Source organism: Pseudomonas delhiensis, from assembly GCF_900187975.1.
GTDB classification, from domain to species: Bacteria; Pseudomonadota; Gammaproteobacteria; order Pseudomonadales; family Pseudomonadaceae; genus Pseudomonas; species Pseudomonas delhiensis.
This window is the reverse complement of the sequence record NZ_FZPC01000007.1, coordinates 166,821-219,475: the sequence shown is the minus strand read 5'-3', so window position 1 is coordinate 219,475 and position 52,655 is coordinate 166,821. Positions and strand designations below refer to the sequence as shown.

Genomic DNA, 52,655 nt, shown 5'->3' with positions numbered 1-52,655 from the left:
GTGGTGAAGGGACATAGCACTGCGCCGGGGTTTTCTGCTCCAGGGCTTCATGCGGCCGCTCATGGTTGTAGTGCTGCAGGAAGTTCTCGAAGCAGGTCTGCTGACTGCTCAGATCAGCCTCGGGTGGCTGGACAGCGGCGAATTTGAGCGTGCGGTGCATACGCTCATGGCGACCATTCTGTTCCGGGTGGCCGGGTGCGATGCGTTCGGGGAGGATGCCCAGGCGCAACCACCAGATGGATAACCGCGACAGGCCCGCCCGCCCCTTGCTGACAAAGGGCGTGCCGTTGTCCGTGCGCAGGCGGGACGGTAGTCCGTAGGTACGGAACAGGCGCTCGAAGACCGCCTGCGTTTCGGCCAGGCGTGGGCCAAGCAGTCCATCGCAGGCCAGGAGGTAGCGGCTGGCATGGTCCATGACCGTAAGCGGGTAGCACCATTGCCCATCGCGGGTGAGGAACTGTCCTTTGTAATCGGCCGTCCAGAGGTCGTTGGGAGCCTTCGCCGGGGTCAGTGGTTTTGGATAAGCCGGTATCCGCTGGCGCACTCGTCGCGGCGCGACCAGGTCCGCCTGCTTGAGGATGTTGTAAATCGTGGTCCGCGAAGGGCTCTGCCCGGGGTAACGCTGCTCGACCAGCACCTGGATCTTCTTCGGGCCTAAATCGACATTCGAATCCCGACGTAACTTGAGGATGTATTCGCGGATCACGTAAGGCGTCGTAAACGCTTGCTTATGGGGGCGCCGGCTTTGTTCGTCCAGCCCCTCCAGACCCGCGTGTCGGTAGCGCTCCACCCATTTGTAGCCGGTCTTGCGACTGATGCCGAAGCGCTCGCACAACACAGTGAAGCTGTAGAGCTCACGCAGATAGTCGGCAATGAACAGTACTTTCTCATCCATAGGTTTCAGCTCTCGCCAAGGCATGGGCCAGTCCTCGTGAGGTGACCCCTGCAGGTTAGAAACTGTTACCCATGTGCCTGAACCGATTTGTCACCTATGTGGGTGAGTCGTACCGGCAAGCCTTTTTGGTTACTTTTGTGGCGATTGACAAAAGTGACTCGCCCGAGGGGGCGAAACGAGAAACATCAACGCACTCGGAGCGGCGCGTTACACCGAGCCCAACGCAAAAGTCTCTGGCTTCCCGCGTTCGCGGGAATGACGAGGGGGAGATCGGAGCGCGGGCCCAAGGTTCGCGAGCAAGAACTAGGCGTCCCCCTCGATCCTACGAAACGAAAGGCACCTCGGCTCCAAGACAGTTGCTCCTACGACCGTGCTTCCCTGGCGCCGTAGGAGCGGACTCCGTCCGCGATTATCCGTCAATGAAGCGAACCAACCTCATTGCCGCGGCGTAGGGCGAATAACCGTTCGCGGTTATCCGCCGTCGGCCAATGCACCGGAGCCCGGCGGCAATGGCGGATAACGCCGTAGGCGTTATGCGCCCTACGGGTATCAGGCCAGCGCCGGCAGCGCCCCCATCTTCCCGCGGCAGTAAACCATCGGCTGCACCCGCTGTTCCGGCACCACCAGGTTCTTCACCGCGCCGACCATGATCGCGTGGTCGCCGCCTTCGTACTCGCGCCACAGCTCGCACTCGATCACCGCGGTGGCGCCTTCCAGCAGCGGGTTGCCCAGCTCGCTCAGTTGCCAGTCGATGCCTTGCGCCTTGTCCTTGCCCTTCTTGGCGAAGCTGTAGGCCTCGCGCTGCTGCTCGGCGGAGAGCAGGTGGATGGCGAACTGCCTGCGGCGGATCAGCACCGGGTAGGAGTCGGAGCTGTAGTTGGGGCAGAACAGCACCAGCGCCGGGTCCATCGACAGCGAGCTGAAGGCGCTGGCGGTCAGGCCCACCAGTTGGCCATCCTCGTCCAGGGTGGTGATCACGGTCACGCCGGAGGGGAAGGAGCCCATGACTTGTTTGTAGAGGTTGGCGTCGATCATTGCGGGTACCTGCTGCCACGGGGGCGGGCGTTGGAGGAATTATTTTCGTCTGATGGTATACCGTATTACTGAAAGTTCAAGCCCCGGGATGACCGCCAGTCGGTTGCCGACGAACGTCGCTCTTTGGGATCAAGCCCTCGGGCGGCAAGGGTTTCAGCGGTTCTCCGAGGGGCCTGGATGGCCGCCTGGATAGCCCCGGGTCGGGGCTGCTGGTGGGGAAAAGGCTTGCCGGAATCTTGGAATACCATAATATGGTCTTCGTCTTGGCGTGCCTACCAGCCCTTTACGGGGCCTGCTGCCGAAGGCAAATACATACGTAGCTTTCGTACAAAGAAGACAAGAAGATGCTGTGCATGATGTTCCCCCGCCGCGCCTCCGAAGGGGCCTGGCTCGATGATTCCCCGAGGTTGCACCCGCCCCGGCACCGCCGGTCCCGCGCCAGGCCGCTCGTGGCCTGATTCCTGCAATCCCGATTCCCGACTGTCCGCGCCCGCAGTGGAACGCCGTCGGCCATGTGGCCGGCCGCTCCGCGCCCGCGCCCGGCCATCCGCAGCGAGCCAGAAGATGTCCCACACCGAGTCCACCCCGCTCATCGAGAACCACACCGTCGACTACGTGCCCCCGGCCGAGCGCCATGGCCGTGCCCGCGACCTGTTCACCCTGTGGTTCAGCACCAATATCGCGCCGCTGCCGGTGGTGACCGGCGCCATGGTGGTCCAGGTCTACCACCTGGACCTGCTCTGGGGCCTGGTCGCGATCTTCCTCGGGCACATGCTCGGCGGCGTCGGCATCGCCCTGGCCTCGGCCCAGGGGCCGCAGCTGGGCATCCCGCAGATGGTCCAGAGCCGCGGCCAGTTCGGCCGCTACGGCGCCTTGCTGATCGTGTTCTTCACCGCGCTCATCTACCTCGGCTTCTTCATCTCCAACATCGTCCTGGCCGGCGAGTCGATCCACAGCATCGCCCCGGCCGTGCCGCTGCCGGCGGGCATCCTGCTCGGCGCGCTGGGCGCCACCGCCATCGGCGTGATCGGCTACCGCTTCATCCACAGCCTCAACCGCATCGGCACCTGGGTGATGGGCGGCGCGCTGCTGCTGGGCTTCGCCTGGATCTTCTGCCAGCAGCTGCCGGCGGACTTCTTCAGCCGCGGCGGCTTCAACCTTTCCGGCTTCGTCGCCACCCTGTGCCTGGGGATCATCTGGCAGGTCAGCTTCTCGCCCTACACCTCGGACTACTCGCGCTACCTGCCGGCCAGCGTCGGCATCGCCAGGCCGTTCTTCGCCACTTTCCTGGGCGCGGTGCTGGGCACCAGCCTGTCGTTCAGCTTCGGCGCGGTGGCGGTGCTGGCCACCCCCGAAGGCACCGAGGCCATGGCCGCGGTGAAGCAGGCCACCGGCGTGTTCGGCCCGGCGCTGATGGTGCTGTTCCTGCTCAACATCATCAGCCACAACGCGCTGAACCTGTACGGCGCGGTGCTCTCCATCGTCACCTCGATCCAGACCTTCGCCGCCACCTGGACGCCCAGCGTGCGCCTGCGCGTGGCGCTGTCGTCGGTGGTGCTCGCCGGTAGCTGCCTGGTGGCGCTGAGCGCCTCGGCGAATTTCATCGCGCAGTTCATCGGGCTGATCCTCACCCTGCTGCTGGTCCTGGTGCCCTGGGCCTGCATCAACCTGATCGACTTCTACCTGGTCAAGCGCGGCCGCTACGACATCGCCTCGATCTTCCGCGCCGACGGCGGCATCTACGGGCGCTTCAACCCGCACGCGATCGTCGCCTACGCCATCGGCATCCTGGTGCAGCTGCCCTTCGCCAACACCGCGCTCTACGTCGGCCCCTACGCCAACTACCTGGAAGGCGCCGACCTGTCCTGGCTGGCCGGCCTGCTGGTGACCTGCCCGCTGTACTACTGCCTGGCCACCCGCGGCCAGGCCCGCGCAAGCCTGCAGGGCCGCCTGGGCCTGGCCGACTGATTCCTCGTCCCACTCTCCGCCCCGCCCCGAGAGCAGCTCTGGCGGGGCTTTTTCTTGCCGCACGGAGCCATCCGCCGGCCCGGTCCGTAGCCATGATCGCGGACGGAGTCCGCTCCTACGGTTCCAGGACGCACGGACGTAGGAGACTCCGTCCGCGACTGGATTCACTGGCCACGCCGGACGCCCCGGTGCCCCGGCCAACGGCGGATAACCGCGAACGGTTATTCGCCCTACGGGCCATTCGGCGTTCGGCGTCAACCTGTAGGAGCGGGCCCTGCCCGCGATTTCGCGCGCAGGGCGCGCTCTTACAGGGAATGATGTGGGTAGGGTCCGCTCCTACGGGGAAATATGGAGCGGGAGCCGCAGGCAAAAAAAGCCCCCGGCCGCCACAACGGCCGGGGGCGCAAGGGACTTCAAAGGATCAGTGCGCGCCCTTGACCAGGTCGCTCTCGCTCCATTCGCCGTAGACGCAGGCGTCGGCCGCCGCCCAGCGTACCCGCACCGGGCTGCCCGGGTGCAGCGGCTGGCCGCCGGAGAGCGCCTTGAGGGTCAGCTGGGTGCCGCCCACGGTGGTCACGCTGCAGGTCTGGCTCTCGCCGAGGAACACCACTTCCTGCACCGTGGCGCCCAGTTCGTTCCAGCCGGCCTGCAGGGGCTGCGCGGCGGCCTGTTCGGCGGTCAGGGCCAGGGCCTTCTCCGGGCGCACCATCAGCACCAGGTCCTGGCCTTCGCGCAGGCCGCCGGTGGGGCGGATGCCCAGCACGCTGCTCTCGAAGCGCGCCGCGGCGTTGCCCTGGGCCTGCACGCGGAGGAAGTTGGAGTTGCCGAGGAAGGAGGCGACGAAGGTGTTCGGCGGGTTCTGGTAGAGGTCGTAGCCGCTGCCCAGGCCGACGATCCTGCCGTGGCTGAAGATGGCGATGCGCTGCGACAGGCGCATGGCCTCTTCCTGGTCGTGGGTCACGTAGACGATGGTGATGCCCAGGCGCCGGTGCAGGTGGCGCAGTTCGTCCTGCAGGTCCTCGCGCAGCTTCTTGTCCAGCGCGCCCAGGGGTTCGTCCATCAGCAGGATGCGCGGCTCGTAGACCAGCGCGCGGGCGATCGCCACGCGCTGCTGCTGGCCACCGGAAAGCTGCGCCGGGCGGCGCTGGGCGAACTTCTCCAGTTGCACCAGCTTGAGCATGGCGTCGACGCGGCGCTCGCGCGCGTCGCCCTTCTGCTTGCGGATGTCCAGCGGGAAGCCGATGTTGTCGCGCACCGACAGGTGCGGGAACAGCGAGTAGCGCTGGAACACCATGCCGATGTCGCGCTTGTGCGGCGGCACGTTCACCAGCGACTGGCCCTGCACCAGGATCTCGCCGCTGCTGGGCGTCTCGAAGCCGGCCAGCATCGACAGCGTGGTGCTCTTGCCCGAGCCGCTGGAGCCGAGGAAGGTGAGGAACTCGCCGTCGCGGATGTCGAGGTTGATGTTGTCCACGGCGGTGAAGTCGCCGTAGTGCTTGTTCAGGTTGCGCAGGCTGACCAGGGTCCCGCCCGGCGCGGTTTCTTGGATGACGGCACTCATTGTCTGACTCCTCGCGCTCAGGCGCTGACTTCATTGCGCCGGCGCAGCAGCGCGGCGGCGAGCATCACCAGGACCGACAGGCCGATCAGCAGCGTCGAGGCGACGGCGATCACCGGGGTCAGGTCCTGGCGCAGGGTGGTCCACATCTTCACCGGCAGGGTCTGCAGGGTGGGGCTGGCCATCATCACGCTGAGCACCACCTCGTCCCAGGAGACGAGGAAGGCGAACAGGCCGCCGGCGACCATGCCCGGGCGGATGGCCGGGAAGGTCACCCTGAACACCGCCTGCAGGCGCGAGGCGCCGCAGATCACCGCGGCGTCCTCGATGGACTGGTCGAACAGCTTCAGCGAGTTGATGATCGAGATGATGGTGAAGGGCAGCGCGACTATCACGTGGCTGACCACGAAGGCGAACAGCGTGCCGGTGTAGCCCAGCTTGAGGAACAGCGCGTACACCGCCACGGCGATGATCACCAGCGGTACGATCATCGGCAGGGTGAACAGGCCGTAGAGCAACTCGCGGCCGGGGAACCTGCCGCGCACCAGGGCGAAGGCGGTCGGCAGGCCCAGGGCCACCGCGCAGACAGTGGTCAGCACCGCCACCTTGAGGCTGGCCAGGGCGGCGTCCATCCATTCGGGGTTGGCGAAGAACTGGGTGTACCACTTCAGCGTCCAGCCCGGCGGCGGGAACACCAGCCACTGCGAGGAGCCGAACGACAGCAGCACGATGAACACGATCGGCAGCAGCAGGAAGGCGGCGATCAGGCCGGTGACCAGGTACAGCCCGCCGCGCAGGCGCGGGCCCATGGCGTTGGGGGAGAGCAGCATGGCGGCTTACCTCGCGTTACTGGCGCCGACCGGGGATTCCGGCTGCACTTTCAGGTAGACGTAGAACAGCACCAGGGTGATCAGGATCAGCAACGCCGCGGCGGCGCTGGCCAGGCCCCAGTTGAGGAAGGACTGCACCTGCTGGACGATGAATTCCGGCAGCATCATGTTCTGCGCGCCGCCCAGCAGCGCCGGGGTGACGTAGTAGCCCAGGGACATGACGAACACCATCAGCCCGCCGGAGAACAGCCCCGGCCGGCACAGCGGCAGGAACACCTTGAAGAAGTTGCTCCAGGGGCTGGCGCCGCAGATCGAGCCGGCCTGCAGCACCATGGGGTCGATGGCCGCCATGGTCGCCTGCAGCGGCAGCACGATGAACGGGATCATGATGTAGCTCATGCCGATCACCACGCCGGTGAGGTTGTGCACCAGTTCCAGCGGCTGGTCGATGATGCCCAGGGCCATCAGCACCTTGTTGATCACCCCGGAGGCCTGCAGCAGCACCAGCCAGGAGTAGGTGCGGGCGAGCAGGCTGGTCCACATCGACAGCAGCACGATGTTCAGCAGCCAGCGGCCCCAGCCGCGCGGCACCAGGGTGATCGCCCAGGCCAGGGGGAAGCCCAGCAGCAGGCTGATCAGGGTGACCAGCGCGCCCACCGCGAAGGTGTTGAACAGCACCCGCGTGTAGGCCGAGTTGGCGAACAGCTGGGCGTAGTTGTCCAGCCCCGGGGTGGGTTCGAGCACGCCGCGCAGCAGCAGGCCGACCAGCGGGGCGAGGAAGAACAGGCCGAGGAACAGCAGGGCTGGCAGCAGCTTGGCCGAGCCGCGCCAGGGCGACACGCCTTGCGGCTTCATCGGCGACCTCGTTTGCACCGCGTCGGCGGCGCGCGCGGCGCCGTCGACGGGAGTGGAGCGGCCGTGGGGAGCGGCCGTCAGCTTCACTTGACCAGCCATTCGTTCCACCGTGCCGCGATGGCCGGGCCGTTCTTGGCCCAGTACGCGTAGTCGAGGGTGATCTGATCCTTAGCGTAGGCGGTCGGCAGGTTGGGGGCGAGGTCGCCCTTGAGCTGGCCGACGCTGTCGAGGTTCACCGGGGCGTAGGCGGTGAGGTTGGCGAACTCGGCCTGGCCCTTGGCGCTGGAGGCCTCGGCCAGGAACTTCATGGCCGCGTCCTTGTTCTTCGAGCCCTTGGGCACCACCAGGAAGTCGGCCATGACCAGGTTCTGCTTCCAGCTCACGCCCACCGGCGCGCCGTCCTGCTGCAGGGCGTAGACGCGGCCGTTCCAGAACTGCCCCATGGTCGCCTCGCCGGAGGCCAGCAGCTGCTGGGACTGGGCGCCGCCGCCCCACCAGACGATGTCCTTCTTGATGCTGTCGAGCTTCTTGAAGGCGCGGTCCAGGTCCAGCGGGTAGAGCTTGTCGGCGGGCACGCCGTCGGCCAGCAGGGCCAGTTCCAGCACGCCGGGGCTAGGCCACTTGTACAGGGCGCGCTTGCCCGGGTAGGTCTTGGTGTCGAACAGCGCGCTCCAGTCCTGCGGGGCGTTGCCGCCGACCTTGCCCTGGTTGTAGCCGAGCACGAAGGAGAAGTAGAAGGAGCCCACGCCGTGGTCGGAGACGAAGCGAGGGTCGATGCGCTCGCGCTTGATGACGTTGAAGTCCAGCGGCTCCAGCAGGCCCTCGGCGGCGGCGCGCAGGGCGAAGTCCGCCTCCACGTCCACCACGTCCCACTGCACGTTGCCGCTTTCGACCATGGCCTTGAGCTTGCCGTAGTCGGTGGGGCCGTCCTGCACCACGCGGATGCCGCTGGCCTGGCTGAAGGGCTCGGCCCAGGCCTGTTTCTGGGCGTCCTGGGTGGTGCCGCCCCAGCTCACGAAGCTGATGGCGTCGGCGGCGCTGGCGGCGGTGCCGGCCAGGCCCAGGAGGGCGGCGAGGGTCGCCGCGACTGCGCGTTTCTTGAACACCATGTACATGCCCTCGTTGTTGTGTTTGTGCGCGGGCAGGCGCTGTGTGCCTGCCCATCAGGAGCAGTGGCCATCTGGGCCTGTCAGGGTCGGCCTTGTCCGGAGCGTTGTTCAGGCTGTCCCGTGTTCGGGGGCGCCGAGACAATCGTCGGCCTACGGAATGTCATATTATGGTATTCCAAACTTTCTGCAAGCCTTCGCCCCGTTCCAGGCCCCGTGGATTGCCGGTTAGCGCCGTCCGTGGCGGCTTTTCGGTTGCCGCCCGATGGCGGCAATCGACTGATTTTTCTAGCGTTTATCCACACGTCCGGGCGCCCGCTAGCTGGCCGGCGGCCAGTATCGGCCGACCGGTGGTCAGGCCTCGGTGGCCGGCTTCCAGTCGTCGAAGGGCACGCTTTCCACCACTTCCAGGCCATAGCCGGTGAGGCCGGCGTATTTCAGCGGCGGGCCGAGGTGGCGCAGCTTGCTCACGCCCAGGTCCTGGAGGATCTGCGCACCGGCGCCGATTTCCGAATAGATGCGCGATTGCGAGCGGGTGAACGGCCGGCTCGGCTGGGTGAGTTGCGGCACGCGCTCCAGCAGCGCCTGGGACGACTCGTGGTTGGCCAGCACCACCACCACGCCGCGGCCTTCCTCGGCCACGCGCTGCAGGGCCGCCCACAGCGTCCAGTTCTTTGGCCCGGCGTACTCGGCGCCGACCAGGTCGCGCAGCGGGTCGATCACGTGCACGCGCACCAGGGTCGGCTCGGCGGGGTCGATGTCGCCCATCACCATGGCCATGTGCACGCCGCCCTCGATGCGGTCCTCGAAGGTCACCAGGCGGAAGCTGCCGTGCACCGTGGGCAGCTCGCGCTCGCCGATGCGCCGCACGGTGTGCTCGGTGCTCAGGCGGTAGTGGATGAGGTCGGCGATGGTGCCGATCCTGATCCCGTGCTGCGCGGCGAAGGCTTCCAGCTCGGGGCGGCGGGCCATGCTGCCGTCGTCGTTCATCACCTCGACTATGACCGCCGCCGGGGTCAGCCCGGCCAGGCGCGCCAGGTCGCAGCCGGCCTCGGTGTGCCCGGCGCGGGTGAGCACGCCGCCCTCGCGGGCGCGCAGCGGGAAGATGTGCCCGGGCTGGACGATGTCCTCGGCGCTGGCGCCCGGCGCCACGGCGGCCTGCACGGTGTGCGCGCGGTCGGCGGCGGAGATGCCGGTGGTCACCCCGCTGGCCGCCTCGATGGAGACGGTGAAGGCGGTGGAGTAGGGGCTGGCGTTGTTCGGCACCATCTGCTCCAGGCCGAGGCGCAGGCAGTGCTCCTCGGTGAGGGTGAGGCAGATCAGCCCGCGCGCCTCGCGGGCCATGAAGTTGATGGCCTCGGGCGTGCAGAACTCGGCGGCCAGCAGCAGGTCGCCCTCGTTCTCGCGGTCCTCGTCGTCCACCAGCAGCACCATGCGGCCCTGGCGGAAGTCCTCGATGATTTCTTCGGTGGTATTGAACGGCATGGCCGGCTCCGGGGTATGGCGGGAAGATTATTTTGGTATACCATCATACACAAAATTACTGTCACCAAGAGGTTGCCATGAAGGCCTACTGGATCGCCCACGTGGACGTCACCGACCCCGAGCAGTACAGCCAATACACCCGCCGCGCGCCAGCGGCCTTCGCCCTGTACGGCGGCCGCATCCTCGCCCGCGGCGGCCGCTCCGAGGCCCTGGAGGGCCGCCCGACGCCGCAGCGCAGCGTGGTGATCGAGTTCGACTCCTACGACCAGGCGCTGGCCTGCTACCGCTCGAAGGAATACCAGGAGGCCTGGGCGCAGCGGCAGGGGGCGGCGGAGGCGGAGGTGATCATTGTCGAGGGGGTTGAGCCCTGAGGGAGGGGGCTTTCGTAGGAGCGAGCTTGCTCGCGAACGGTGCCACCCGGTAACTATGGTGTTTGCGGTTGGCTCCGCTCCCTCTCCCTAACCCTCTCCCTGAAGGGAGAGGGGACCGTTGGGCAGAAACGGAAAATCCGGTGTCAGCCGGACACCTCGCTTGCCGGTTGAATCCTTACTTCCAGCAGGCACAGACTGCCCCCTCTCCCTTCAGGGCGGGGCGCGCAGCCGAGGGCTGGGGAGAGGGGACGAGATCACCCTCAAACACCAGTGCTGCCGGGAAACTCCGTTCGCGAGCAAGCTCGCTCCTACAAAAGAGGAAGCTCAGCGAATGAAGTGAATCTTCCCGCTGTCGTCGTTGCCCATGTAGATGCCGTACACCCCCGCCTGGCGCTCTTCTATGTAGCGCTCGAGAATCTGCCGGATCGCCGGGTAGTAGATCTGCTCCCAGGGAATGTCTTCAGGCGCGAAGAAGCGCCGGTCCAGGGTCTCCGGCCCGTAGGCGTCGGTGATCTCCAGCGCCTGGGCGCGGAAGATGATGTACACCTCGCTGATCTTCGGCACGCTGAAGATGGAGTAGGGCGAGAGGATCTCGGCGCGCACGCCGCTCTCTTCCCAGACCTCGCGCAGGGCCGCCTGCTCGGTGGTCTCGCCGCTTTCCATGAAGCCGGCCGGCAGCGTCCAGGTGCCGGGGCGCGGCGGGATGGCGCGCTGGCACAGCAGGTACTGGCCGTCGCGCTCGATGATGCAGCCGGCGATGACCTTGGGGTTCTCGTAATGGATGTAGCCGCAGGCGCCGCACAGCAGGCGCTCGTGGGTGTCCCCCGGCGGCTGGCGGCGCTCCATCCGGTCGCCGCCGCACTGCGGGCAGAAGCGCGGGGCGGGCATGGCGTCAGCGTCCTATGCGCGGCTCTTTGAGAACGATGGGGGTGGCGATCTCGCGGACCTTGCCACCCTCTTCCTGCTTGGACTTCAGGTAGTCCAGCGCCACCTTGGCCGCGGCGCGCACGTGGTCCACCGAGGCCTGGTGCGCGGCCGCCGGGTCGCCGCTCTTGATCGCCGCGACTATCTTCTCCATCTCCTGGTTGCTCGCCCCGCGGCGGTTGGCCTGGGACACCGAGGTGGCGCGCAGGTAGCTGATGCGCGCCTGCAGCTGGCGCAGCTGGGTGGCGGCGATGCGGTTGCCCGAGCCTTCCAGCAGCACGTCGTAGAAGCCCTGCACCGAATCCAGCACCTGCTGCAGGTCGCCTTCCTCCAGGGCCTTGCGGTTCTCCTCGAGGGCGCGCTCCAGGGCGCGGATGTCCTTGGCCTTGGCGTTCAGGGTGAACAGCTGGACGATCATGCCCTCGAGCACGCAGCGCAGCTCGTAGATGTCGCAGGCGTCTTCCAGGGTGATGATGGCCACCCGCGGGCCCTTGGCGTCGGCGAACTCCACCAGCCCCTCGGACTCCAGGTGGCGCAGGGCCTCGCGCACCGAGGTGCGGCTGACGCCGAGGCGGTCGCAGAGGTCGCGCTCCACCAGGCGGTCGCCCGGCAGCAACTGGAAGTTGAGGATGGCGCCGCGCAGCTTGTCCAGCACAATCTCGCGCAGGGTCACGGGGTTGCGGTTGACCTTGAAGCTATCGTCGAGGGGCAAGCGTTTCATGTGGTCCGCTCTGGTTATGGCTGTCCGTAGGGGGTGAAGCGGCCTAGCCCTGGGTCTCGGCATCGGCCTCGGCGAAGGCCTCGCGGGCCAGGCGGAAGCTGTCGACCGCCGCCGGGACGCCGCAGTAGATGCCGACCTGGAGCAGGATTTCGCGGATCTGCTCGCGGCTGAGCCCGTTGCGCAGGGCGCCGCGGATGTGCAGCTTCAGTTCGTGCGGCCGGTTGAGGGCCGAAATCATCGCCAAGTTTATCATGCTGCGTTCTTTCAGCGACAAACCCTCGCGGCCCCAGACGTGGCCCCAGCAGTACTCGGTGACCAGTTCCTGCAGCGGCTTGCTGAACTCGTCGGCGGCGGCCAGCGACCTGTTCACGTAGGCCTCGCCCAGCACCTGGGTGCGGATGGCCAGGCCCTTGTCGTATTTCTCGTTGCTCATCGCATGCTCCTGCTTTCATGTAGGAGCAACTGTCTGCCGGCTGCTCCGAGGGGCTTCTCGCAGGAGGGGTCGAGCTTGCGAAACCCATGCGGCCGTGGTGATGGGTATCGCTTCGCTCAACGCCACCCTGCGTCAGTGTTTCTCCGGTACCTGTAGGAGCGAGCTTGCTCGCGAACGCTTTGCGCAACGCCGCTCTGCGAGCAGGCTCGCTCCCACGGGGCGTGACGATCAGGCCAGCTGCGGCAGGGCGCCGAGCTTGCCGCGGTGGTAGACCATGGGCGTCACCGCCTGCTCGGGCAGGATCAGGTTCTTCACCGCGCCGACGATGATGGCGTGGTCGCCGCCGTCGTACTCGCGCCACAGCTCGCACTCGATGATCGCCGTGGCCTTGCGCAGCAGCGGGTTGCCCCGCTCGCTCAGGTACCAGTCGATGCCCTTGGCCTTGTCCTTGCCCTTGCCGGCGAAGGCATAGGCCTCGGCCTGCTGGTCGGCGCACAGCAGGTGGATGGCGAACTGCTTGCTGTCGCGCAGGATCGGGTAGGTGTCCGAGGCGTAGTTGGGGCAGAACAGCACCAGCGCCGGGTCGATCGACAGCGCGCTGAAGGCGCTGGCGGTGATGCCGACGATGCCGCCCGCGGCGTCCAGGGTGGTGACCACGGTCACCCCCGAGGGGAAGGAGCCCATGACTTCCTTGTAGATTCCGGGTTCGATCATGGTCTGTACCTCAGCGCATCACGAAGGGGTCGGGCATGGGCGCCTGCGAGAGGTTGATCCACACCGTCTTCAGTTCGGTGTAGGCCAGCACCGAGTCGATGCCGCTCTCGCGGCCGTAGCCGCTCTGGTGGAAGCCGCCGATCGGCGCCATGGCCGAGACCGCGCGGTAGGTGTTGACCCAGATGATCCCCGAGCGCACGTCGCGCGCCAGGCGGTGGGCGCGGCCCAGGTCGCGGGTCCAGATGCCGGCGGCCAGGCCGTACTGCGAGTCGTTGGCCAGGGCCAGCGCCTCGGCCTCGTCGTCGAAGGGGATGACCGAGGCCACCGGGCCGAACACTTCCTCCTGCATGATGCGCATGGAGTGGCTGTCGCAGGCGAACAGCGTCGGCTCGTAGTACCAGCCCTCGCCCTGGCCCTCGGGGCGCTTGCCGCCCATCAGCAGGCGCGCGCCCTCGGCCTTGGCCGCGGCCACCAGGCCCTCGACCACCGCCAGTTGCTGCGCGGTGGCCATGGGGCCCATCTCGCTGGCGTCTTCCTGTGGGTTGCCGATGCGGATGCGCCTGGCGCGCTCGATCAGGCGGGCGACGAACTCGTCGTAGATCTCGCGCTGCACCAGCAGCCGCGAGCCGGCCACGCAGCTCTGCCCGGTGGCGGCGTAGATGCCGGCCACCACGCCGTTGATGGCGCTGTCCAGGTCGGCGTCGGCGAAGATGATGTTCGGCGACTTGCCGCCCAGTTCCAGCGACAGCTTGGCGAAGTTCTCCGCGCTGCTGCGCACCACGTGGCGGGCGGTGGCGGCGCCGCCGGTGAAGGCGATCTTGCGCACCAGCGGGTGGCGCGTCAGGGCCGCGCCGGTGCTCGGGCCGAAGCCGGTGACCACGTTGACCACGCCGGCCGGGAAGCCGGCCTCCAGGGCCAGGCGGGCCAGCTCGAGGATGGTCGCCGAGGCGTGTTCCGAGGGCTTGAGCACGATGGTGTTGCCGGCGGCCAGGGCCGGGGCCAGCTTGATCGCGGTGAGGTACAGCGGGCTGTTCCAGGGGATGATCCCGGCCACCACGCCCAGCGGCTCGTGCACGGTGTAGGCGAACATGTCCGGCTTGTCGATCGGCAGGGTGCCGCCTTCGAGCTTGTCGGCCAGGCCCGCGGTGTAATGGAAGAACTCCGGCAGGTAGCCGACCTGGCCGCGGGTCTCGCGGATCAGCTTGCCGTTGTCGCGGCTCTCCAGCTGGGCCAGGTGCTCCCTGTTCTCGGCGATCAGGTCGCCCAGGCGGCGCAGCAGCTTGCCGCGGGCGGTGGCGCTGAGTTTGCGCCAGGCGGGATTCTCGAAGGCCTTCTGCGCGGCCTGCACGGCGCGCTCGACGTCTTCCTCGGCGGCATCGGGCAGCAGCGCCCAGGGCTGCGCGCTGGACGGGTCGAGGCTTTCGAAGGTCTTGCCGGAAAGCGCATCGAGCCATTGGCCGTCGATGCACATCTGGAAGCGGGCGAGTGTCATGCGACTATCCCCTCGGTCTGGTTCGGCAGGCTCAGGGCCTGGTGCAGGAAGTCCAGCAGCACCTGGTTGACCAGGCGCGGCGACTCCACCGGCATCATGTGGCGTTGTTCATCGAGTATGGCCACCTGCGCGCCGGGAATGCGCGCGGCCAGCTGCCGGGCCATCTCCGGGGTCGAGCCGGGGTCCAGCTCGCCGGTGGCGACCAGGGTCGGCACGAGGATGCTGCCCAGGTCCTCGGTGCGGTACATGTCCTGGGTGGCGAACAGCTCGTAGGTGGTCAGGTAGCCCTGCGGGTCGTTGCTCGCCAGAGTCTGGCGGATGGCGGCGATCTGCGCCGGGTTGGCCGCCTGGTACTCGCGGCTGAACCAGCGCGACAGCGCGGCCTCGGCATTGGCGTCGGGGCCGTGCTCGGCGGCCTGGCGGGTGCGCTCGATGACGCCGGCGCGCTGTTCGGCGCTGCGGTTGAACACACTGTTGAGGATCACCAGGCCCTGCAGCTGCTGCGGATGGTGCAGGGCGAAGGCGCGCGCCACCAGGCCACCCATGGAGAAGCCGATGACCGTGGCCTGGGGGATCTGCAGGTGGTCGAGCAGCTCGCGCAGCTGCGCGGCGTAGCCGACCAGCCCGGTGCCCGGTTCGGGGCGCGGGCTGGCGCCGTGGCCGAGCATGTCGTAGGCGATGACCCGGTAATGCGGGGCCAGGCCGACGATCTGCCCGCCCCACATTTCCTTGTTCAGGCCGACGCCGTGGATCAGTACCACGGGTTGGCCCTGGCCGGTCGCCAGGTAGCTGGTGCCGGCCGGTGTGTGTTCAGCGGTGAGCCGAATCATGGAACGCTCCTGCACTGGCCGCGGAATCACTGGGCCTGCTCGGCGGCCAGCTCTTCCAGGTCGATGTAGCGGTTGCCGATGCGCGGGTGCAGGCGGCCACCGTCGGCGGCGCCCAGGACCACGACGATCTCGTCGGCGCGCGGCGCGTCCTCGATCTGCATCTCCAGGGTGATGTAGTGCGAACGCAGGCCCTCGTCGTCCTTGTGCATCATCGGGATCTGGATCGAGGTGCCCGGGCCGCCGCGCTTGTTGGTGAAGCTCAGGTAGCTCTTGGCGTCCACCGCCTTGCGGTAGTGGTTGCCGAAGCGCAGGGTGTGGATCACCGCCGAGGCATGCTCGATCTCGCCATCGGCGCCGACCACGGCGGCCTTGCCGTAGGCTTCGATCCTGCCGGCGCCACCGATCAGCGCGGTCAGGCGCTCGACCATCAGCGCACCCAGGTCGGAGCAGTTGGCGCGGATCTCCGGCTTGAGGTCCTCGACGAAGCCACGGCCCAGCCAGGGGTTCCTGATCACCACGGCCAGCCCGGCCATGGTCACCGGCTTCTCGGCAGCCTTGCCGCCCTCGATGAAGGTTTCCTCGACGTAGCTGACGATCTTGCGGATTTCGAAGCTCATGGGCACTCCTTGGGTGTCTCTGTGCGATTTGGTCTGATGGTATACCATAATATTGGAAGTGCAAGAGGCTGGGTGGTGGAGGCGGTGGGGTCTGGCGACGGATGGTTGCGGAGGAGGCGTCGAAAAGAAGGGATGCCGGAGCGGGAGTCGAACCGGCAAGCGGGATGACGGGGGCAGCGTGATGGCGCGAATGTCAGCGCGCGAACCCGGAGTAAATCGCTAATCCTCTGCTGACCTGGTCTTTCACTCAGCTCTACTGGGAATGATGTAGCCCCTGCCGGCTATGAAATGGGTCCATCTGCCAAGCCAAATACGTATCATGAGGCTGTGAGTTATTCCGGTAAGCTCGTGTTCGGACAACCTTGTCAATGTGGCCGTCATGGAAGAAAGCGCGCAACAGCGTTCAGAACGCTACGTATCCGCCCGTAGCCAGCACCCGGCTTGGCTTTTGCTCGCCTCACGCCGTGCTCCGCTTGTATTGGGTTGCCTGCGGACTCTGTTCGAGCGGGCGCACGATGGGATTCCCATGGAGGATGCGCTACAAGCGCTGTCCGAGATTCTGGCTGCTTATGCCAGCCAGGAGCTTTACGAGATCGACCCGGATGCAACGCATCTCCAGGCAGGGCGTGAACTTCGTGAATGGATCAAGCGGCGCCTCGTCGTAGAGCGAGAGGGCCGCATCTACGCAACCGATGCGTTGGAGTCCGCCATCCAGTTTGTGGACTCGCTGGATAGTCGGATCATGACCTCCACGGCATCGCGCCTTTCGGTGGTCCAGCGCGAGATCGAAAACCTGGAAACGGGTCTGAACCCCAGCCCAACTGGCCGCATTGCCAGTCTGCGCCGTCGAATCCAGGATTTGGAACACGAGCTGGCGCAGGTAGAGGCAGGCCACGTCGTCGTACTGGACGAAGCTCAGGCGATAGAGGGCATACGCGAGGTATTCAACCTGGCCACCAGCCTGCGCGCAGACTTTCGACGGGTTGAAGACTCCTGGCGCGAGGCTGATCGTGCCCTTCGGCAATCCATCATCAGCGAGCAGTCTCACCGTGGAGAAATCGTCGATCGGTTGCTGGACGGTCAAGATGCTCTACTCAACACACCGGAAGGGCGTGTCTTCGAGAGCTTCCAGCAGCAACTGAGGCAGTCCGCTGAGCTGGAAGCCATGCGTGAGCGCTTGCGCACCATCCTTCGTCATCCTGCGGTTCCAAAGGCATTGAATCGTTCCCAGCAACGGGAGCTGCGTTGGTTGGCGTTGCGCCTGGTTCGTGAGTCGCAGGCTGTGCTCCAGGCCCGCGCCCGAAGCGAGCGCGATGTACGCGGCTTCATGAAGACGGGCCTGGCCGCCGAGCATCATCGCGTCGGACAGTTACTCAACGACTTCTTCAATCTAGCGCTCAGCGTCGACTGGCGACGCCAGGCAGAACGCCGTAAGCCTGTCTGTTTGCCACCGGTTGGCGTAGCCATTACCGGAGTCCCGGCAATCGAACGCCTGCGCTTCAAAACCCTGGATGACGATGACACGGGCGAGCTGGATCTGAGTTTGAAGCCCGTGGGGTTGGAGCAGATTGATGACGACTTCTGGGATGCTTTCGACGGGTTGGATCGTGAAGCGCTGATTCATGACACCCTGGCCGTGCTGGTGGAGCAGGGGCGACCTGTGAGTCTCGGGGAGCTTGCCTCTTTGCTTCCACCGACTCACGACCTGGAAACCTTTGCGCTCTGGTTGGCCATGGCGCGCGAGGCAGGTATTGAAGTGCTGGCAGAGGAGCGTCAGATCGTGGATCTGGTTGATGAGGATGAGCAACGCTGGCGCTTCAACCTGCCTTATGCCGGACTCGACCACGAAGCACTCAAGGACATCGATTGGGAGTTGTGAGCATGGCAGGGATCTTCGATCGAATAGCAGGCGCCTCTGGCGCAGACGAAGCGGAGCTGACGGTGGAGTCCATGGCGTTGGATGACGGCATGGATGATGAACAACCTGTCATGAGTGCCGCTGTAGTCGTCGATGAGCGACGGACGCCGCAACGGGTACGCGAGGCCGTACAGGAGATGCTCAAGTATGGGCTGCTGGAAGAGAGCCACAAGCCCAACCTGTATCGCTCAGCGCTCTCCGATATCGAAGCGGTAGACAGAATCCTGGAGCCGTTGGACCTTGCCATGGGGGTCGACGAGGTTCGTGGACTGGTGTTCGTCACCGTTCGCCAGGGTGAGGTGGCCGAGCAGGATGACTGGTCGCACCCTCTTGTACGCAGGCAAAGGCTGAATCTGGAGCAGTCTCTGCTGATTGCCATTCTGCGACAGCATTTCATTGCGTACGAACAGGAAAGTGGTACGGGGGCCAATCAAGCGCTAGTGGCGGTTGATGAGTTGGTTCCGCAATTGCAGGTTTACCTGGGCGAGCTGGGCAGTGAGGCGAAGGAACGCAATCGCATCATCACGCTGCTGGATCAGCTCAAGGGGCATGGTCTGGTATCGGCTTTGGACGCACATGATCGCGTCATCATCCGCCCCATCATTACCCACTTGGCCAACCCGGAGAACCTGCAGGCACTGGTGGCATGGCTGCGAGATCAGGTAGAGGGTGCAACTACGTCGGCTGCCGATGACGGGGAGGATATGGCATGAAGCAGGCACCTCTCTGGCGTGACAGCGAGACCTTCATTCTCACCAGCATCGAGCTCTATAACTGGGGTGGTTTTCAGGGGTATCACCGTGCCGGGATCGATCCCTCCGGCACCGCCGTGATCGGTCCGACGGGCAGCGGCAAAACGACGCTGGTGGACGCACTGATGACCTTGTTGTGCGCCAATCCGCGCTACAACCTGGCATCCACGGGAGGGCATGAAAGTGACCGGGACCTGGTGTCCTATGTGCGGGGAGTAACTGGCCCCGGAGATGGAGGTGTAGAGCAGTCTCATATCGCTCGCCAGGGTAAGACGGTAACCGCAATTGCAGCCACGCTCGAGCGTGACGGTGCGCAGGTACGACTGGGAGTCGTGCTCTGGTTCGAGGGCACAAGTTCCTCGGCGTCGGATCTGAAAAAACTCTGGCTGTTAAGCGAATCGCCCGAGCAGACTTTGGAGCATTGGCTCAACCAGCATCGCGCAGGAGGCATGCGGGCTCTGCGTCAGATGGAGAAGGACGGCACGGGCATCTGGCCTTACCCCAGCAAGAAAGCCTTCCTGGCCAGGCTGAGGGATTACTTCGAGGTCGGTGAAAACGCATTCACGCTGCTCAACCGCGCTGCCGGTCTGAAGCAGCTCAATAGTATTGATGAGATCTTTCGAGAGTTGGTGCTGGATGACCGCTCCGCTTTCGAGCGAGCTGCCGAGGTCGCCAGCAGCTTCGATGATCTAACTGACATCCACCGAGAGTTGGAAATCGCTAGAAAGCAACAGCGCTCGTTGCAACCGGTGGCTGATGGCTGGGAGCGTTACCAGGTCTTGCAAGAACAGTTGCAGGATAAACAGGCGCTCGAAGTCATCCTCCCGGTCTGGTTCGCCGAGCAGGGGTATCGCCTGTGGTTGGCTGAGACCAGGAGGCTCGAGAAGGAACACAAACAGGCTGAACTGGATCAAGAACAATGCAAGAGTCGGCTTGAGGTCCAGAAGGGAGTGGTTGATCAGCATCGTCAGCGCTACCTGAGAGTAGGTGGCGCTGGAATAGATCAATTACGCGAGCGTATCGCTGATTGGGCCAGGGAGTGCGATCGGCGCAGCCTGAAAGCCGGGCAATACCAACGCTTGGCCATGGGGCTTGGATTATCGGATGAGCTATCGGCCGCTGCTCTCAAGGAGAATCAGCAGCAGATTGCGGCACGCTTGGAAATACTGACACAGCAAATTACCGGCGCGCGTCAAAAGGCGTTTAACGCAGGTCTCGTCCAGCAGGAGCTGAATGGTCGCTTACAGACTTTGCGGCAGGAGCGTGCTGAGGTTGAGAGACGGCCAGGCTCGAACCTGCCCGGGCAATTTCATGCTTTTCGGAGCGATCTGGCGCAGGAGCTTGGGCTCGATGAGTTGGCTCTCCCCTTTGTAGCAGAGCTGGTTCAGGTCAAGCCCGAGGAACAGGCTTGGCGAGGGGCTATCGAGCGGGCCATTGGCAGCCATCGACTGCGCATTCTGGTGCCGCAGGGGGCGTCCCAGGCCGCATTGCGTTGGGTGAACCAGCGGCACAACCGCTTGCATGTGCGCCTGTTGGAGGTAAAGGAGCCGTCTTCGCGACCGGTGTTCTTTGATGATGGTTTTACCCGCAAGCTGACCTTCAAGGAGCATCCGTACCGAGAGGCTGTAAAGGCACTACTGGCGGACAATGACCGCCACTGCGTCGAAAGCACGGAGCAATTGCGTCATACCCCTCACGCCATGACGGCCCAGGGGCTGATGTCGGGTAAAGAACGCTTCTTCGACAAGCAGGATCAGAAGCGCCTCGATGAGGACTGGCTTACCGGCTTCGATAACCGCGACCGTCTGGCCTTCTTGGCTGAGCAGATTCGCGAGGTCAATGAACAGCTCGCGCCTGCCAAGCTGGCCTTGGATGCTGCCCAGGACGATGTCCGTCAGTTGGAAACTCAAGCTTCGTTGCTGAAACGCGTCGAAGAACTGCAGTTCGAGGATATTGATCTGCCGGGCGCTGAGAGTCAGCTGGAGTCGTTGCGTTCTCATCTGGACACCCTTACCCGCCCCGATTCTGACCTTGCCATGATCAAGGCCGAGCTGGATGAAGCCGAGGCCATGCAGGAGTCTCTGGATCAACAGCTCCGTCAACTGATCGAGCAGTGCGTTCAGTTGAAAACTCAGTTTGACCAGGCCGCATCCGCTACCCGTAAGGCCTATAACGGTGCCGAGAAGGGGCTGAGCGATACGCAGCGTGAACTGGCGCAGGCGCATTTCCCGACCCTGACCGCGGATGACCTCGGCGAAATTGTCGAGCTGGAGCGCAAGCATACGCGTGAGCTTCAACAGCAGCTCAAAGCGCTCGGCGAGAAACTGGGCGATCAGAAATCAGAGCTTGCCAAGCGTATGTCCGATGCCCTGAAGGTAGACACCGGAGCGCTGTCAGAGGTCGGGCGAGAACTGGTGGACGTGCCCAAGTATCTGGAGCGCCTGCGGGTGCTGACCGAGGAAGCCCTGCCCGAGAAACTCAAGCGCTTCCTGGAATACCTCAATCGCTCCTCGGATGACGGCGTCACCCAGTTGCTCAGCTACATCGACCATGAAGTCTCGATGATCGAGGAGCGCCTGGATGACCTGAACAGTACGATGCAGCGTGTCGACTTTCAGCCCGGTCGCTACCTGCGCTTGGTTGCAGGCAAAGTCATCCATGAGAGCCTGCGCACGTTGCAACGTGCGCAGCGCCAATTGAATTCGGCACGCTTCATCGATGATGAAGGAGAGAGCCACTACAAGGCATTGCAGGAGCTCGTTGGGCTGCTCAAGGACGCCTGCGAACACAGCAGGAACCAGGGAGCCAAGGCACTTCTGGATCCGCGCTTCCGCCTGGAGTTCGCAGTATCGGTGATCGATCGAGAAAGCAAGAATGTCATCGAGACCCGAACAGGTTCTCAGGGCGGTAGTGGTGGCGAGAAGGAGATCATCGCCTCCTATGTGCTGACCGCATCACTCAGCTATGCGCTCTGTCCCGACGGCAGCAGCCGGCCGTTGTTCGGCACCATCGTTCTCGACGAGGCATTCTCGCGCAGTTCCCATGCAGTTGCCGGTCGGATCATCGCGGCGCTGAGGGAGTTCGGCCTGCACGCTGTCTTCATTACGCCCAACAAGGAAATGCGCCTGTTGCGCCACCATACGCGCTCGGCCGTCGTCGTTCATCGGCGTGGCTTGGAATCCAGTCTGGTTTCCCTGAGCTGGGAAGCTTTGGATGAACATCATCAGCAGCGCATCAAGGCCGTGAATGAAGTCGCCCACTGAAATCGGTCGCAGCTTGGCCAGGCAATGGCAGCGCTCTAGTGTTCGCTTGGAGCGCTTGCTCAATCCTGGTAGCTGGCCGCAAAGCTTCAACATCGGCAAGCCTTCGGCACGACTCTTCACTGATAACATCCAGGCGGTGCTCCGGCATGTGGAGAACTGGCGGGGTGTGAAAGTGGGCAAGGTCGACTGGGAGTCGGTCAGCTATCGAGCGGGGCTAGCCCCGATTTCCCTGCCAATCCGCTGGCACTTGCACAGCCCTTCCGAATGGGTTGCCGCAATCGACGATCCAGCGGTTAGCCAGGAATACGCTCAACTCGAGTATCTGGTCGAACAGGTGGATAGTTCCTTTCATGCTCTGTTGGTGGCGCAACGGAGCTTGTGGCTGACGAAGCCCTCTGAAGAAGTCGTCGCTACAGCGCAACTTGCCACCCGGTTGTCTCCAGGCTGTGCTCAAGGCCGTCCACTGCGCCTGCTTGCAGAGCACGGGGTGGACACCAAGTTTTTCGAGCGCAACGCTACCCTGCTGACGAAGCTCCTTGATGAGCGCTTCGAAGGCGCGGCGTCCGAGCAAGGCTTGGCTACCTTTCTAGATGCATTTGAAGAAAGCAGTCATTGGGTTTTAGTTGTTCCTCTGCAGCCGGGACTGCTGCCCTTCAAGCGGCTCAGGCTCACTACTTCGGAACTGGCCGAAACCCCGCTTCCCGGTTTGCGATTGCTCGTGGTGGAAAATGAGCAATGTGTTCACTTGCTGCCCGAAACGCTGCCGGACACCCTCGCTGTTCTGGGCGCAGGACTCGATTTGCAGTGGTTGGCGTCTGCGCATCTGGCCAGGAAACAGATCGCTTACTGGGGGGACATGGATACCTGGGGCTTGCTGATGCTGGCGCGAGCGAGACTCCATCAACCTGCAATCGAAGCACTGCTAATGGAGCGGGAACTATTTGACCAGCACTCATTGGGAAGCGCGGTCGCCGAGCCAGCTAAAGCTCAGGAATTGGCTCCCCAAGGATTGACGACTGACGAGGCTGATTTCTATCGGTATCTCCTTGCACAGGAGCGGGGGCGCCTTGAGCAGGAGTATCTGCCACGCAGGTTGGTCGAACTGGCCATTAGCAAATGGTGTGGAGAGTCGGTAGCGCCGGCCCATCCTGAGCGAATGGCTTGACTGCATGACTGATAGATGACGGCGAGGTGCAGTAACTTGACGAGCGCGTGGGCATGTTGCATGCAACGCTCCTACAAGAGACCTCGCAATTCCACCGAGTGGCTGAAAAATTCCCCGTCACATCTAGCGGACAGAGCAAGACGTTAATGAAGTGTTGGTAGCCGGCATTGGCATCGGATATCTCCTTACCCCCGATGCCAATGCTGGGAACACTGCAACAAACGTGTACAGCAGCACCTCTCAATCCGGGCGGTTAGCCTCAGCCTTGCGCAACCGCTCTAGAATGGGATGATCTGCGGCGATCTGCTTGCCCAAGTGCATAGGGCCGGGCAAGCGAAGATACCCGGCCCACAGCGGAGCGTTGCGGCAGAGCAGTGCAACTTGCTCGGCAGTAGCTGTCGGGTGAGCGAACGATCCGGCACGTATAATCGTGATTTCCGTGACACCGAGCTGCTGCCACGGATCTCGCAAGTCTCTCTCGGAGACCTCATAGCGGGTTTTGTTGCGTTGCGACCGGACGGAGCCGTACTGTTTGGACGGAGCGACGAAGTAATAGACGTCCAAGCTCTCATTAGACTGGAATATGCCGACTTTGGTGCCTATGTAGTGGGGGGTATCAGGTGACAGCGACTGATTCCCGCTCATTTGGGCAACGTCCAGGTCTGCGCGAATTCGTACGATGGCGGCGCCTTCAGGTACCGGGGGAAGGCCCTCGCCTGGACTGTCCTGGAGCCCCTTGTAGAATGTACGAAGGCCACTGTCGAGGCATGCGATCAGTGGGGCGTCAGCAACTTTGGTGGGTACCAGTAGGGCTTGAGTCACCAGCCTGGTGAGCTGGTCAGATGTAAGCAGCGTGGCGAATGCATGTATGGCCGAGACGCCTTCGTTATAACTGAACCACTTGCCCCCGGAGTTCGGGCCTGACTCGAACCAGAAAATTTCGGTGCTGCGCTCCCCCAACACCGTGCGGGTGATGACTGGAAGAAACACTGCCGGGCCTTTTTCCTGGATGCGATCAAGCAGGACGGAAACTACAGTGGTCTTCTCCAGCGAGGCTTTGGATTTCGGTATCGGAGCGGGAAGGTAGCCGCTCAGGCGGATAGCCTCGATAATGGTGTTGGTGGCCTTGAAGTCGCGATCATCCTCTCTGCCCTTGCGCTTTTTCTTCAGTTGCTCATCGGGATCGATGTGCATGATGAATTGCGTCGCAATGCCGTGCTCTGCCAGAACTTGCCGGATCAGATGCTTGGGGTCTTGGGCGCCTTCCAATTTCGCTGCAGAAGTGCAGGTTTCGACGATCATCACCTTGGGCCCACCGCTGTGGGCTTGCGAAGCTGCGGGCAATACATGATTAGATAGCCATGCCCTGAGGACTAGCAGGTCGTGTTGTCCCGCGAGCATGCGCTCTGCATCAGGCACATCCAGCCGAGTCAGTGTTACCAGTGGGGGCATCACCTCCTTGAAGAACTGACTGTCCTCACCGAGTGTTCCACTGGCTGCATGAAGCCGAAGCATTACCTCAGAGTGGGCTGCAAGCACCATCACCGGCAACGTGACCACCTCGCCAGTGGTCTGTGTTTTTTCCTCTCGCAAACTACCTACGGCCTTTCTGGCCAACAACGGTGATGTCCCGGGTAAGTTGTCCAGCAGGTGAAAGCCGGCCTGGTCCAGGAACAATGGCCCGGGGCCTGATGCTATCAGCGGATTGGACGGAGGGATGGCATAGATGGGCCTGAAGTCGCTGTCGATGGGGATGTCACCCTCCTGAATAGATGGAAAAGACGAAACGCCCATAAATCCCAGTAAATCTTCGATCGGATGTTCGTACGTGGTTTTCCATCCACCTTCATGTGGACGGGTTTTGAGCTTAGCCTTCACGATTTGATCGCCAACTTTTACCCAGGCATGCTTTTTCGTCCCAACAAGATTTGGCATGACCTGGCTCAGCTTCACACGTAATTGAAGGTAAGGCTCGGCTCGTTTGCGCAACAAAACCAACTTGGGCTCAATGGCATGTACGGCGCTGGCGTAGCGGATATCGTTCTCCGAAACAACGGGATCGTCCCATGCCAAAAGCGTTGCGTCCGATGCCTGATAAAGCGTGATTGGTTTGCTGGCCTGCATGGGGTTGCGGATCATCGCCTGGCCAACTAGCCACGGAATGACGGTGTATGCCAGTGATGAAATATCACCTGGTGTCACGAGGAGGCTGGTCTCAAGGGGTACGAGGTCGGTGACAGCGAGCTTGCCCTCAAAGCCTTCGAGTCGCTCGTTCCAGATCCTCAATACATCCATCGACCATAGCCGTAACGTCTCGTTGATGGTGTCGATCGGAAGAGGTTTGAGTAGAAGAATCGCTGATACGCCACCGTCCTTTTGCGGGGAAAGATTGACCTTCACAGGACCACCAGAGAGGACGGTCAGCATTTCTTCTAAAGCGATGATAGGCAAGCCTGGGTGCGGCTTCTTTGCCAGCCCTATGAGCGCTTGCCAAGCATCGAGGTAATGCTCTCCAATCACGACTCGGTAGGCACGCCCCAGTTGTGTCGGGTCGAATCTGAAAAGGCTGGTGCGCAGCTCAAGCGTTTTCATACGAACTCCTTTCTTGATCGAAGAATGTATTGCTGAACCGCCGATGCGATGCCTGCATGGTGACGCTCGAACTGTTCCCAGTCGCCGTCTTCCTTGAGCCGGTTGACACTTTCATTGAGCATCTCTGGCCAGGGTTTCAGACCTTTGAGGAACGCTGCATCTGCGAAGTAGCACGTGACGGGGGTGCCCCCTCGGCGACCTCGCCCAATGAGTTGGGTCAGGCCCACCAGAATGTTCATGATGGTGTAATGACGGATGTTGGCGGGTTGCTGGCTAAACGCCGGGCGTGCAGTACGGATCGTCTGCAGCAGCGCATTGGAGAGCTTGCGCTCCTGCATCATGACTTCGCCCGGACTGGGGCGTGGCAGCACTGTATTCCCGGTTTCGTAGCAGATGTGGGCCAGGTTGTTGTTGGGGCTGTCGGATGCAGGTAGGGGACGAACACAGATCACAATCCCACCGATAGCGGAGAGTCCGTCTGCGTTGACGATATTGTGTCCTCTGGCCATAGGCCCAAGTGCGCTGACCAGCAGCGTCTTATGCTTGTGCTTGCCGTTGGTGAATTCGGCAAGGTCGTCATAGATGAGCGTTTGTCGGGCCTCCAGTGAGGAGGGCTTATATTCACTTTGGCGACCACGTACCCATCCGACGGACTCGCCCGGGCCGTCTGGCATTTTCGCCAAGGTCATGGCCAGTGTTTCAGCGTCCGTATCGCTGTTGGTGACCAGCAGCAGGCGGGCCCTGTCCCGGGTCGCGGGATCGTTTGCAAGCTTTTCCAGCCGAGTCTTTAGCCATGGCCAGAGTTCCTTGGCGAGCTTGGTAACCAGGAATTTGCGTTGGGCAAATGGTCCCCCAGAGATCGCCGTGGTTTGATTGATGTTCTCGAACGTCACCTGGCCCTTGGCGTCCGGCACATCAATGAAGTCCTGGGCTTTCAGATCGAATGCACTGGCGCCGGGAAAATAGGCTGTTGCGGAGAAACCGATGAACAGCCTCTTCACTCCGGCATAGCCCAACGCACTGATGTCAGGGAGGGAGAGCAGGGTACTGTGAGGGTCGCCCCGCATGGCGACGACGTGTAGCGTCGAGTCTTGCTCGCTACTGTCTTTGCGTTTGAATCCAAAGACAGCTCTTTGCAGTGGCCCGTTGGGACTTGGGCTCAGCGGTTCTGGGCCGGCGATGCTCCGCCTGACCTCGTACGCATAAGGGATCTCTGCATTGACGAAGGCAGGTAGCTCGACCTGCAGATTTCGCAGGTGGGTCTCGATGACCAGCAGGGTACCGCGCAAGATCAGAGATGCTTTCAGGCGTATCCGATCATGCTCCTTCAAGCGCTCAGGCAGCCTGCCGCTCTCGGATAAGTCAGCGATCAGGTTTCCCAGGGTGATGGCCAGCGTTTCGAGCCTGTGTTCCCCATCGTTAGAACGCCAATTGGCAAGGTTGCGACTCAATGATTGCAGGTGGTGTGGAAGCTGATTGATATCGTTGTTGAACAGGTGCTCAAGTGTTTCTCGGGTAATGCCAAGAGCCTGTGTGATGAAGGTGTCATCAGCGTCCGACCAGGTGGTCTCCTTGATTGGCCATTCGAAATAGCATTCTTGCTGAAGGTTCATGAGCTGGCTGACGCTCAGCGTGCAGTACATCAATGCCCAGTTGACCCGGTAAAGGCTGCTTCGATCGATTCCGGGGATGTGGGACTTTCCAACAACGTGGTTGAACAGGCGCAGCAAAGGGCTGCTATCACCTACGTTGCCCAGCCTCAGCTCGATCACGCTGCTGTCGATAGCCGACTTCAGGAGACCATCGATTTCGTCCACCAGAAATACAGGTGTCGTTCGCAAAAGGATTTCAACCAAGCTTCGTGGGCCTGGAAATTGCTCCACGTCTGACAGCGGGATGCGGGTTGTTCCAGACAACAGGGCGTGGTGGTTGATCACCACGATGTCAGCCTCCATCGCCTGTGACAGCATCCGGGTTTGGCCGCACCTGAAGAGGAAGGGACAATGTTTGAGGCGCTTCGACGACTCCTCTCCATCATCCCCACATGCCGATATGCGTATGTTGAAGCATGGCTCGTTGCCTGGTTCCACAGCCATCAAGTCGGCTGAGTAAGCGTCGAGCAGGCAGGCATAATCGTAGGGGTGATCGGTCTTGCCCTGCTCGAACTGCATCTCTGCACGCTCGTATATTCGAGATGCGGAATGCAGCGGTGCGATCTTCAGTTCTTTGCCTACTGCCGCCGCCGATTGCTTGATGGTGCGTACGGTGTTCTCGACCTCGACTAGCGTAGGGACTGCGATAACAATCCTGTGCCCACGCTCGGCCGCGTCGATGGCCATCATTACCATCGCGACGCTCTTGCCGGAACCTGTCGGCGCATTGACTCTGTAAAAACTCCCCGAGTCGGCTTTGCGAACGGGTTCATCGCCCCAGATGTTCACCAATGACGCTGCGTGCTGGCTATGCAGGTCAGGAGAGGCATCCATTTGTTTCGCAAGCTTCATCAGCCTGGCGTGCTCCCAGCTGATCTCGGGTAACGCCGTTGATGGTGGAATGAGGACGTGTTGGTCGAGCGCGTTCAGGACATGACGTTCGTTTTCTGGAATGGCGAAGACCCTGACGCGATCTCCAGTGATGTGCTTGAGTACGACGTCTCCCTCATTGGGTAGCTGTCCATGAGCCGGCGCCGTACGACCATTCTTGAGCGCCTCGAAGTTTTCCCTGATGACCTGGTCAATATCCAGATGGGGCGACAGGCGATACCGATCCTGCTCATGGAGTTCACTGCTCAGCTTGGAGCTGTCCACCAGCTCAAAAGAGCTCAACTTGCCCTTCAGGATGCCCTCGGCGCTCGACATGAAGCGTTTTGGCTGAGCCAACAAGGAAGGTCTGAGCCGCAAACTCTGGGCGATTAGCGTTTGCTGCGCCTCCGCCAGGGAGCCCCAGGTGCTCCACTTGCGTGTCCTGCCTGCAATGATTGCCGCAGCATCGGCCAGCGTAGGTTCGTCGGTGACGTAGCGCACGGCGATAGCTAGGAACAGTGTGGTCGCGATATCAGAAAGGGGACGCATGCTTCTGCACCTCCTGCACGCATTGGCTCTGGGTGAACACGCGCACACCCAAAGGACAGTGCTCTCGGAGTAGAGATATGTTCTGCTTCTGGTAGTCGGGGATCACGATCCAGCGAGGCAAGTGGGACGGGATCTGTTCGATGTGTTTGGCGAGTTCATGGGCTGATACCCACACCTTTGCGTCGATATCCTGAGTGCTTTGGCCTATACGGATACGAAGGTCTGTTCGATCAACGTTAGGCCAAAGTTCTACTTCGTAACCTCTCTCGGTCAGGGCGTGTGCCAGGGACAGTTCCAGCAATCCCGGCTGCAGCGTGAATTTCCATAAGGCTGGATTCAGCATGAGCCTTTCCTGGGCTTCCTGGCCCTCAAGGTGGCTGTTATTCACGCGGTTCACGAGCCTCGTACCGTCTCTGAGAAAGAGGCTTTTCTTGTCCCGGCACCAGGCAGAGTCGCAGCTCACCTCATGCCGTTGGGTGTTCAGGGGCCAGTGGCATTCCGGGCACAGGTACAGCAACCCGTTATGCCGCAGGTGAAGCGGGATGGGTTCGTAGAAGTCACTGAGAGAGAGGTTCAGTGGGACGAATGCGTCGCGGGCCTGGGAGGGGGTGATGACGCCGTGCTCAATGAGGAACAGGCGAAAGTTGCGATAGAACGTGTCACCATCGGATCGCAGCCGGCACGCTTGCTTGACTCGGTTTACGCGAGCCTGGATGGTTTCCCAAAGCTGCCGAGCGTTGAGCTCCAGCATCATTTCGTTACAGGTTTGCGAAGCCATGTTGGAGCAGAGCAGGGGACCGGAATAGTCCGCCCGTATAGCCTCCGGGAGCCATTGCTCTATCGGCAAGCTCAGTTTGCGCTCCAGTGTCATTGTCGTCACCGGAGAGCGCTCAGGCTCAAGCCTCCACAGCAGAGCCGATGCCCGTTGCAGAAGCGGGAATGCCTTTTTTCTGTCGGTGGCGCATAAGGTGGCGCCTTGCGCGAGCAGGCTTAGCAAACGTTGGGCGTATTGGGTGTTGTCCATTTCACTCAGCCTCTGTCGTTGTCTATTGAGAGGAGGGCTTGGCCTTACTTAAGCGTCCTGCCAGAAGGCTTTATTGGGGGCCAGTCTCCATGGGCGATTGGAAAAAAGCCGAAAACCTCCGCGCCTGCCAGATGACTCTACGACGTGCTCTGGACTTGCGCCGCCCTTTCAAATCCAACGTTTGCACTCCATGACGGACTCCCTGGCATGACATCGCTCGCTGCTAGCCTGTTGCGAGCATGCCAGTGGGGTGGGCAAACTGCCAGTAGTGAGGGCCGCGTGTTGGCTAATCGTGCGCCTTCGGCGGCGCCCTCCGCTGCATTGACGTACTTGCCTGCTACCGAGGAGCTGGATGAGCTTCACCAGAAGCCGACGCTGTGGCTCTGCTCAGCCGACGGCGTACAACGACCCCACAGGGTCGATGGTTTACTATTCGAGACGCGAATCGCAGCACAATTTACTCCTGTCTGGTACCGGCCAGGGGCATGAGTGGGGAGTACAGGGACAGTGTTGAAGAGGCAGCGCGCATTGACTTGCTGGGTGGGCGGGAACGATCTCAAAGCTGTTAACGACAGCGAGGTCGGGCCGATTTTGTCGACCCTGCGGGCTGCGTCCTTTGATCGTGTCGAGCTGCTTTGTTCTTACCCTGTCGAGCGGGTTGAGCCCTATCTGGCATGGTTGCGCGAGCGTGTCGATATACCGGTCGAGGCTCATTACGAATCTCTGAGCTCCCCAGTCCACTTCGGAGAAATCTACCAGGCCGCCAACAAGCATCTGGAGCACTTGTCCGCTTCCCGTGTCGATCTTTCGATTCTGCTCAGCCCAGGCACGCCTGCTATGCAGGCCGTGTGGATTCTTCTCGGCAAGACTCGCTATCCGGCCACTTTCTACCAATCCTCCCTCGAGCAGGGCGTACAGCAGGTTGAGGTACCATTCGAGATAGCCGCCGAGTACGTGCCCGCCGCCAATGGCATCACCAGCGACAAGCTACTGGAGCTGGCAGGGCAGGACGTTCCCGTCAACGCAGCCTTCGACAGCATTGTCACACAGAGCGAGCGTATGTTGACGCTTAAGGCTCAAGCGCAGGTCCTGGCACAGAAACAAGTACCGGTGCTGATCTACGGTGAAACCGGTACTGGCAAAGAGCTATTTGCCAGGGCTATCCACAACGCCGGTCCACGTTCTGCTGGCCCCTTCATTGCGGTCAACTGCGGGGCGATTGCGCCTGAACTCATCGACTCCACTCTATTTGGCCATAGAAAAGGTGCTTTCACCGGTGCGGTGGAGAATCGAGATGGGGTGTTCCAGCAAGCGCATGGCGGCACGCTGTTTCTGGATGAATTTGGTGAGCTGAAGCCGGACGTGCAGGTTCGCCTATTGCGAGTCCTCCAGGGAGGCACGCTCACGCCGGTTGGAGGCAGCCAGGAGTTAAAGGTCGACGTGCGGCTGATTACGGCTACCCACCGAAATCTGATGCAGGAGGTGGCTCAGGGGCGTTTCCGCGAAGACTTGTTCTATCGGATAGCTGTCGGAGTTCTTCATCTACCGCCTCTGCGGGAACGTGAAGGGGATCTGCTCCTGCTGGCAGATACGTTGCTGGAAAACCTCGCTGAGCAAGATTCCTCACTGGTTGGTAAGAAAATTTCCGCTGAAGCAAAAAAGCTTATTTTAAGGCACCCCTGGCGTGGCAATGTCCGGGAGCTTCAGTCCACATTGCTTCGATCTGCGCTGTGGTGCCAGGGCAGTGCTATCGGTGCGGCGGATATTGAGCAGGCGCTTTTCCAACTTCCGCAGGAGCAAGCCGACATCATGGCGCGCGATGTTTCGCAAGGTATTGATCTGCAAGAGGTTGTTGCTGAGGTCGCAGGGCATTACCTGCGCAAGGCACTCACTCTCACCGGGCACAACAAGACTCGCGCCGCCAGCCTGCTGGGCCTTAAAAGCCAGCAAACGCTGAGCAATTGGATGGACAAATACGGCATCGAATAAAAACTTGGCATGGTCCTCGCTGTTAGGACTGGCATGGACAGAATCGCCTATATGAAATCAGCCAACTTCGAATTCCTCCGTTCCGGCAACGAGTTGCTGGCAAACCTCGCGGGCCTGGCCGAAGCCGTATTGTTTATCGACCCGGGCAGCGCGCTGACTCGTCTGCGCAGCTTTGCCGAAGAGCTGACCAAAGCCATCTACAAGGAAGAGCTGCTGCCGCGCATGCCGCAGTCGACCTTCTACGATCTGGTGAAAAACCCGGTGTTTGTCGATTGCGTCAGCAAGCCTCTGGTTCATCAGATCAACTTTCTGCGTATTCAGGGCAACGACACTGCCCACGGTGCCGAAGGTGATCTGCGCAACGCACAGTTGGCGCTGAAGACTGCTCACCAACTGGCCATGTACATGGCCATCAAGTACTACGGCACTGCGCAGGCTGATATTCCGCCCTTTGCCGAGGTGCAGGATCCGACTGCAGAGCTGGCCAGCCTGCAGAAGACGGTTTCCAGCTACGAGAAGGAGCTCAATCAGCAGCAGGAAGAACTTCAACGTGTCATGGACAAGCTGGAGCAGGAGCGCACCCGCAATCTCGACAAGCTGGAGCCGCCGGCCAAGCCTGACCAGCAGAAGCGTCAGCAGCAGAGCCAGATGGTCGCTGACAGCCTGCAATGGAACGAGGCAAAGACTCGTACCCTGCTGATCGACGCCATGCTTCTGCAGGCCGGCTGGGATGTCAGCAACCCCGCTCAGGTCGGTCAGGAGGTGGAGGTCGACTTCCCGGATAACGCCTCCGGCAAGGGGCGTGCGGATTACGTGCTATGGGGTGACAACGGCCAGCCGCTGGCCGTGATCGAGGCCAAGAAATCCGGCAATGTCAGCCTGCAGGCCGGTCGTGAACAGGCCCGCATGTACGCCGACGGCTTCGAACGCATGGACATGCAACGCCCGGTGATCTTCTACAGCAACGGCTACGAAACCTTCATCTGGGACGACCAGCAATACAACACCTACCGCCCCGTCTACGGCCTCTACAGCAAGGACAGCCTCGAATACCTGATCTACCAGCGCCAGTACCGCATTGCCGAGGTTGAAAAGTACAACCCCGAGCTGAGCATTGCTGATCGCCCCTACCAGATCGAAGCGATCAAGACTGTCGCCGCGCACTTCCAAAAGCAGCGCCGCAAGGCCCTGATCATCCAGGCCACAGGCACCGGTAAAACCCGCGTGGCCATCGCCCTGGCCGAGCTGCTTCTGCGCACCAGTTGGGCCAAGCGCGTATTGTTCCTGTGTGATCGCAAGGAGCTGCGCGTACAGGCCGATGATGCCTTCAAGCAGAACCTGCCCAGCGAGCCGCGCTGCGTGATTGGCGAAACCAACAAGGTCGACCGGACCGCGCGCATCTATAACGCCACCTACCCGGGCATGATGAACCGCTTCGCCCAGCTCGACGTGGGCTTCTTCGACCTGATCATTGCCGATGAAAGCCACCGCAGCATCTACAACAAGTACCGCGACCTGTTCGACTATTTCGATGCGTTGCAGGTAGGCCTGACCGCCACCCCGGTGAAGTTCATCAGCCGCAACACCTTCGACATGTTCGACTGTGAAACCACCGACCCCACCTTCGAGTTCGGGCTGGATGCCGCCATCAACAACGAACCGCCCTACCTGGTGCCGTTCCGCGTACGCGACCTCACCACCGATTTTCTGCGCGATGGCATCCACTACAACGACCTGAGCGATGAGCAGAAGCGCCAACTCGAAGAAGATCTCGGTGAAGAGGAGGCCAAGCGCACCACCATCGCTGGCAAGGACATCGGCCGCAAGATCTTCAGTGAAGACACCGACCGCATCATCCTGGAGAACCTGATCAACAACGGCATCAAGGACGAAACCGGATCGCTGGTTGGCAAGACCATTATCTTTGCCCAGCGCCAGGACCACGCCGAGCATCTGGAAAAGCTCTTCTGCAAGCTCTATCCGCAATATGGCACCAAGGTCTGCAAGGTTATCCACAATGCCATTCCGCACGTGGACACCCTGATCAAGGAGTTCAAGAAGCCGGATAACGACTTCCGCATCGCCATCTCGGTGGACATGCTCGACACCGGCATCGATGTGCCCGAAGTGGTCAACCTGGTATTCGCCAAGCCGGTCAAATCCTGGGTCAAGTTCTGGCAGATGATCGGCCGTGGCACGCGCCTGCGCCCCAACCTGTTCGGCCTAGGCAAGGACAAGAGTGAATTCCTGATCTTCGACCACTACGGCAACTTCGACTACTTCGAGCAGGAGTATCAGGAGCCGGAGGACACTGGCGGCAAATCCCTCCTGCAAACCACCTTCGAGGCACGCGTGGAGCTGGCCCAGGCGGCGCTCAAGCATAACCATGCAGCCGCCTTCGATACCGCCATCGAGCTACTGCGGGCGGACATCAATGACCTGCCGGACACCAGCGTGGCCGTGAAACGCGAGTTGCGTGTCGTGCATCAGTTGCAGCAAACCGCGCTGCTGAAACAGTTCGATGCCAAAACCCAGCACCTGCTGACGGACAGTATCGCCCCGCTGATGTCTGCCCGGGTGCTGCGCGACAAACATGCCACCGCGCTGGACAAGCTGATCGCAGGCATTCAACGCTGCCTGGTCGAGCAGGCCAGTTGCTTTGAGGATGGCAAGATCACTCTGCTGGCCGAAGTGGACAAGCTCGCCGTTAACATCCAGGCCGTTCGCCAGAAGGATGCCATGATCGCTGAGGTACGCAGCGCCGAGTTCTGGCAACAACCCAGCATTGGCAAGCTGGAACATTCCCGCCAGGAACTGCGCGGCATCATGAAGTACCGGCAGACCGACACCGGGCCTGGCTATGGCATAGACACCACACGAACCACGGATGGCAACGTCCAGGGCGAAGAGCGTGTGGTGTATATCGCCGGCGCCAACGAGGCGATGATCTACCGCCGCCGCCTCAAGGACATTCTTGACGGCATGCTGGCCGCCAATCCAACCCTGCAGAAAATCCACAAGGGCGAGCCGATTGCCGAGCCAGAACTGAAGACGCTCACCTCGACCATCCTCACCAGCCATCCGGGCGTCAGCCTGGAAGTGCTCAACGAGTTCTACGGCCGTACCGCGGATCAGCTGCACCTTACCGTGCGCGAGATCATTGGCCTGGATGCGCAAGCCATCGAGGAGCATTTCAAGAGCTTCCTCCACGCCCACCCCAGCCTCACCGCCCAGCAGGTTCGCTTCATGAATCTGCTGAAGAACTACATCGCGCAACACGGCAGCATTGTCGTGGAGAAACTCTATGAGCCGCCGTTCGACAGTATTTCCCACGAGGGTATCGACGGCGTCTTCGCCCCCGAGGATGTCGGCGAGTTGGTTGCCGTGCTCAAGCCCTTCCTGCGCGGGGATGTCCCGCCAAGCAGTCACTAGGAGTGATCATGCAAGCTAGCCAATGGACGACAGAAATCATCGTGATCTGCGGGGTGCTTGCTATCGCCGCAGCGGTTATCGGCTATGTGATCGCCGCCCTGCGCCAGGGGAGGCTGCTCAGCCAGCTCAGCATGCAGCTTGAGCAAGCAGAGCAGGCCAGGGCGTCGACTGAGACTCAGCAGCAATCTCTGCAGATTCAGCTCAAGGCAGCAGAAGCACGCAGCCATGAGTTGCAGATCGAAGAGGGCAAGCTGAAGGCGCAGTTGCAAGCATCGGCCGATACCGCGGCACGTTTTTCTACGGAGCTGCATGAGCGTAAAGCGGTCGGATCAGACTTGCAGGTGAAACTGGACGAAGCTACCCGGCAACATCACGAGGCCGCCAAGCGTCTGGAGGCTGTACAAGTTGGCGCCCGGGGGCTCCAGGATCAGGTGACCGAATTGTGCCAGCGCCTCGACACCTCGACAACGACAAATGCTGCGTTGCAAGAGGAGCGTGACTCCCTCAAGGATGCCTTGGCGACTGAGGAAACTCGCGCGAAGGTGGCGGAAACCGCCGAGCGTGAAGCTCGCGAACAGCTCAACGAGATCAAGCAAAAGCTGGTCGAGCATGCACAGGCATTCGACGCTTTGCAGGCGCGTTATCAGTCGACGAGCAATGAGCATGCAGAGCTGGGGACCGCTCTGGACAAGAGCGAGAAGCAAGTGGCCGAGCTACGAGAGCGCCTGGCTCAGGCTCAAGCCACAAATGAACAGCTACACACGGATCGTGACCGTCTGAAAGACGGACTGGCGGATGAAGGCAAACGGGCCAAGGCCCTGGAAACTGCCGAGCGCGATGTGCGAAACCAACTTCTTGAAACCAAGGAAGCGCTTTCTCAGCAGGTGCGATCGTTCAACGAGTTGCAGGAGCGCCTGAGCACACTTTCGTCCGAGCACACCGAACTCAAGACCACCTTGCAGAAGCGCGAGGAGCATTTCCAGGAACAGATGGCGCAGTTGGCCGACACCCGCAAGTCGCTGACCCAGGAATTTGAGAACCTGGCCAACAAGATTTTCGAGGAGAAGGGCAAGACCTTCACCCAGACCAGCCAGACCAGTATCGATGGGATGCTCAAGCCTTTCCGCGAGCAGATCGAAGGCTTCCAGAAGCGCATCAACGAAGTTCACGACGCCTCGCTGCAAGGCAACACCAGCCTAAATGCCGAAATCAGGAAGGTGCTGGAAATCGGCCTGCAGATGAGCAAAGAGGCCAACAATCTGACCTCGGCCCTCAAGGGTGACTCCCAGCAGCGCGGTGCCTGGGGTGAGGCGCAGCTGCGTCGCACATTGGAAATGAGTGGCTTGATCGAAGAGGCGCACTATGAAGTGCAGAGCGCCTTCAAGGATGCCGAAGGCCGTTCCAGGCAGACCGACTACCTGATCAAGCTGCCCGACGGCAAACACATCATCATCGACAGCAAGGTTTCGCTGGTTGCATACGACCGCGCCGTGGCCGCCGAGTCGACGGAAGAGTGCCAACTGGCGATGGCCGAGCACGTCAAAGCCGTGCGTAAGCACATCGACGACCTTGCCTCCAAGGACTACACCAACCTCGTCGGTATGCGCAGCCCCAGTTTTGTGCTGATGTTCATGCCTATCGAGCCGGCCTATATCGAGGCCATGAAGCACAATAAGGACCTCTTCGAGTACGGCTACAAGAAAGGTATTGTGCTGGTCTCGCACACCACCCTGATTCCCATCCTACGCACTGTCTCCAACCTCTGGATGATCGAGCGCAGCAACGCCGAAGCGCGGGAAATCAGCGAGAAGGCGGGCGAGATCTACAACCAGGTCTGCACCGTGGCCGAGCGCCTCAGCAAGCTGGGCGGCACTCTCAACACCGTCAGCAACCACTACAACGACACCGTCAAGGCGCTGGCTGGCAAGCAAGGCCTCTACGGAAAGGTGGAGCGCTTCAACAAGCTCTCGGCCAAGGTCAGCAAGACCCTGCCAGCGCTGGAGCCCACCCACATGGACTTCGAGAGCGAGCGGCTCGCGCTGATCGTAGAGGCGCTCGAGGAAGCGCCGGAGCCAGCCGACGATCTGCCGCAACTGATCCAGAATCGTCACGAAGGCGAGCTGCTACCGCAGGCCTGACAACCCTTTTTTGAACGAGAGAAGTACCCCGAATGCTCACCGGCAAAATCCGCAACGATATCGACAAGCTCTGGGAAAAATTCTGGACTGGCGGCATCACCAACCCGCTGACCGTGATCGAGCAGATCAGCTACCTGATGTTTGCCCGTATGCTCGACATGCAGGAAGACGTGGCTGAGCGCAAAGCCAACCGCACCGGCAAGGCCTTCGACCGCCTGTTCCCCAACACACCGGAAGGCCAACTGCTGCGCTGGAAGAACTTCCGCAACATGAGCGGCAAGGAGCTGCACAAGCACCTCAAGCAAAACGTCTACCCCTTCTTCGCCAAGCTCGGTAGTGCTGAAGGCGAAGGCGGCGAGCGTGAAGGGCTCGGCCACATCAGCGAATACATGCAGGACGCCGACCTGGAGATCAAGAACGAGTCGGTGCTGGCCTCTGCCGTGGAAATGGTCAACGACTTGCCGCTGACCCAGAGCGACGTGAAGGGCGATATCTACGAATACCTGCTGAGCAAGCTCACCACCGCCGGCATCAACGGCCAGTTCCGCACACCGCGCCACATCATCGATGCGATGATCGAGCTGATTGCACCGCAGCCTACGGACGTAATTTGTGACCCGGCTTGCGGCACAGCGGGCTTTCTCGCCCGCACCATGGAATACCTCAACTGCGTGCATTCCAGTGAGGCCGGCATCTTCACCGATGAAGACGGCAATCAGCATTTCACCGGCGACCTGCTGGAGCCCTACCGCCAGCACATCAATACCCAGATGTTCTGGGGCTTCGACTTCGACACCACCATGCTGCGCGTCTCCAGCATGAACATGATGCTGCACGGCGTGAACGGCGCGCACATCCGCTACCAGGACTCCCTGAGCAAATCCATCAAGGAGCACTACCCGCGTCAAGAGCAGGACTTCTTCGACGTGGTGCTGGCCAACCCGCCGTTCAAAGGCAGCCTGGACGAAACCAATACCAACCCCGACGTGCTTGGCCTGGTGAAAACCAAGAAGACCGAGCTGCTGTTCGTCGCCCATATCCTCCGCTCGCTTAAGCTCGGTGGCCGCGCCGCCGTGATCGTGCCGGACGGTGTGCTGTTCGGCTCCTCCAAGGCTCACCAGCAACTGCGTCAGGAGCTGCTCGACAACAACCAGTTGGAAGGCATCGTTAGCCTGCCCAGTGGTGTGTTCAAACCCTACGCCGGCGTCAGCACTGCCATCCTGATTTTCACCAAGGGCGGCACTACCGAGCGCGTGTGGTTCTATGACCTGCAGGCCGACGGTTACTCGCTTGACGACAAGCGCACCGAGCTGAAAGGCGAGGGTAGCAACGACCTGCCCGATGCCATCGCCCAGTGGCATAAATACCGGCAGATGGTCGAGGGCAATCTCAGTGCCAGCACCATCAATACCCTGTTCGGCGACAAGCGCAAAAAGGCCTTTGTCGTGCCGGCCGAGGATATCGCCGACAACAAATACGACCTCTCCATTAACCGCTACAAGGAAGTGGAGTACCAGCAGGAACAGTTCGAAGACCCGAAAGTGATTCTGCAACGGCTAAAGGGGCTGGAGCAGGAGGTTCTGGCGGATCTGGATGAGCTGGAGGGGATGCTGTGATGCTCCGGGCAGATATCTTTCCCGAGCGCTGGGATGTGGTTCCGTTGGGTGAAGCTGTTACGTTTCTAGATAACATGCGTCGACCAGTTACGGCTTCTGACAGAGTCGCAGGCCCTTATCCTTACTACGGCGCCAACGGTATTCAGGGGACTATAGATGGTTTCATCTTTGACGAACCTTTGCTGTTGCTGGCCGAGGACGGTGGTAATTTTGGAAATCCAGATCGAGACATCGCGTATATAGCGGATGGGCGGTACTGGGTAAATAATCACGCGCACGTTATAAGGCCGAAGGCTTCGCTTGATCTAAGGTTTCTCTATCGCGTATTGCAGCGGTATGACGTAACTCCATTCATCAAAGGCGCGACTAGGGCTAAGTTGACTAAAGGGGATGCAAGTCTGATCCCTATCCCCCTCCCACCCCTGCCCGAACAAAAGCGCATCGCCGCCATCCTCGACAAGGCCGACGCCATCCGCCGCAAACGCCAGCAAGCCATCCAGCTCGCCGACAACTTCCTCCGCGCCGTGTTTCTGGAGATGTTCGGTGACCCGGTGACCAATCCGAAGGGGTGGGATGAATATGTGCTTAATGAAATTTCTGATATCCGCTCTGGCGTAACCAAAGGAAAGGCAGTTAAGCCAGAAGAAAGCGTGACGCGTCCTTATATGCGGGTTGCCAATGTTCAAGATGGTTATCTTGATCTGGCTGATGTGCAGCGGATTACCGTTTCCAAGAGGGATGCCGAGAAATGCTTGCTTCTGGAGGGCGATATTCTTCTGACGGAAGGCGGTGATCCAGATAAGTTGGGACGTGGTCATGTGTGGTGTGGTGAGGTTGAAGGGTGCTTACACCAGAATCACATTTTCTCGGTTAGGGTCAATGATAAAGAGCGTGTGCGCCCCGCTTTTCTTAGCGCGATTATTTCTTCTCCGAGGGGGAAGAGGTATTTCTTGAAGGTTGGGAAGCAAACTACGGGTATAGCAACAATTAATAAGTCAGTGCTCTCTGAGTTTGTGCCATTTGTCCCGCCTGTTGCGCTTCAAGATAAATATCTGGCTGTTGTCAAGCGCATTGGTGCTGTCAAGCAATCGCTCGCTGAAGGGGATGTTGAGTTATTCAGTTCGCTTTCTCAAAAGGCCTTTTCTGGTCAGCTATAGATAAGGAAATCCCCATGCGCCTTAAGTCCGTCAAACTCAGCCATTTTCGCGGCTACCGCGCCACCACCGTCATTCCTATCGACGAAGCCCTGACCGGCCTCTTGGCTCTGCTGGAAGCAGGCTGAGTCACGAGTGAGCGACAACCATTTAGATCATGCATGTAAGGAATTGATGTATGAGCAATAGCGAAAAACGGCCACTGATCAGAAGGCATATCGGGCTGGAGGAGCTGCTGCAGTTGGCGACGCCGGGTGAGCTGGTCGCCATTGGCGAGATTCTGCTGGATAAGGCCCATGACCGCCTGCTTGGCGATGATTCGGCGCGGCAGCGACTTGCTCAGTGCTTCGAGGCCGGCGAACTGTACAAGGTGGTCGACGAAATCGCTTTCGAGATCCGTGCGCTGGGCAGTGTCAGTCTGGCCAGCTTGTTGCGTCGAGGTGAACCGGTCAGTTACGACGAGGTAGTGCGGGATGTCGCTAGTGAGCTGAAGGCTGAATTCAGCAAGACAGATAGCACCTCGGCTATCGAGGAGAAGGTACTGGCAAAGCTGGTTGAGAAACTGGCCGAGCAGGCTGAGTCAGCAAAAGCGGAAAGCCAGGCGGGCAGTGGTTCGTGGTTGGGCCGGGCACGCCTTAATAAATCCTTCTCAGCTGTACTGGGGCCATTAGGCAAGCTGGGTATGGGCACTGCCGGCGGCGGCCTGCTGAGTGGTGCGCTGGGTTCGGTGGCTGCGGTCGGTTCAGTGGCGGCGGCGGGCATGTTGGCGGCGCTGCCGCTGACGGCGGTTGGTGCTGTCAGCGCAGGTGTTTGGGCATTCAACAACAAGAAAAGACCAGAGCTGGAAGGGCTGACCACGATTGTCGTTCACATCGCGCGAATCCGTGCTGGCGTTGTCGCTGCGGATCACGAGGATTTTGATAACCGTTTGAGGGCGTGTTTATGAGCGCTGAAATTCTTGTAAGAGCGCTTAGCTCTGCGCCGGAGATCCTTGAGGGTATCCGATCTGGGCTTTATACCGTTTGGGGTGGCGTTGTCAGGTATTCCGCAGGTAACCCTAAGGGCGGGCAAATCGTTGGCCATCTTCAGTTCCCGGGTGATGCAGTCCAGGCCTCAGAGCAGCTTGCCAAGCTTCAGCAGGCACTTAGTGACGCCCAGGAGTCCCTGGGTGTGCTGCAAAACCTGCAATACGCGAACCTGGCGTTGTCCGGGCTCAATCTGGCGGTTTCGGTTGCCGGCTTTGCCATCGTTTGCAAGAAGCTCAATGGCATTTCCGAGCAGTTGCAGCAACAGTCGGAAAAGCTCGACGTGTTGATTGAGATGGCCAGTGATGCCAAGGCGCGGGAGGAGTTGCGTGACAACGCGCGCTTCCGTGCCGCGCTCAAGACTGTTCGCCAATTTGCCGAGCAGGGCGATATTCAGGGGCTCAAGAGTCAGGTTGGTAATCTGCACGAGCAATACGAGATCACCAAGCTGACGTTGAGCCGAGCGACAACCGAAGTCACGAGAGAAGGCTTCGTTGAGTCCCTTGATGTGCTGCAGAGCCTGCAGCAACGCATGATGTACGTCGGCTTCCTGCAAGCATACGTACAGCAGCGCACTGCGGGTGAGAAGTACGCCATCGATACCCTGCGAGAGCTGCAGGAGGACTGGCTGCAGATCAGTACGGTGGTTGTCGAGGCCATTGCTGCCAATCAGGAGTGGGTCGAGCAATTGACCCAGGACGCAGGCGATAACGTCGTGTCTTTCCTAGAGTTCCGCAAGCAAGCTGCCCCTGCCATCGACTATCAGCTTGGCTTGTTGGAGTACGCCGCGAGTCATCCAGAAGCGGCCGAGTTGCTCAATGAAGAGGTCTCGGAGATTCGTTTTCTGGCGGCATGAAATAGCCGTTCTGACGATACAGAGGATAAAGGGAAGCGTTTGCGATGGCGTTGGATTTGAGCAAAACCCTGGTGGTGGGCATTTCCGCGACGGCTCTGTACGACATGAGCGAGTCCGATCAGATGTTCAAGGCTGCTTTGGAGGACGATCCGGAAAGCGTGATCGACAACTACCGCCGATATATGCAGGAGCGTGAGGACGAGCCGCTGGCACCGGGCACCGGTTATCACCTGGTTAAGGCGTTGCTCGATCTCAACCAGCATATGAAAGGTGGCGAGACCTCCCCACTGGTCGAGGTGGTGGTGATGTCGCGCAATAGCCCGGACACTGGCATCCGCGTGCTCAAGACTATTCGCCGTGACCTGTTGGCGATTACCCGCTCGGCCTTTACTGGCGGCGAGTCGGTGGCCGACTACATGGATGCCTTCGACGTCGACCTGTTCCTGACCACCAATGTGGAGGATGCACAAAAGGTCATCGACTCCCGGCAATGTGCCGCTGCTATCCTCAAGGCTCCACCGGCCAACGCCCCGCAAATCCCCGAGGGCCAGGTGCGCATCGCCTTCGACGGTGACGCGGTGCTGTTCTCCGACGCCAGTGAACTGGTTTACAAAACCCAGGGGCTGGACGCCTTCAAGGCCCAGGAAGATGCGCTGCAGCATACACCGATGGAAGAGGGCCCTTATGCCAGCCTGCTGATAAAGCTGGCCCGTCTGCAGGAGCGCCTGCCCACTGGCGGCAAGGATTCTCCGATCAGGATTGCCATTGTCACCGCCCGCAATTCGCCCTCTGAAATGCGAGTCATCAATACCCTGCGCGCCTGGGGCGTCTGCGTCGATGAGGCCTTTTTCCTGGGTGGCGTCGGCAAAGCAAAAGTGCTCAGCGCCTTCACTCCGCACATCTTTTTCGATGACCAAGATGTGCACTTGGAGGCCGCAGCCAATTTAGTACCATCTGGCAAAGTGCCATATCTAACCAAGTCTGGCTTAGCTATTAGCGATGCAGTGGAGTGGAAGCATTCATGATTGATCACACTACTCAGCTCTACAAACTGGCGAAAACCCCTTCAGGACGCCGGCTGTGGACATACATGGCAGCCATTCTTGAGGCCACGGAAATGGATAAAGGCAAGTCGTTTCCATTGAAGCGGTTCCTGAAAAACTTTCAGACTCATCTGGATGCAGGGCGAATCGAGCGAGTGCCCGAAGGCTACAGACTGACCTGCAGTGGGCAGGGCTATTTTCAAGATCGCTACCGGGGTGGGAATCCACAGTACGTTGAGCGCGCGGCGGTCGAGCAGATGATCAGCTCTATCCGCACCGGTTGCGGAGAGGGGGATTGGGTTCCGCTGACCTAAGGTGTGTGTTCATGGAGATTGGGAAGGGTAATTCCATCAGGGAGGGTTTTCATGTCGTACTCCGTAATCAAGTACTCGTCCTGGCTGGGTCGCTTTCTCCAGCGTCGTGGGCTTTCAGCGCCTGATCAGCGCGGACTCTATGCGTACCACTGCAGTCTCGAAGAGTACGGAGAGCTGCAGCATTTGCTCCGTGAGTTGGGGGGCTTTGATGCCGCGTTAAAGGACCCCGCAGCCTGTGCCTGTTTGGTGCTTTTTGGTTCGGAGTGGTATCGCCGTGAGTACCGCAGCGAGTATGCCTGGACCTGGGACCCGATCTGGAAAGCTTTGGGATTCAATCTGTCGCCGGGTGAGCTGAGCAAGGCCATTCCAAAAGGGTTGGAGGGGTATTGGAAACGTCCCCTTCATTTCTACGAAGCGGGTCATCGGGACTTTCTGGGGTCGCTGTTTGGTGAGGGGGGCTTGCCCTTTCAGGTATTGCGCGAGGGAGGCAGTCGCTTCCAGTCACTGTTTGACCGTTTGCTAAGGCAGTACGACCAGTGGCACCTGCTGGGGCTCAACACTCTCCAGCAGGTGGAGCAGCAACTGGAAAAGGCAAGCCTTCCTCAAGTGTTTGCCTCGCGTACGTCCGTGGAACTGATTGCGCGCATGGTCGATGAGCTTGTGGCTCTGGTACGGAATTATGGGTTGCCCCAGGTGGATGAGCCTGTTGCCCGCCTGGATGCGCTGAACCCCAAGTGGCGTGAATTGTTCCCTCTGCCTCTGGATAACGAGACTGGCAGCGAACTCCTCAATGGTCTTTTAAAGACTGCGACCATCGAGGGTAAAAAGCGACGCCGGGATGCTGCTGGATGGTCTTGCCGATACTTCTGGCATGAGGCCCAGCCTGATGTGCTCAAGGTTCAGGTCTCGATGCCGGAGGAGGTAGTGCTTCGTCTGACGACGCAGCCATCTACCACCCGTTTTGAGCTGGCCATTGTCGAAGATGGACAGGTGATTGCTGCGCTTGGACCCGGCTATGCGCTGGTCGACAATGGTGTCGCCCATATCCGGCTGCGCGTCCGTGAGGTGATTGGAAAGCGGCAGGATTGCAGTGCTCAACTGAGTCTGGTGGCTATGGCAGGCGGCATGCTGATCGCCACCCAGCCGATAGAGGGCAGTGCAGTGGCCCTTGGCGAAGTACCGTTGGGTTTCGAGCCAGTGAATGATCGCTGGCAGCTGTGCGGTCAGGCTTCATTCAATACGGCGGGTGAAGAGCTGCTGCTGGTGCTGCCAGACGGTGGCAAGTTGAACATGGCTGCAGAGGGCGAGGAAGCCATCTTCAGCGATATGGCATCGGCTTTTTCGCTGCATACGGTAAAGGTTCAGGGCAAGGCGCAGTTCCAGGTTGAGAGTGATGAACTCTACCGGATACGCACGGGACATGCGGCTGGTCTGGGCTTGGGGCTGGAACTGGCTGGTACCCAGATCGACTGGCCGACCAAGCCCGCGCTGACCTTTATCGGTCTGCCTCGTGTGCAGTGGCCGACCGTTGCCGGGGAACTGCAACAGCAGGGCGGTGACTTGTACGTTGCCGGCAAACAGCCGGGAAGCGGCTTGTTGCAGGATGTACTGGGTACCCAATATGTGTCGGTGCGCAACCGCAGCGGCGATGCCTTGCTACGCCGCCGGGTGGGCATCCTGCCGACGGATTTCCGTGTTGAGCTGCGCAGTGGTGAGAAACCGGGGCAGGGGAGCATTCTGGTGCATTCCCGGCAGCGCTGCCTGCTTCAGATTGTTGACGACAGTCTGCAGGTACAGCAGGTAAAGCATGAGGGTCACACCGAGCTTAGGCTCTTGGCAAAGGGCTTTCCTCTAGTCAGGGTCCGCCTTTCAGTTACCCCCAGCTTGATGGCTGACCCAGTGGAGATTGACCTGCCGTTTCCCAACTCGGGTTCTCTGGCCTTTGATGGCACAGGCAAACAGCTGAAGCGTGATCTCAGCGTCGACGACCTGTTGGGGGCGCGTTTGTATCTGTTTGGCCGGGCTGGCGCACCAACCCGCTTTAGCCTTGAGCTGACCCTCAGGGGTAGTGCGGCCAGGAATGCTTGTTACAGCTGGACCTACACGGCGGCCGAAAAGCCGCTGGAGATCAGTCTGTTCAATATCCGTGAACAGATTGTTGACCTGCTTTCGCTTCAGTCGGGAATCGATCAGGTCGTCGAGTTGCGGGTGTTCGGTAACGGTCAGGACGCCAGTTACCGCATCCGTAGGTATTCGACGGAGATGCAACTGGATCGCGACCGTCAGATGCTGTGTGCTGCCAATCTGCACGATGGCGCCGACGCCATTCCCGAACCGGTGTTGATGCTATTGCATGATCCTATGCGTAGCTCCATCGCGCTCAGTTCCCGCACCAGCGAAGGTGTGCCCACCGGCGACTTCGAGTTACCTATTGCTGTTGAAAGGGATGGTCCCTGGCTGGTGTTGCCCAAATCAGGCTCATCTGTGTCGTTCCGGCCGCTGTTTATCGCTGGTGGCTGGCAGTCTTTGGCGCCGAGCGATGGGATCCAGAGTCTGCAAAAGGCAGTGTTGACCTTCGATCACGCTTCACCTGTTAGCTCTTTCACGCCTGTGTTGGATGCCATGGCGGTTAACCCTATGCATAGCGGCTGGCAGTTTTTGCGGGCCTTGTATGAGGGGTACGGCTATCTGCCCCTGGCGACCTTCGAGGTCTGGAAGGCTCTGGTAGGGCACACCCGCGCGTTGGCGATGGCACTTTTCAAGTTTGAGATGGAAGCGAAATTCCTTGGTCGGCTGGAGGCTGAGTTTCCGATTTTCTGGGAGTTTCTTCCCATTGCAGAAATCCACCTTGCGGCCAAGCGCTTCGCTGCATTCCTTAAGGTGAAAGGGGTCGCTGAGGAAGCCATTGATGCTCTGATCGGACGAATGTTTTCGCGATTGGGGGAAACCTATCCAGCCTACGGGCAGAGTGTGCAGCGCTTCCTTTCAGGCAAGCCTGTTGGCCCAGAGATCAAGGTGCCGCTAGCGACTTTCAAGAGTGTCCTGCATGGCTGGTACCTTGAGTTGATTCGCGAGCGCAGTGAGGCAAAGTGGCCGGAGTTCGGCGGCGAGCGGCTGGTACGTTGGCACAGCAGCCAAGGCGGCTCGGTGATTGCCTTCAGGTCGGAAATGGATTACCGCAATGCGGTGCTCTATCTACCGGTATTCGCCGCTGCGGTCGCCTGTGGCAAGGCTCGGTTCACGGATGTGTTTGTGGACGGCGTCGAGGCGATTTTCTTCTTGCGCCAGGTCCGCGATTTCGATTCGAAGTGGTTCAACTCGATCTATCAATATTGCTTGTTGAACAGCGTTATGGATATGCAGAAGGCAGAGTCGGTTAATGGATAAGTATTTCTCTGGGCTAGTCGAGCAGGCGCTTTCCCGTACCACTGAGTCCACCTTGAGTATCTTGAGCATTACCGATCCGGGCTTGCGTGAGCACCTGGGATGTCTGATGCGCGCAGAGTGCGGTAAAGAGGGTGCGTTCCTGGCGCCGCCCTTGTTCGAGCAGACCTTCGGCTGGGAAGAGTCGGCGTTCACCATGGAGCAACTGGCGAGCAAGGAGCACTTGCTGAGCAAGGAGATCGTGGCCTCGCTCGATGGTAAGGCGAATGGGCGTTACCGCTTTGGCGCGAGTTGGAAGCCCTTCACCCACCAGTTGGCCAGTTGGCGCTCATTGCTAGAGAAGAAGCATTCGGTGGTCGTTACCAGTGGTACCGGCTCGGGTAAGACCGAATGCTTTATGGTGCCGGTGCTGGAGGATCTTTATCGCGAGTACCGTGATGCAGGTCGTCAGCCGCTGATCGGGGTTCGGGCGCTGTTCCTGTATCCACTTAACGCCCTGATCAACTCGCAGCGCGAACGTTTGAATGCCTGGACTCAGAGCTTTGGAAGCGGCATTCGCTATTGCCTGTACAACGGCAACACACCGGAGTTGCAGGCGAAGGTGCGCAGCGAGCAGAGCCAAAAGCCTAACGAAATTCTGTCGCGCGAGCTGATGCGTACGCAACCGGCGCCCATTCTGGTCACCAACGGTACCATGCTCGAATACATAATGGTGCGCCAGGTCGATGCGCCCATCGTAAGAGTCTCCAGAGAGCAGAAATCGCTGCGCTGGATTGTTCTGGACGAGGCTCACACTTACGTGGGTTCCCAGGCGGCTGAATTGGCATTGCAGCTGCGACGGGTAATGACAGCCTTCGGCGTTACGCCTAAGGATGTCCGCTTTGTGGCGACCTCTGCGACTATTGCCGGTGAGGACGCTGCAGGACAGTTGAAGCAGTTTCTCTCGGATCTGTCGGGGGTGCCGGTTACGCAGATTGATGTCTGGGGGGGGAACCGGGTCATTCCTCCTCTTGCCCCCTGTCAACAAACGCTGGTTGCTCTGGATACGCTCCAGTCCATGCCGCCTGTAATTGCGGACGATCCAGAGGTTCATCCGGATCGATACGAGGCCCTGGTGCATTCTCCGCAAGCCCGAGCACTGAGAAATCTGCTGGTGACCACCCCCAAGCCGTTGAAGCTAACCGAGATGGTCAGCCAGATGCGTCAGGAGGGTGGATGGTCGCTGTCGCAAGACGAAATACTGCGTTGGTTGGATGTCTGTTCAGGCACTCGTCCTTCAGCCAGTGAGCCGGCGTTTCTGAAGCTGCGGGCGCACTTCTTCCAACGCACTACTCACGGGTTATGGGCCTGCTTTGACAAGTGCTGCTCAGCAAAGTCGGGAACGGCGCTGCAACAAAACTGGCCCTTTGGTTATGTCTACGCCAATCAGAGGCAAATCTGCAGCTGTGGCAGTCCGGTATTCGAGTTGGTGTTCTGCAATGACTGCAATGAGCCGCATCTGCTGGCGCGAGATAAGAATGGAAAGCTCATCCAGTGGGAAAGCTCTGGTGGCGATGAATTTTCCCTGCAGACTGAAACACCTGTTGAGGAGGATGCAGGGGTTGGTGGGTCAGGGGTACTTTCAGCCAAGACACCGCTGGTGCTTTGCTCGTTCGAGAATGCCGGCAGCGCATACATCCCCGTTGAGGTCGATAAGTTCGCTGGTTCCTTCGCACCTGTTTCAGCTGAACGGGTACGGCTTGGGGTTAGAGATCTTGATGCTAAGTGCAGCCGTAATAGCTGTAGATCGAGTGGACTGCATGGGAATTCTCCTTTCCGCCGCGCAATGCTGGGCGGACCCTTCTATGTAGCCAATGCCGTGCCGACAGTTCTTGAATACTGTCAAGACTATCAAGAGGAAGATCAGACGCCGGAACACGGTCCGCAGTCTCTGCCTGGTAGAGGCCGTCGGCTTATTACCTTCACGGACAGCCGTCAGGGCACGGCGCGCATGGCTGTACGTATGCAACAGGAGGCGGAGCGCAGCAGGTTGCGCGGACTTGTCGTGGAGATTTTGAGCTGGCACCAGCGGAGCCAGGTCACCTCTCAGGTAGATTCCAGCAGCATTGATCCGTCGGTCTTGAAACAATTAATCGCCAAGGCGAAAGAGGAGGTGGAGCTATACCGCAGCGTTGGTATTCGGGAGGAAGTCAGGGTTGCGGAGGAAAAAGTTACACGGTTTACGGCCATGCTAGCTTCAGCAACTGGAGCGAAAGTTAGGCCGACGCTAGTTTCTCTAGCCTGGACGGAGCTCGCCAATGAGCTCAAGCAGAAGGCTGACCTGAAAGGCTCGATGCTGCTTTACAACAAATATCAGAAGCCCGAGGTCTTCCGGGACAATGATGGCCCCTACAAGCTGGCGGAGATGTTGCTATTCCGCGAGTTTATGCGCCGCCCGAAACGGCAGAACAGTCTTGAAACCCAAGGGCTGGTGAAGATCGGATACGTTGGTATGGATAAGGTCCAGGAAGTGCCGGCGTACTGGGGGCAGAAAGGTCTGACGCTCGATGATTGGCGTGACTTCCTAAAGGTGGCGCTGGACTTTCATGTTCGGGAGAACAGCTATATTCAGGTCGAAGAGGGCTGGTTGAGCTGGATCGGTAGCCGCTTTTCTGCCAAGAGTCTGCGTAATCCCGAGTCGAAAGAAGCGGATGAGATCCGGGTCAAGCGCTGGCCTCAGATCCGCAATGGCAACCATTCCCAGCGCCTCATCAAACTATTGTTGCTTGGTGCTGGTTTGAACCCGGCTAACACGGCCGACGTTGATCTGGTCAATGCCTGGCTAAGAGCCGCCTGGTTGCAGTTGGCCAGACCGGGCTCAGCGCTGAAGGCTGACGAAAACCGGTACTATCTACCCAGAGAGCACATGCTGTTCTCGTTGGTTGACCGAGCCTATGTCTGCCCGGTTACCAACAAGCTATTGGATACCACCTTCAAAGGCTTTACGCCTTACCTCCCCGTTCACCTGGATTTCTCTCAGTTGACTGAAGAGCAGCGCAAGAGCTATCAGGCAGCGCCGGTTGAGCTACCTGACCTGTGGGAGTTTGACCGTTCTCAGGACGATTATGCGCCGGGACTTGTGCGAGTTAGAGACCAGATGGCGAATGATCGTCTTGTAAGCGATCTGCGAGCACGGAACCTGTGGACGGATATCAATGATCGGGCAGTGGAGGGGGGCTTCTATTACCGAACAGCGGAGCACTCGGCCCAGCAGTCTTCTGAACGCCTCGGCTCCTATGAAGAGATGTTCAAGAAGGGACAGCTCAACGTTCTGAACTGCTCCACCACCATGGAGATGGGCGTAGATATTGGCGGTATTTCTGCTGTGGTCATGAACAATGTACCGCCGCACCCGGCCAACTACCTGCAGCGTGCCGGTCGCGCGGGGCGAAGCAAGGAATCCAGGGCGATTACCTACACGCTTTGCAAGAACAACCCGCATGATCAACAGGTTTTCGCCAATCCGAGTTGGCCGTTCGAGACCAGGATCCCCGCGCCAGTGGTGGCATTGAACTCCGAGCGACTCGTACAACGGCACATCAACTCACTGCTGTTGGCGGACTTCCTCTGCAATGTGGTCGGGCCTACTCAGACTGAGAAAACCAGTCTGAATACACAGTGGTTCTACGACGATGAGCACGGTCTCTCACAATGTGACCGATTCATTGAGCGGCTGGGACAGGTTGTCTCCGATCTGGATGAAGCGCTCAAGGACTTGGTGAAAGGCACAGCTCTGGTCGGTGTGGACCCGACTCAGCTGCGCCGTCGTTCAATCGATTCGATCAAGCCGCTGCAGAGTCGTTGGCTGAAGAGCTATCGCTTCTTACTTTCTGAGGAGAAGCACGCGAAAGCCAACAGCCCCTATCTGAAGCGTCTCCAGATTGAAAAGGCTCGCCACTGCAATGAGTACCTGTTGCGGGATCTTGCTGCGCGTACCTTCCTGCCTGGTTATGGCTTCCCTACCGACGTGGTGAACTTCGATAACTTCACGATTGAGGATTACATCCGCGAGCAGGACGCAGGGAAAAAGTTGAAGCATGATCGCGAGGACAACGTATCCCGCTACAAGGGGCTGCCTTCACGCAATCTGTCGATTGCCATTCGCGAGTACGCTCCTGGTGCAGAAATCGTTCTGGATGGCCGGGTGTTCAGGTCTGCCGGCGTTTCCCTGTACTGGCATAACCTCAATGCTGATAGCAAAGAAGCGCAGAAAATGGACATTGCGTGGCGTTGCGATGTCTGTGGCGCTCTGGACTATGAGGAGGGGTTGATAAAGACCGATGAGCTGACTTGCAGCAATGTCGACTGTCAGTCACTGATCAAGCCCCAAAACATTCGCAAGGTCCTGCAGCCCTCTGGTTTTGTCACCGATGCTTATGAGTCGGCCTCCAATGACATCCAGCATCAGAAATTCATCCCAGTTGAAGCCGCCTGGGTTTTCGTCAACGCCAACAAGACTCCATTGCCAAACCCGGCGGTTGGGGCAATGGCTTATGGTGCGGATGGAAAGGTCTTCCATCACAGCTCGGGCGAGCACGGAACAGGTTATGCCTTGTGCATGAGTTGTGGCCGAGCTGAGTCCATGCAGCCGGATAGCGGGTTCCCGCGAGACCTGTCTCCGTCTGGCGAGCACTATCCGCCGCGCCCGACCAAAGAGGACAAAGATCAGAACAACAAGCGCCTTCCCTGCCAGGGTAGCGGGAGCATTCTTCCTAGTGTGAGCCTCGGCGCTGTAGCTATTACTGATGTGTTTGAACTCACCTTGCACCATCCCGTGCGCGGGGAGTTCATTGCAGACTCAGCACAGGGAAGTGCAATTGCCATGACGCTAGCAGTGGCTTTGCGGGCTGCGCTGGCCGAGATACTGGGCGTATCGGCTTCCGAATTGGGTTATGCAACTCGGCCAAGCAAACTGCCAAGTGGACAGTCCATTCGCGTCCTTCAGCTTTTCGATGTAATCAGCGGTGGCGCAGGTTTTGCCACTAGCGCGCCGCTGCATGTCGAGGAGCTGCTGCGGGGGATGGTGAAGAAGCTCGATTGCAAGCATTGTGAAACTGGCTGTAGTGAGTGCCTGTTGGACTCCCAAACACGGCATGACCACGACAAGCTGGATCGCAAGGTAGCGCTCGACTGGCTGGGCCCAGACTTCATTCATCACGTGGGTTTGACCGCCGAGAATAAACTTTCCTTTGCCGATGGCCAGTATGCGCCTGGCAGTATTGAGAGCGTTCTGCGCCGGCTGATCAATGAGGGTGCAGAGAGAATTACTCTGGTGACCTCTGGTGATGTGGCAGATTGGGATCTTCTTGCTCCACAGTTCCGTAAGGCGATTCAGACCTATGTTCTGGCCGATGAGCTGACTGTTGATCTGCTTGTCCCGGCAGGTATCACTGATGAGTTTCTTGTGCAGGATATCCAGCGCCTGTCGGACCTTGGAGTAAGCGTCGGGAATGCTATTACTGAGCTAGGTGAGCATCTCGTTGCCCAAGTGTTTAAAGAGGGCGAGGTTGTCACGCTGGCCTCGCGCAGCCTCGTGGCAACTGTTCCAGGCCGTAGCTGGCATCAAAGTGATGAGCTAGTCGTACTCTCGAAGAGTCAGCCGGAGTTTGGCTGGCAGGCGATGGACCTTTCCAGTGCAGCGAGCGACTCCTTCGGCAAGGTAGCGATCGTCGACATATCAATCCACGAGGAACTCAATGGGTCGCTGCTGCAATTCGGTGAGCGTTTCTGGGAGCTGCTTGGCGCTCGAGATCAGCAAGTTGCTGACGTGATTGCGACTGCGAAGATCAACAGGCTGACCTACTCAGATCGTTACATTCAGAACCCCGCGGTAGTTACGATCCTGGGTGCGGTTCTGAAAGATCTGAAGAGCCGCATTTCTGCGGATGCGGTTGTGCAGGTGAAGACGCTATTCAAATCAGGTCGGCTGCAAGGTCGTAAAGCCTTCGACGACTGGGCCAATCAGGACGATTTCGAGTTCTTTTCACGCAATTGGCTGTCGGCAATGGCTGGACATCAAGTTGAGCTGATTGTGGAGTTGTCGAAT

General features: G+C 60.4%; 34 protein-coding genes (1 of these 34 only partly in view). 17 read left to right on the top strand and 17 right to left on the bottom strand.

Going from position 1 to position 52,655, the window contains the following annotated elements; all coding sequences use genetic code 11:
* Positions 1-919, bottom strand: a 919-nt coding sequence (locus tag CHC02_RS08730; protein WP_141137689.1) for an integrase core domain-containing protein, incomplete at its 3' end; no start/stop codon positions are given.
* A gap of 525 nt (positions 920-1,444) precedes the next feature.
* On the bottom strand, positions 1,445-1,930 hold the full coding sequence (locus CHC02_RS08725; protein WP_089391087.1) for a flavin reductase family protein: 486 nt from the start codon (positions 1,928-1,930) through the stop codon (positions 1,445-1,447).
* 564 nt (positions 1,931-2,494) lie between these two features.
* Here CHC02_RS08725 and CHC02_RS08720 point away from each other — a divergent pair.
* Positions 2,495-3,898, top strand: a complete 1,404-nt coding sequence (locus CHC02_RS08720) for a purine-cytosine permease family protein (protein WP_089391086.1) — start codon at positions 2,495-2,497, stop codon at positions 3,896-3,898.
* A gap of 421 nt (positions 3,899-4,319) precedes the next feature.
* Here the strand turns inward: CHC02_RS08720 and CHC02_RS08715 are convergent, their stop codons facing one another.
* The 5 genes from CHC02_RS08715 to ribBA all read right to left on the bottom strand — a co-directional run bounded on the left by CHC02_RS08715 (position 4,320) and on the right by ribBA (position 9,732).
* A complete protein-coding gene (locus CHC02_RS08715) occupies positions 4,320-5,459 on the bottom strand; it encodes an ABC transporter ATP-binding protein (RefSeq protein WP_089391085.1) in 1,140 nt (379 codons plus the stop codon).
* Between the two features lie 17 nt (positions 5,460-5,476).
* Positions 5,477-6,286, bottom strand: a complete 810-nt coding sequence (locus CHC02_RS08710) for an ABC transporter permease (RefSeq protein ID WP_089391084.1) — start codon at positions 6,284-6,286, stop codon at positions 5,477-5,479.
* Positions 6,287-6,292: 6 nt separating this feature from the next.
* On the bottom strand, positions 6,293-7,240 hold the full coding sequence (locus CHC02_RS08705) for an ABC transporter permease (RefSeq protein ID WP_089391083.1): 948 nt from the start codon (positions 7,238-7,240) through the stop codon (positions 6,293-6,295).
* The gene (locus CHC02_RS08700) at positions 7,225-8,250 is read right to left on the bottom strand and encodes an ABC transporter substrate-binding protein (protein WP_089391094.1); all 1,026 of its coding nucleotides are present in this window, start codon (positions 8,248-8,250) and stop codon (positions 7,225-7,227) included. The genes CHC02_RS08705 and CHC02_RS08700 overlap by 16 nt, the downstream gene beginning before the upstream one ends.
* A gap of 351 nt (positions 8,251-8,601) precedes the next feature.
* On the bottom strand, positions 8,602-9,732 hold the full coding sequence (gene ribBA / locus CHC02_RS08695) for a bifunctional 3,4-dihydroxy-2-butanone-4-phosphate synthase/GTP cyclohydrolase II (RefSeq protein ID WP_089391082.1): 1,131 nt from the start codon (positions 9,730-9,732) through the stop codon (positions 8,602-8,604).
* A gap of 77 nt (positions 9,733-9,809) precedes the next feature.
* Here ribBA and CHC02_RS08690 point away from each other — a divergent pair, with 77 nt between their 5' ends.
* On the top strand, positions 9,810-10,103 hold the full coding sequence (locus tag CHC02_RS08690) for a DUF1330 domain-containing protein (RefSeq protein ID WP_089391081.1): 294 nt from the start codon (positions 9,810-9,812) through the stop codon (positions 10,101-10,103).
* A gap of 324 nt (positions 10,104-10,427) precedes the next feature.
* Here CHC02_RS08690 and CHC02_RS08685 read toward each other — a convergent pair whose 3' ends face one another.
* The 7 genes from CHC02_RS08685 to CHC02_RS08655 all read right to left on the bottom strand — a co-directional run bounded on the left by CHC02_RS08685 (position 10,428) and on the right by CHC02_RS08655 (position 15,834).
* Positions 10,428-10,991 (bottom strand): NUDIX hydrolase, encoded by a 564-nt coding sequence (locus tag CHC02_RS08685; protein ID WP_089391080.1) that lies wholly within the window; start codon positions 10,989-10,991, stop codon positions 10,428-10,430.
* A 4-nt stretch (positions 10,992-10,995) separates the two neighbouring features.
* Positions 10,996-11,748 (bottom strand): GntR family transcriptional regulator, encoded by a 753-nt coding sequence (locus CHC02_RS08680; RefSeq protein ID WP_089391079.1) that lies wholly within the window; start codon positions 11,746-11,748, stop codon positions 10,996-10,998.
* A gap of 43 nt (positions 11,749-11,791) precedes the next feature.
* On the bottom strand, positions 11,792-12,181 hold the full coding sequence (locus CHC02_RS08675) for a carboxymuconolactone decarboxylase family protein (RefSeq protein WP_089391078.1): 390 nt from the start codon (positions 12,179-12,181) through the stop codon (positions 11,792-11,794).
* A 228-nt stretch (positions 12,182-12,409) separates the two neighbouring features.
* Entirely contained in the window at positions 12,410-12,895 is a 486-nt protein-coding gene (locus CHC02_RS08670) for a flavin reductase family protein (protein WP_089391077.1), read from the bottom strand.
* A 10-nt stretch (positions 12,896-12,905) separates the two neighbouring features.
* Positions 12,906-14,387 (bottom strand): aldehyde dehydrogenase, encoded by a 1,482-nt coding sequence (locus CHC02_RS08665; RefSeq protein WP_089391076.1) that lies wholly within the window; start codon positions 14,385-14,387, stop codon positions 12,906-12,908.
* Complete coding sequence (locus CHC02_RS08660) at positions 14,384-15,217, bottom strand: alpha/beta fold hydrolase (protein ID WP_089391075.1); 834 nt, start codon at positions 15,215-15,217, stop codon at positions 14,384-14,386. Before CHC02_RS08660 ends, CHC02_RS08665 begins: the two co-directional genes overlap by 4 nt.
* Before the next feature lie 26 nt (positions 15,218-15,243).
* Positions 15,244-15,834 carry an amino acid synthesis family protein gene (locus CHC02_RS08655; RefSeq protein WP_089391074.1) on the bottom strand — a complete coding sequence of 197 codons (591 nt, stop codon included), beginning with the start codon at positions 15,832-15,834 and terminating at the stop codon, positions 15,244-15,246.
* A gap of 379 nt (positions 15,835-16,213) precedes the next feature.
* Here CHC02_RS08655 and CHC02_RS08650 point away from each other — a divergent pair, with 379 nt between their 5' ends.
* From CHC02_RS08650 to CHC02_RS08635, 4 genes are read left to right on the top strand one after another with little or no spacing between them, the layout of a single operon-like run.
* Entirely contained in the window at positions 16,214-17,713 is a 1,500-nt protein-coding gene (locus CHC02_RS08650) for a DUF3375 domain-containing protein (RefSeq protein ID WP_089391073.1), read from the top strand.
* 2 nt (positions 17,714-17,715) lie between these two features.
* Entirely contained in the window at positions 17,716-18,465 is a 750-nt protein-coding gene (locus tag CHC02_RS08645; RefSeq protein ID WP_176450313.1) for a DUF4194 domain-containing protein, read from the top strand.
* The gene (locus CHC02_RS08640; protein ID WP_089391072.1) at positions 18,462-21,767 is read left to right on the top strand and encodes an ATP-binding protein; all 3,306 of its coding nucleotides are present in this window, start codon (positions 18,462-18,464) and stop codon (positions 21,765-21,767) included. Before CHC02_RS08645 ends, CHC02_RS08640 begins: the two co-directional genes overlap by 4 nt.
* On the top strand, positions 21,751-22,932 hold the full coding sequence (locus CHC02_RS08635; RefSeq protein ID WP_089391071.1) for a Wadjet anti-phage system protein JetD domain-containing protein: 1,182 nt from the start codon (positions 21,751-21,753) through the stop codon (positions 22,930-22,932). Before CHC02_RS08640 ends, CHC02_RS08635 begins: the two co-directional genes overlap by 17 nt.
* Positions 22,933-23,172: 240 nt before the next feature.
* Here CHC02_RS08635 and CHC02_RS08630 read toward each other — a convergent pair whose 3' ends face one another.
* The 3 genes from CHC02_RS08630 to CHC02_RS08620 are packed head-to-tail and all read right to left on the bottom strand — an operon-like array spanning position 23,173 to position 29,619.
* A complete protein-coding gene (locus CHC02_RS08630) occupies positions 23,173-25,524 on the bottom strand; it encodes an RNaseH domain-containing protein (protein WP_089391070.1) in 2,352 nt (783 codons plus the stop codon).
* The gene (locus CHC02_RS08625; protein ID WP_089391069.1) at positions 25,521-28,595 is read right to left on the bottom strand and encodes a DEAD/DEAH box helicase; all 3,075 of its coding nucleotides are present in this window, start codon (positions 28,593-28,595) and stop codon (positions 25,521-25,523) included. The genes CHC02_RS08630 and CHC02_RS08625 overlap by 4 nt, the downstream gene beginning before the upstream one ends.
* Complete coding sequence (locus CHC02_RS08620) at positions 28,579-29,619, bottom strand: restriction endonuclease-related protein (RefSeq protein WP_089391068.1); 1,041 nt, start codon at positions 29,617-29,619, stop codon at positions 28,579-28,581. Before CHC02_RS08620 ends, CHC02_RS08625 begins: the two co-directional genes overlap by 17 nt.
* Positions 29,620-30,126: 507 nt before the next feature.
* Here CHC02_RS08620 and CHC02_RS08615 point away from each other — a divergent pair.
* The 11 genes from CHC02_RS08615 to CHC02_RS08560 form a co-directional block, all read left to right on the top strand.
* Positions 30,127-31,608, top strand: a complete 1,482-nt coding sequence (locus tag CHC02_RS08615) for a sigma-54 interaction domain-containing protein (protein ID WP_089391067.1) — start codon at positions 30,127-30,129, stop codon at positions 31,606-31,608.
* A gap of 51 nt (positions 31,609-31,659) precedes the next feature.
* Positions 31,660-35,040 (top strand): DEAD/DEAH box helicase family protein, encoded by a 3,381-nt coding sequence (locus CHC02_RS08610; protein WP_089391066.1) that lies wholly within the window; start codon positions 31,660-31,662, stop codon positions 35,038-35,040.
* 8 nt (positions 35,041-35,048) lie between these two features.
* Positions 35,049-37,178, top strand: coding sequence for a DNA recombination protein RmuC (locus CHC02_RS08600; RefSeq protein WP_244161003.1), 2,130 nt, complete (start codon positions 35,049-35,051; stop codon positions 37,176-37,178).
* Between the two features lie 32 nt (positions 37,179-37,210).
* Positions 37,211-38,794 carry a type I restriction-modification system subunit M gene (locus tag CHC02_RS08595; protein WP_089391064.1) on the top strand — a complete coding sequence of 528 codons (1,584 nt, stop codon included), beginning with the start codon at positions 37,211-37,213 and terminating at the stop codon, positions 38,792-38,794.
* Positions 38,794-39,951: a restriction endonuclease subunit S gene (locus CHC02_RS08590; RefSeq protein WP_089391063.1), complete on the top strand. Its 1,158-nt coding sequence runs from the start codon at positions 38,794-38,796 to the stop codon at positions 39,949-39,951. The genes CHC02_RS08595 and CHC02_RS08590 overlap by 1 nt, the downstream gene beginning before the upstream one ends.
* A gap of 175 nt (positions 39,952-40,126) precedes the next feature.
* Entirely contained in the window at positions 40,127-40,894 is a 768-nt protein-coding gene (locus tag CHC02_RS08585) for a hypothetical protein (protein ID WP_089391062.1), read from the top strand.
* On the top strand, positions 40,891-41,829 hold the full coding sequence (locus tag CHC02_RS08580; protein WP_089391061.1) for a hypothetical protein: 939 nt from the start codon (positions 40,891-40,893) through the stop codon (positions 41,827-41,829). The genes CHC02_RS08585 and CHC02_RS08580 overlap by 4 nt, the downstream gene beginning before the upstream one ends.
* A gap of 56 nt (positions 41,830-41,885) precedes the next feature.
* The gene (locus tag CHC02_RS08575; RefSeq protein ID WP_244161002.1) at positions 41,886-42,854 is read left to right on the top strand and encodes a 5'-nucleotidase; all 969 of its coding nucleotides are present in this window, start codon (positions 41,886-41,888) and stop codon (positions 42,852-42,854) included.
* Complete coding sequence (locus CHC02_RS08570; RefSeq protein ID WP_176450312.1) at positions 42,851-43,186, top strand: hypothetical protein; 336 nt, start codon at positions 42,851-42,853, stop codon at positions 43,184-43,186. Before CHC02_RS08575 ends, CHC02_RS08570 begins: the two co-directional genes overlap by 4 nt.
* Positions 43,187-43,237: 51 nt before the next feature.
* The gene (locus CHC02_RS08565) at positions 43,238-46,573 is read left to right on the top strand and encodes an STY4851/ECs_5259 family protein (protein ID WP_089391059.1); all 3,336 of its coding nucleotides are present in this window, start codon (positions 43,238-43,240) and stop codon (positions 46,571-46,573) included.
* 151 nt (positions 46,574-46,724) lie between these two features.
* Positions 46,725-52,655: the 5' portion of a DEAD/DEAH box helicase gene (locus tag CHC02_RS08560; RefSeq protein ID WP_244161001.1), read on the top strand. The gene runs 246 nt beyond the window's last position; 5,931 of the gene's 6,177 nt are visible here — the first part of the coding sequence; the start codon lies at positions 46,725-46,727; its stop codon lies beyond the right edge, outside the window.

Coding starts and splice junctions, on each gene's coding strand:
- CHC02_RS08710 (WP_089391084.1), bottom strand. CDS start 6,286: ATGCTGCTCTCCCCCAACGCCATGGGCCCGCGCCTGCGCGGCGGGCTG.
- CHC02_RS08640 (WP_089391072.1), top strand. CDS start 18,462: ATGAAGCAGGCACCTCTCTGGCGTGACAGCGAGACCTTCATTCTCACC.
- CHC02_RS08690 (WP_089391081.1), top strand. CDS start 9,810: ATGAAGGCCTACTGGATCGCCCACGTGGACGTCACCGACCCCGAGCAG.
- CHC02_RS08565 (WP_089391059.1), top strand. CDS start 43,238: ATGTCGTACTCCGTAATCAAGTACTCGTCCTGGCTGGGTCGCTTTCTC.
- CHC02_RS08650 (WP_089391073.1), top strand. CDS start 16,214: ATGGAAGAAAGCGCGCAACAGCGTTCAGAACGCTACGTATCCGCCCGT.
- CHC02_RS08635 (WP_089391071.1), top strand. CDS start 21,751: ATGAAGTCGCCCACTGAAATCGGTCGCAGCTTGGCCAGGCAATGGCAG.
- CHC02_RS08675 (WP_089391078.1), bottom strand. CDS start 12,181: ATGAGCAACGAGAAATACGACAAGGGCCTGGCCATCCGCACCCAGGTG.
- CHC02_RS08585 (WP_089391062.1), top strand. CDS start 40,127: ATGAGCAATAGCGAAAAACGGCCACTGATCAGAAGGCATATCGGGCTG.
- CHC02_RS08600 (WP_244161003.1), top strand. CDS start 35,049: ATGCAAGCTAGCCAATGGACGACAGAAATCATCGTGATCTGCGGGGTG.
- CHC02_RS08595 (WP_089391064.1), top strand. CDS start 37,211: ATGCTCACCGGCAAAATCCGCAACGATATCGACAAGCTCTGGGAAAAA.
- CHC02_RS08705 (WP_089391083.1), bottom strand. CDS start 7,240: ATGGCTGGTCAAGTGAAGCTGACGGCCGCTCCCCACGGCCGCTCCACT.
- CHC02_RS08620 (WP_089391068.1), bottom strand. CDS start 29,619: ATGGACAACACCCAATACGCCCAACGTTTGCTAAGCCTGCTCGCGCAA.
- CHC02_RS08590 (WP_089391063.1), top strand. CDS start 38,794: ATGCTCCGGGCAGATATCTTTCCCGAGCGCTGGGATGTGGTTCCGTTG.
- CHC02_RS08655 (WP_089391074.1), bottom strand. CDS start 15,834: ATGAGCTTCGAAATCCGCAAGATCGTCAGCTACGTCGAGGAAACCTTC.
- CHC02_RS08625 (WP_089391069.1), bottom strand. CDS start 28,595: ATGCGTCCCCTTTCTGATATCGCGACCACACTGTTCCTAGCTATCGCC.
- CHC02_RS08720 (WP_089391086.1), top strand. CDS start 2,495: ATGTCCCACACCGAGTCCACCCCGCTCATCGAGAACCACACCGTCGAC.
- CHC02_RS08685 (WP_089391080.1), bottom strand. CDS start 10,991: ATGCCCGCCCCGCGCTTCTGCCCGCAGTGCGGCGGCGACCGGATGGAG.
- CHC02_RS08725 (WP_089391087.1), bottom strand. CDS start 1,930: ATGATCGACGCCAACCTCTACAAACAAGTCATGGGCTCCTTCCCCTCC.
- CHC02_RS08580 (WP_089391061.1), top strand. CDS start 40,891: ATGAGCGCTGAAATTCTTGTAAGAGCGCTTAGCTCTGCGCCGGAGATC.
- CHC02_RS08645 (WP_176450313.1), top strand. CDS start 17,716: ATGGCAGGGATCTTCGATCGAATAGCAGGCGCCTCTGGCGCAGACGAA.
- CHC02_RS08660 (WP_089391075.1), bottom strand. CDS start 15,217: ATGATTCGGCTCACCGCTGAACACACACCGGCCGGCACCAGCTACCTG.
- CHC02_RS08715 (WP_089391085.1), bottom strand. CDS start 5,459: ATGAGTGCCGTCATCCAAGAAACCGCGCCGGGCGGGACCCTGGTCAGC.
- CHC02_RS08630 (WP_089391070.1), bottom strand. CDS start 25,524: ATGAAAACGCTTGAGCTGCGCACCAGCCTTTTCAGATTCGACCCGACA.
- CHC02_RS08610 (WP_089391066.1), top strand. CDS start 31,660: ATGAAATCAGCCAACTTCGAATTCCTCCGTTCCGGCAACGAGTTGCTG.
- CHC02_RS08670 (WP_089391077.1), bottom strand. CDS start 12,895: ATGATCGAACCCGGAATCTACAAGGAAGTCATGGGCTCCTTCCCCTCG.
- CHC02_RS08570 (WP_176450312.1), top strand. CDS start 42,851: ATGATTGATCACACTACTCAGCTCTACAAACTGGCGAAAACCCCTTCA.
- CHC02_RS08700 (WP_089391094.1), bottom strand. CDS start 8,250: ATGGTGTTCAAGAAACGCGCAGTCGCGGCGACCCTCGCCGCCCTCCTG.
- CHC02_RS08665 (WP_089391076.1), bottom strand. CDS start 14,387: ATGACACTCGCCCGCTTCCAGATGTGCATCGACGGCCAATGGCTCGAT.
- ribBA (WP_089391082.1), bottom strand. CDS start 9,732: ATGCCGTTCAATACCACCGAAGAAATCATCGAGGACTTCCGCCAGGGC.
- CHC02_RS08680 (WP_089391079.1), bottom strand. CDS start 11,748: ATGAAACGCTTGCCCCTCGACGATAGCTTCAAGGTCAACCGCAACCCC.